The following is a 57,671-nucleotide window of genomic DNA, read 5'->3' on the forward strand; positions in this document are numbered from 1 at the left end:
TGAGGTGTACCAGCACGCGCCGCGCGTCGAATCGCAACTCAAACGCGCGAGGAGTAGAGCGGAGACAGTTCAGCGCAACCTCGACCGGTTCCGTCGAGACACCCACATCACTAAGGTTCTCCTTGCAATCACCGCGGCTGACGTAGCCGACGAGGCTGCGGCGGGTGCGATCAAGGCCCTTGGCGGCGTCGTCCTTAACGTCCTGCGCAGTCGATTTCCAGACCTACTAGATGCCTCATATGCCGAGGACTATACAACCCATCACCCCCCGATCGAGTACGAAGGACGCACCTATCAGCGAACCGACGGTGTATCGGTCGTCGAACTGGACGGGAGGTCTCGCCGCGTGGCCGTCGTTCTCGAGGACGTTTTCGGCTTGTCCCTCCGGTACGCGCTCGACACAGTGCGTGAAGAGGTTCGCGGCGACGTTGATGATCAGGTGGAGCGGTGGGTGCGCGGACGTGATCACGACTACCTCGACATATGCATGAATAGCGCACCGAGCCGTAACCCGATTGGTGTCTATTTCCACGAATTGCGATACGCGAACGGTCAAATTGAGATTGACGGCGAGATTGACGGCACATTCACCGCTGATGTCGACGAGGAGGACCCCGACCCCGAGCGTTGGACGCGCAGCCGCGGTGCCGAATTCGACTATAGCGGGGCGTTTACCGCGACATTTGCCGAAGTAGGGCTCACAGACATAGGCATCAGTATCAGCGACCCAAGTGAGAGTTGGTGGCGCACAACACTCCATTCCATGGAGCAAACGGATTGATCCCGACCCAGACAGGAGAGACCCATCGGCTTGGGAGTTGAAGATCCCCGACCCGTAGCGGCAACTGAACGCCGACCTGTTTGGCCTCTACACGGGTTGCGAAGTTTCGGTGAAGGCATGCCTAGATGCACCGGCACGGCAGTACCGGTAGTACCGGAGGTTCTGCCCAAGATAGGGGAAGGGAGCAGCTGCACTGATGGCACCACCGACGGAAGAGCTGGATCGAGGCCCACTAGGCCGCTTGACCGAAGCCGGGTTGGCCAAGGCAATGAGGCAGATGCGTGGCCTTCGCCGCGCTATCTTGTCCTACTGGTACGCGACCCTCGAAGACAAAACCGCGGCCCTCATTGAGGCAACGAGCGCATGTCTCGTTGTCAATATCCTCGATGAATCTGTCTTCGAGCCGGAGTTCGGCGAACCCTACAAGAAATTGCGTGAGCGTTCGCCCGGCGGTCGGGTAGTGACGGGGTTAGAACTTGTACGCAACTGTGAAACGCATTCGCCAGTCACTTTTGACGACCTGTTGGTCCGAAACCGCGCCTATAGCGTCCCGATGAACGCTGGCGCCCAAGTTATGAGAGCGGTGTGGCACTGGGCGGACTACGCCAATCTTCCGACGGACTACGTCGGACTATGTGGGCCTGATTCCTCTGAGTTTCAGAAGCGGGCTCGCAAGGAGGCGCAGCACGGTTATCGCGATGGCGTTGCGGGTAGGTCGGTGGTCGAGACCCTGTTTGATGCTGAGCGCTTCTTCTTATCGCTCGAACCACGGCTGGCGGTAGCTCTGCGGCCCGCGCTAAGGCACTCATTCGCTGAAGTCCCAGAGGACGCGCTGACGGTTCTGCACCGCCCCCTTGAAGGATTCGTTGGCGCCGTGCCGCTCCCAGATCTTTCGACTCACTGGGATGAACGGACGACGGCTTTGGCGCCGCCCGCCGATCGCTACGTCGAGAATCTTGTAAAGAGAAAAAACAAGGATGTCCCCGCAGGTGAGAAACGATTCGTTACCCACAAGATCGTGAGTGGCCAAGGTGTTGTCGGGTATTCTGGCGACGTTGAAACGGCTACAGGTGAGCGCATGGCCTGGGTCGAGCGTAGTGCTCAGATCGCCCGCGACATTCGAGCGGGCTACCAATACGTCGTCGCGCTTGGCGACGACGAGATTCTGGTAGCGGCCAGCGATAATCTTGTTCCATCGGCGTTTATCGGTGGTCGCGACATGCTCATGGAGTTGGACGGCGCGCCGGACTCGCGAGGCTTGGAGCGTCTATACGCGGTGGAGGCATATCCTGACCTGTACGTTTCGATGAGGCATGGGTTCTGACCGCATGGCGAGCGGCGGCCACGTTCTGACGAGAGCTGAGCGGGGATGGAGCAAGGGCAGAACGCCAAGGTGTGGCGCAGTGCAGATCAATGGTCGGCCTCGCTAATTGTTGACGGCAACATTGCCCGCCAACTCCTGGTACCGGCTTCGGGCTTCACAGGCGTTTCGGAAACCGCAGGCGCGCTGGAAGTGTCAAATGTGTTCGGTACCTGGCCCGCGTCGACAGTAGACAAGCCGCTTGCGGCTGACGATCTGTGGCTCAGGTTGCCGGTCGGGACGAAGGCAGGCGACCGCGTGCGAGGCGCGACCTGGAACAGGCATGGCCCGCTACCGCGCAACTCTTCAGCCGAGGTCCTCGATAGTTACCGTGGTGCACTACGGCTGGAAGACCCCAGTGAGGGCGAGGTCGGTCTTCGTTCGCCCCAGTTGGGAGCGATCCACGCGGTGCTGGGGTACTGGACCACGAAACGGCCCGAACCCGCGACCGTCGTGATGCCGACGGGCACCGGGAAGACCGAGACCATGCTCGGCCTCCTTGTGACAGCACGCCCCAGACGTCTGCTTGTGCTTGTTCCGTCAGACGCGTTGCGAGAACAGATCGCGGGTAAGTTCGACCGGCTTGGAGTGCTCCAGGAACTCGGCATCGTCGCGTCTCGCGCAATCCGCCCGGTCGTTGGTCGCGTCGGCCATCAGTTCTCCGCAGAAGGCGACGCTGTTGCATTTGCTCAGGCTTGCAACGTCGTCGTGAGCACCCCGTCTGCTCTTCACTCATCAACTTCAGAGGTGCAAGCGGCATTTCTCGCCGAGTTCAGCCATCTGTTCGTGGACGAAGCCCACCACGTTGCCGCATCGACCTGGACTGACATCCGGTCAGCCTTTGCGGGCAAACCGGTGATTCAATTCACGGCTACACCCTTCCGTGAGGACGGCAAACACCTGCAAGGCCGGATCATCTACTCCTTCCCACTCCGCGAAGCCCAAGCGCAGGGGTACTTCTCTGCGATCGACTTCAAGTCGGTCGTTGACTTCGAGAACCCAGATGGGGCATTGGCTGCCGAAGCTGTCGCAAGACTGCGGGCAGATCTCGAAGAGGGCAAAGACCACATCTTGATGGCGCGGGTCAAGAGCATTCCGCGTGCGGTGGCGATCCTGGCCCTCTATGCAGAAGCGGCATCTGACCTCAAACCAGTAGTCATCTACAGCACCCTCAAGGCGAGAAGCCGCAGCGCAGCTGTCGACGCATTGAAGACTCGAGAGTCCCGCATAGTAGTTTGCGTCGACATGCTCGGCGAGGGATTCGACCTCCCCGCGTTGAAAGCCGCCGCTGTCCATGACTCGCATAAGAGTCTGGGCGTCACTCTCCAGTTCATTGGACGATTCGCGCGAACGTCTTCTGGTGGCGAGTTCGGTGACGCCGCAATGTTCGTCGCTCGAACAGAACTTGAGCCCGATTTGCGCCTGCGAAGCCTCTACGCCGAGGACGCGGATTGGAACCTCCTACTCCGAGATATCTCCGAGGCTGCCGTCGATGAACAGCAGGAGGTCAGCGATTTTGAGGCCGGATTCGGAAGCCTGCCGGACGAGGTCGCGCTCCGAAGCCTGCTCCCGAAAATGAGTGCTGTCGTCTACAGGGCGCCGACATCACAGTGGAACACTGACGCAATCGTTGGCTACTTCGGCGAGGAGTCGCTGCTTACCAATCCAATTGGCCTGAACGCACAGGCGGGTGTCGCTTGGTGCGTCGTCGAGCGTCGAATCCCGGTCCGCTGGGGCGATCTCAAGACGCTCGACGAGATTGGTTACGAGCTGTATGTCTTGTACTTCGATAGCGAGCGCAGGCTGTTCTACATCAACAACTCGGCCAACGACGGGGTCTTCGAAGAGCTCGCGGAGGCCGTTCTTGGCCCAGGAGCTATGCGCTTCAACGGAAGTCAGGTCTACCGCGTAATGGGCGACGTCCAGCGCCTTGTGCCGACGAACGTCGGCGTTCTCGATGCTCGAAGTCAGTTCCGTCGATTCTCGATGCACGTCGGCTCCGACGTCACCGAGAGTTTCACCGCAGCCGAGGCCGGTACGAAGACCCAGACCAACATCTCTGGATCGGGTTTCCGCGAGGGAGAGCGCGTCAACATCAGTGCGTCCCAGAAGGGTCGAATCTGGTCGCACTCAACGGCGACGAGTCTGAAGCAATGGTGCGACTGGTGCGATGCCATCGGTACAAAGCTCCTCGACGACACACTCACCATCGACCATGTCATCGGAAACTTCATACTCCCCGAACCACTGGACGGTCGGCCAGAGGGAGTACTTCTCGGCGTCGAGTGGCCGTGGGAGCTTCACACCCAGAACGCGGAGAGTATGAAGCTCACCTACGAAGACAAGACCATCGAGGCGGTCTATTGCGACCTCATTCCAGACACGTTGAGCATAACGGGACCATTCAAGTTCGCGATCTCCAACCGCGCGTGGACTGTGTCCTACGAAGCGGCAGTGAGCATGGAAGGCGACGTGACGTACTCCTGCACCAGCGCAGACGACATTCAAGTGATTCGACCGCGTTCGGAATTGCCGCTCAGCACCTGGCTGAACCGGGCCGGCCTAGTCTTCTTGCTCAATAACGACCGGATCGTCGAAGGTGGGCTTCTCTACCGGCCGCGGGGGGACCGTGCACCATTCGATTCCAACAATCTCGTTGTGGTCGACTGGTCCGGCACGGACATCAAAGTCGAATCGCAGCAAGCCAATAAACTCGGCCACTCGATTCAATATCGAGCGATCAGAGACACGCTTGCCGACGCTGACGGATGGGACGTAGTGATCGACGACGATGGTCCAGGAGAGATCGCGGACATCGTCGCAATGAGGCTAGACGACGAGGGCCTACTCGTCCGTCTCCTCCACTGCAAGTACTCAAGTGATGTCACGCCAGGCGCGCGAGTGGCCGACCTATACGAAGTCTGCGGCCAGGCTCAGAAGTCGGTGGCATGGAGGCGCAGCGATCTCGGCCCGTTCTTCAAGCAGCTCGCGCGTCGCGCTCAAGCAAAGCACCAGCGCACGGGAGTCAGCCCGTTTGAAGCCGGTGATGCAGCTCGTCTGCTTCAGCTTCAGGCCCAAGCGCAGGTCCATCGAAGGCGAATGGAAATAGTGATTGTCCAACCCGGACTGAGCTCGTCGCAATTGAGCCAACAGCAGTCCGATCTCCTTGCCGCGGTCGAGACCTACGTCAGGACCACCATCAATGCGCCTCTCACAGTCTGGTGCTCGCAATGACAGACGATGTAGTCGAACCCAAAGCGACCTCAACGCAATGAAGCTCCGAGGTCGGCGGCCTTCTTCCGGAAACGACGAGCGGCTGGCTCTGATGCGTTCCACGGTCCTCCGTGAAGACGCGAGGCTGTCCGACCATGCGGAAACAGCGGGTCAATCAAAGCATGCTCGGCTGCCGACAAGGCGCGCGCTGGAGACAGCGGCATGCTGTGACGACCAACCGCTTGGCTCCGGCTACCATCCGGTACATGACCGACGCACTGCCGCTTCGAATTTTCCTTGCGTCTCCTGGCGACTTACAGGATGAGCGAAACGCGGTTCATGCCACTGTCGATGAGCACAATCGCCGACGCGAGGGAACAGATAGTGTCACCTATGAGGTAGTTGGGTGGGATCGTGTGCGCGGCACCGTACGTCGGCCGCAAGCGGCCATAAACGAGCTGATCGACGAGTGCCATTTCATGGTCGTCCTCTTCAAAGCGAGTTGGGGTAGCGAGCCGGGCAGTCCATGGGGGTACACCTCGGGTACCGAGGAGGAACTGTTCACCGGTCTGATGGAGCTGGCGAGAGCCGAGCAGCCGATGCGAGACGTCTGGGTTGCGTTCTTCGACACATCGAGCCCGGATCAGCGGATCGGTCAGCTCAAGGACCAGATCATCGACCAGCATTCATTGATGTTTGAAACTGTCCGTACAGCAAGGGATCTGAAGAAGAAGCTCGCTGAACGTCTCAACCTTTGGGCGGCCACGTCAGTAGGGCCGAAGGTGCCCCGGTACGTCGATTTGCTTCCCACATCCGGAAAAGACGTTCTGAAAGCCACGAGTTTGCGTCTACGTGGAGAGAAGCTCGTCGAACTTGGCCAGCCAGAGTCCGGCCGTGCAGCGCTCGAAGAGGCGGCCGCGATCGGTGGGCCGGACGAGCATTTGGCCCTCGCCGCGTTTCTGCGGCACGACGGTGAGCTCGACCGGGCTCTGGAACAGACACAACAGGCGATCGACTTCTATTCTGCGGCAGACGACACGCTTCACTCCGTGGCGGCTGCGGATGCTTTTTCAGCGCAGGCAAGGGTTCTCAGCGCACAAGGTCAAAAGCACGATGCCATCGGTCGTCTTGAACACGCGCTGACATTGTTGCTGCACGACGACGCCGCCAGCGAATCTGTTCGTTGCAGAATCCTGGACGATCTAGGTTTGGCGCATCAACGCCTCGGCGACCTCAGGTCTGCTCGCCAGAACTTTGAAGAGTCTCTGCAACGCAGACGCAAGCGGTTGACCGCCCGGGACGTCGCCCAATCACTAATCAACCTCGCAAGGCTTGACGTCGCAGAGGAAAGCCTTGATACGGCCGTTGAGCTCGCCAACCAAGTGATCGAGACACTTCGATCTTCCCCCACAACGGCACTGCACGGCAACGCGAATGCATTGGTAGCCCAGCTTCGACTGCGACAAGGTCGACCGGCCGAAGGAATTCCCAACGGAAAAGCGGCGTTGGCGGCAAACCGCCAAATAGGAAACAAGCCTGGCGAGGCCATTTCACTTCTCGTTCTCGGGCAGTGCTGCCGCGCAGCAGGATACCTCGATGAAGCGAGGAGCTATCTCCTGGATTGCGTGAAAGTGAATGAGAGCATGGGGAATACCATTGGATTAGAAAAAGCGACGTGGCAACTCGATCGTCTCAATGACGGCGATGCGTAAAATCATTCGTTGATGACCGTACCTGTATTGTCGACTTGTACATAGCAGAGGCCAGGCCAGAGTAGCGCGGTCAGTCGACCTCCCTCTTCCCCGCAACCGGTATCGAGCTGTGCTGCGTGCGAGCCGATTCGCGGGACGTCGCCAATCGGTGAGTGCGCGCTGACCGAGTATCGTGTCGTGTCCACTGTCTGCCGAGGAGCATGCCGGGCGATCAAGTCATCGGTCAGGTACTCCATTGGGAGCTGTCGCAAGGCGTCAACGTGCTCCTGTGGAATGCAAGCAGTGAAGTCTGCGAAGACATTCGGTCCGACGGGGCGTGCGACGTACGATCGAATTGTGGCGGCACCGCCTATCTTGAGAAAGCCGCGTAGGTCGCCCGCATCTAGTGCATTCAACAGCTTCAGCTCGTGGTTGCCGACCAGCAACGTGGCCTTCCCTGAGTCTGCCAAGTCGAAGAGAAACTCGAGAACCCCCGCCGACCGGGTTCCTTTGTTGATGTAGTCGCCAAGGAATACGGCGTGCTCGATATCTTTCAACGATAGGATGTCCCATAGGCCGTGTAGTGCGTCAAGGTTGCCGTGAATATCGCCAACGAATGCGGTAGTGGAGGTCATAGCAGGATCTTTTGGACCTCAGCGTAGTCTGTCTCTTGTCCTGTGATACCGAGCGCCAGGAATGCCATCGACAATAGATCTCCGGGGTTTTCCCACTCGTTGACTATTGTCGCTTCGAGTGATCCATGATCGTTAGTTGGGAATGATCCAAGAATTCTTCGGAGTCGAATCAGGCATGCGTCAAGTTCTGCCAGTGTCGGCTCGTCGGTGTGGCGTGACGCCAGCAACTGCGTGAGGTCTGGGTCGGAGTGCCGAATGGCCAGTTCTCGAACAGAAAAGCATGGTGAACCTTGTGCGATTGCGCGGGCGTAGAGGCAGCTGCGGAGGAGGTAGCGAGCTTCTCGAACGAGCCCTGTCAGGTATTTGGGGAGATCCATCTGTGGGCACGTGAACAACTGCGTCAGATGCAACGAGCGTGCGAACAGACGGTCGGTATCGACATCTCCCATCCCGTGTATTGAGACGTTTAGCTGCCCGGAAGGGTCGGCCAGGATGTGGCCGTCGCGTTTGAGGTGAGCCCCAAACAGAGTCCCAATTCCGGAGTCCAGCTGTTCGAGCGTGTAGTAGCTGATGCTTACGTCGCCCGCGTAAGTACTCGGGCGCGCTCTCGGTAGCACCGCTAAGAGGTCAAGGTCGGAACCGGGTACCGCATCTCCTGTGAATGGCCATGAGAAAGTCCCCACTGGTGGCCAGATCGAGGTCCCCGGTGGTGGCCAGATAAAAGTCCCCGCCCTGTGTTCGACGTGTCGAACCTGGATTGGAAGCCCAGACGGTGACGGTGAAGGTGCCAACCGATCACCATCACCGCCTGGGAGTTCCATTGAAGACTGCGAGGGACCAAATGGACATCATTTCGACCTACCGCGATGTCGGTAGCTATCGTGGGACCGCTGAGATCTGCGGTACCACTCACAAGACCGTTAAGCGTGTGGTGGAGCGGTTCGAGGCCGGTCAGGCCGGCCTGAGGCCGCCGCCACGTAAACAGCGGGTCAGCAATTATGAATCGGTGGCCGATCTGGTCGCTGAGCGGGTCAGGAAGTCGCACGGCAAGACCACTGCGAAACGGTTGCTGCCGATCGCGCGGGCGGCCGGGTATACCGGCTCGGACCGCAACTTCCGGCGTCTGGTGTCGCGATCGAAGGCCCAGTGGCGGCGTAGCCAGTATTGGGGTCGCCGGCCGGCGGTGTGGACCCCGGGCGAGTATCTGGTGATCGATTGGGCCGCCGTGGGTGGGCTGCACGTGTTCTGCGCGGTGCTGGCGTTCTCCCGCTGGCGGTTCGTTCGGTTCGCTACTGACGAAACAGTCACCACCACTTTGGGTTTCATCGCTCAAGCACTCGATGGGATCGGTGGGGTACCCCAGCGGGTGCTTGCGGATCGGATGGCGTGCCTCAAGGGTGGGGTGGTCGCCAACGTGGTCGTGCCGACCCCGACCTACATTCGGTTCGCCACCCATTACGGGTTCGCCCCCGATTTCTGCCACGGCGAGGACCCTGAGTCCAAGGGGATCGTGGAAAACCTGTGCGGCTATGTGCAATCGGATCTGGCCGAGCCGTTGTGGACCGAAGCGAAGATCGCCGCGGGCCGCGACGACATCGCACTCGACGTGGGTGAGGCCAACCGCGCAGCCGTGGACTGGTGCGTGGAGGTCAACACCCGCCGCCACACCGACACCTGCATCGTTCCTGTCGAACAACTGTTGGTGGAGCGGGAAGTGTTGGCGCCGTTGCCATCTCTGCGCGCCGAGGTGGGCCCGCCACCGGTCACCCGTAAGGTCGACAAGCTCTCGTGTATCCGGTACGCCTCGGTGCGATACTCGGTGCCGACCCGGCTGGTCGGCACCACCGTAGGGCTGGTGCAGGAGGCGGGCCGGTTGCTGATCGTCGATGCCGCCGGTGAGGTGGTGGCAGATCACCAGCTGGGGACTCCCGGTGAGGTGGTACTCGACGATGCCCACTACGGTGGGGCGCGCAAACCTCCCAGCCGGTCGCCACGACCGAAAACTGTTGCAGAGAAACAGTTTTGCGCGATAGGTGAGATCGCTGAGCAGTTCCTGGTGGGTGCGGCGGCAGCCGGTAACACCCGACTCGGCGGTGAGATCGACGAACTGTTGGCGATGCGGACCGCCCACGGTGGCGAGCAGTTCACCGCGGCACTGACCCGCGCGGTAGCGTTTCGGCGGTTCAAAGCCGCCGACGTGCGGTCGATCCTGGCCGCCGGGGCCGGTACACCCAATCCCCGCCCGGCCGGTGACGCGTTGGTCGCCGAACTGCCGCAGGCCCCCACGCGGGATCTGGGGCGCTACAAGATCACGGGCACCGACGAGGTGGTGTCATGAGTACCGAGGAATCGACGAAAGCTGTTGCCCCTGTCGAGATACCACCGCTTGCAGCAGATCTGGACATGGCGTTGCGCAGGTTGAAACTGGCCGCGATCCGCCGTATGGCACCCGAGGTGCTGCTGACTGCGAAAACTCAACGCTGGACCCCAGAGGAACTCATCCGCACCCTGGTCGAGGCCGAGATCGTCGCCCGCGATGCCTCCAACATCCGTAACCGGCTTAAAGCCGCCGGGTTCCCGGTCACCAAGACGTTAGAGAGTTTCGATGTGGCTGCCTCCTCGATTCCGGCCAACACCTTCGCCTACCTGGAATCGTTGGAATGGATACGCGCCCAACATAATCTGGCGATCGTCGGGCCCGCTGGGACCGGGAAATCCCACACCCTGATCGGGCTCGGAATCGCCGCGGTACACGCCGGGCACAAGGTCCGCTACTTCACCGCGGTCGATCTGGTCGAGACGCTTTACCGCGGGATGGCCGATAACACCGTCGGCAAGATGATCGAGACCCTGCTGCGCCAGGACCTCCTCATTGTGGACGAGATGGGGTTCGCTCCGCTCGACGACACCGGAACCCAGCTGTTGTTCCGGCTCGTCGCCGGCGCCTACGAACGCCGCTCGCTGGCCATCGCCAGCCACTGGCCGTTCGAGCAGTGGGGCCGGTTCCTGCCCGAACACACCACCGCCGCCAGCATCCTCGACCGGCTACTGCACCACGCCACCACCGTCATCACCGACGGCGATTCCTACCGCATGACCCACCGAACGGAGGCGCCCCACCACTAAACCAACCTCAACAGGGCGGGGACTTTTACCTGGCCACCAGCGGGGACATCAAACTGGCCGTTGACAATCTCCGCGTGCCTGGCTTCCATAGACCATGATGGCGATGACCTCACGCGGAAGCTCAGGGACCCGCGCCACGAGTTCCGATGACACTCCGAGGGCGGTAAGCCCGGGCACGATCGACTCTCGCCGGATTGAGGGGAGATCATCACTGGAACAAATCTGAGTTACTCCTCATGTGTCGCCCACGTGCTGTAGATCGCCGATATCACGACGGTGTCAGCCACCGTAACGCTTGAGATGCCAGAGGACATGTTGCCTCTTCCTGGCGAGCGCTCGCCCCTCGCGTGACCGGGGACCAGCCTCGTGTCCTGAGCCGTCGATAGCCTCAAGTTGGTGCAGTAGTCGGCGCCGCTGGGCGGCGTAGTCGAGAGCGCACATGTGGCAACAGAAGAGCGGTTTAGTGGCTCTTCGAGCCTGAGCGGGCAATGCCTGGTCAGCGGGCCGGCGTGTCGTTGAGGTAAGACGCCCCTGGTCTCCGGAAATCTGGTGGCTGTAGCGGTACGGCAGCACCCAGTGGCGCCCCCTCGCAGTTGGTTGCTGCGGCAAGGAAGCGAATTGTTGGCGATCATCCTCAATCAGGCCATCATGAAATAGTACTGTGGCGCAAGAGTATTCGGATCTTGATGTATGACTTTCGGTCAGTAGCTCTCTTCCCACGGATCGAAGCAGCGGACGCCGAGTGGCTCGAAATGCTTGGTGTTGCGGGTCGCGACGGTCATCTCGCAGGCCTGCGCGATGGCGGCGATGACAGCGTCGTCGAGTGGCGCATGCTCTGGCACTCGGTAGGTGGCGAGTACTCGCGCGGCCGATAGATCGAACGGCAGCACACGGTCGGCGAACGCGGTGAGAACCTTCTCGTCGAACCACCGCCGCAAGACCTCCCCCTGTTCGGCGTCGGATCGTTCCTTTGCTACCACGCCCATCTCGATCTCTGCGATTGTCATCGCGGTGACGAACATGTCCGTCACAGGCACTGATGATGCCCAGGTCTCGACCGGCGGGTTGCGTCCACGCACTCGAAGCGCGGAGACCACGTTGGTGTCCAACACGTACTTCACAGGTCAGGATTCCGGGCGGTCAGACCGAGGCGATCAGGGGAGAACTCGATATCGCTGTTGTCGTCGCTGCTCAGCAGGTCGACGAGCGTAACCGGCTCCCGCTCGAGAGCGTCGCCGAGGATTTCTCGGACCTCGGCCTCGACCGACCGGTGATGCTGCGCGGCGCGCGCCCGCAGGGCAGCCTTGGTTCCCGCCGGAAGGTTGCGGATGAGGATCTGCTCCATGGCGCCGATGATATCGCACCAGTGCTATCAACGGCATAGCTTGCCGGCGAACCTCGCCATCGAGTTTTCGAATCCAGATATGATGCCCGGCGCCGAGAGGCTGCCCGCGAGTGCTGTCAACGGGACAGCACAGGGTGCCCTGAGCGGCACCCACGCACTCCACCATCCCTTGACAACCTACGTAACCGTAACCTACGGTCGCGTAAGTTACGAAGCGGCTTGGCGACTACGAAGGGCGGCCTGGCATGGCGATCACCGACATCCCCGCATACGCACACCTCACCGAGGCAGACGTGGAGGCGTTGGGCGCCGAGCTCGACGCCATTCGGCGCGACATCGAGGAAGTGCGCGGCGAGGCAGACGTGCGCTATCTGCGGCGGACGATCATGGCCCAGCGCGGTCTCGAGGTGGCCGGCCGCGCGATGCTGCTCGGCGCGCACAAGCGCGGATTCTGGTGGGGTTCGACGGTCTGTCTCGGGCTGGCCAAGATCATCGAGAACATGGAGCTCGGGCACAACATCATGCACGGGCAGTGGGATTGGATGAACGATCCCGAGGTGCATTCGACCACCTGGGAGTGGGACAACGCCGGAACCTCGCGGCTGTGGAAGCACACGCACAACTTCGTGCACCACAAGTACACCAACGTCCTCGGGATGGACGACGACGTGGGTTTCAACCTGCTACGGGTGACCCGGGATCAGCCGTGGGTTCCGTTCAACGCGGGCAACCTGGTGTACAACACGCTGTTGACGATGCTCTTCGAATACGGTGTGGCCATCCAGCATCTGGAGATCGGTCGTGCGGTTCTCAAGTGGAACAGGCCCTGGTTCGACCGGGAGGCGTTCAAGGCCGACGCCTACGACGTGGGCCGCAAGATCGGTCGTCAGGTGGGCAAGGATTACCTGGCCGCGCCGCTCGTCGGTGTGCCCTTCGGCGGACGGCGGGGCTGGCGTAAGGCGCTCACCGCGACCATGACCGCCAACCTGATCCGCAACGTCTGGACGAACGCGATCATATTCTGCGGCCACTTCCCCGACGGCGCCGAGAAGTTCACCGAGCAGGATGTGGACAGCGAGACGCAGGCCGAGTGGTATCTGCGGCAGATGCTGGGCAGTGCGAACTTGTCCGGCGGTCCGGTGATCGACTTCCTGTCGGGCAACCTCAGTTATCAGATCGAACATCACATGTTCCCCGATCTGCCGTCGAACCGGTTGGCGGAGATCGGTATTCGGGTGCGCGCTCTGTGCGACAAGTACGATCTGCCGTACACGATCGGACCGCTGCACGTGCAGTACGCCAAGTCGTGGCGGACGATCGCGAAGCTGTCGTTGCCGAACAAGTACCTGCGGGACACATCTGACGACGCGCCGGAGACCGCCAGTGAGGCGATGTTCGCGGGCACCGAGTTCGCCGAACCACGCATCGACGAGCGCACCGGCCGCCGGTTCGGCCTCAAGGCCGCCCGACGCGCGGTGCATGCTCGGCGGGGTCGCCGCTGACTCCGTCGCCGAACACCCGGTGCCGACGTCGCTGAGCGCCGAGACCGGCTTCACGGCGTCACGCGGTCACGATGGCAACTGCAGACCCCGATTGACGAACCCGGTCACCAGCGCGACATCGTCGGTCCCGAGTGAGCCCTGCCCACCGTTTCGGACCTTGCGGATGAAATAACAGGGACTGGCGATGCGCACTGCTGCGAACCGATGGTCTTTGGACAGGGAGCGTTTTGTCTGCACCTTGACCGTGAAGACGCCTGCCTCGCCGTTGAGTTTTCGATCCCAGGTGATGCCCGGTATGGCCGAGAGGGTGCCCGCGAGTGCTGTGAACGGGACATCGTGGGGTGCCTCGAGCGGCACCCACGTGACGTACATGGCGCCGTTGTGGTCGCCGTTGCTGTAGAGCTGCACATGCTCGGCATGGCATGGGTTCCATCGCTCCGACGTGGCGGCGGCGTTGTGTGATCGATAGCCCATCGTGAGCAACGGTTCCACCACCAACGTGGTGAGCGATGAGCCTGCCGTCGCCACTCTGTCGGCTTGGATGCTCGTCAACGGATTCTCGTCATTGACGACGCCCTCCGAGCCCGGCAATGACGCATCGAGGCTCGAGAACATACAGCCGCTGAGCAGGCCTATCGTGGTCACCACTCCGACGGCGGCGGTCACGACCCGGAGCGCGCCCACGCGGCGATTGGATTGCGCTGGCACTGGCGCCCTCCTTCCGGCCTGTCCCGCCGAAACCGTGTCACCTGCGATGACGTGTTCATAGTGTGCACGCTGTCGCTCCGGCACGTGTGGTAGCGCTCATAACCGGCGGCCAAGGTGCCATCAGGACGACCGCCACCCCTCTTTGGGGGGTGTCCCCGATCCGGAGTGACCTGGATCATAGGACCATGACCACCAACACCGACCTCTACCGATCCGGCCGCGATCAGATGATCGCGCTGAGCGGCGACTACGACAAAGCGGTCGAAGAGTTCCGATGGCCCGAGCTGACCGGCCGGTTCAACTGGGCGATCGACTGGTTCGACGCCTTCGCCCGCAACAACGACGGCATCGCGTTGTGGATCACCGAAGAGGGCGGCGCCGAGGTCAAGGTCACCTTCGCCGAGATGGTGGAGCGCTCCGATCAGGTGGCGACGTGGCTGCGGCAACTCGGTATCGGCAAAGGGGACCGGGTCATCCTGATGCTCGGCAACCAGGTCGAGTTGTGGGAGGCGATGCTGGCGGTGATGAAGCTCGGCGCCGTCGTCATGCCGACGACTTCTGCTCTCGGTGCCGAGGATCTGCGTGATCGCGTCGACCGGGGCGCGGCGCGGGCGGTGATCGCCAACCTCGCGGACACCGGCAAGTTCGCCGAGATCGACAGCGATCTGCTCCGCATCGTCGTCGGCGGTGAGGTCGACGGATGGCAGGCCTACGCAGCATCGTCTGCCGTCGACGTGAAGACGCCGTTCACGACGGAGACCGCCGTCGACGATCCGATGCTGGTCTACTTCACGTCGGGCACCACGAGTCGGCCGAAACTGGTCGAGCATTCGCAAACCAGTTACGCGGTGGGCCATTTCACGACCATGGCGTGGATCGGGGTGCAGCCGGGGGACGTTCATCTCGCGATCAGCTCGCCGGGCTGGGCCAAACACGCGTGGAGCTGCTTCTTCGCGCCGTGGATCGCCGAGGCCACCATCTTTGTCTACAACTACGGCCGATTCGACGCGACGGCACTGATGAATCAGTTGCGGCGGGCGAAGGTCAACACCTTCTGCGCACCACCGACGGTGTGGCGGATGCTGATCCAAGCCGACCTCGGTGCCAAGCCCGACGGTCTGCGGGAACTGCTCGGCGCCGGCGAGCCGCTGAATCCCGATGTGATCAAGCAGGTCGAGCGTGCGTGGGGCCTGACCATCCGCGACGGCTTCGGCCAGACCGAGACCACCCTGCAGGTCGGTAACACCCCGGGCCAGCCGGTGAAGGCGGGTTCCATGGGCCGGCCGATGCCGGGAGTGCCGGTGGTGCTGGTCGACCCGGTGACCGGAAAGGAGTCCGACGACGGGGAGATCTGCCTGGACCTGAGCCGGCATCCGGCCAACCTGATGACCGGCTACGTCGGCGATCCGGAACGCAACGCGCAGGCGATGGCCGGCGGCTACTACCACACCGGCGACGTTGCCCACCGCGATGCGGACGGCTACATCACTTACATCGGCCGCACCGACGACGTGTTCAAATCGTCGGACTACAAGGTGTCACCCTTCGAACTCGAGAGTGTGCTCATCGAGCATCCCGCGGTGGTGGAGGCCGCGGTGGTCCCGCAGCCCGACGAGACCAGGCTGGCGATCCCGAAGGCCTACGTCACCCTCGCCGCCGGCTGGGAGCCCACCGAGGAGACGGCGCGGTCGATTCTGGAGTACTCGCGTGATCATCTCGCGCCCTATCTGAAGCTGCGCCGCGTCGAGTTCTTCGAGCTCCCGAAGACCATCTCGGGCAAGATCCGTCGCGTCGAACTCCAGCAGCGCGAGGCGACCGCACATCGTGACGGCACGCCGATCTCCACCGAGTACCGGTATGAGGATCTGATCGGCTGATCGGGCGCGGGGTCGGCGTTCAAGCGACTTCCGGGCACTGAACAGAACTGTCGAAGTCGGCGTTGTTCTCGCCGTTGTCTTTGTACCGAAAGACGCTGATACGCGTGTCCTTGTCGGCGCCGACGAGGACGGCGTACCCGTTCTGCGGAGTCCATCGCGCAGGGACGAGTACCCAGCGGTCGCCGTACACAAAGATCTGTCGAAAGCATTCGTAGCGGTAGATCGCGTCGCTCGTCGGCGATTCGTGGATCGGACCTGATTCGAGTACGAGATTGTTCGGAGGGAACAAGCGTGTGGTCGTGTCTATGACCACGACGACCTGTCGGTCCCATAACCGGCTGGCAGTCTCACGGGCCTGTTGTTGTCCGTAGGCTGTGGCGAAAATGTTGGTGATCCAGAAGACCGCCAACACGATGATCGCGCCGGCGAGCAGAGACATAGCCCTGCAGACCTCACGGGGCGGGAGAGGAAATGTGCCTGCCGTCGATGCGATCCAGCAGCCGGCGACAATCAGCAACGTCCCGGTGCAGAGAATTGTCGGGGTGAGATTTGCGCTACCGACGACCGCCATACGAGGAAGTAGGACGCCCAACAGGCCCAGCACAGCCAGAACTGTTCCCGTAACCAGCAGCATGCCGACGACGGCGCCGGCCAGGTGAGGATGCTTTCGATTTCCGAGAAGTCGCGCCGAGTACGTGCGTGCGCACACGATGATCGCGGCACCCAGCGCCAGAGCCATCAACGGCGCGTATAGCACGCTCACACTGCTCAGCACGTAGTCGGTGGACGTCAGGCCGAGTGCGTTGGGATCGACTCCGAAGTACAGAAAATTGGCACGCGTGTACACCGAGCCGAAGTAGAAGCACACCGCGGTCACGAGGGTCAGCGGGGCGGCGATGGCGCCGATCGCACCCGCCCAACGACGAATGACGTCGGAGGTCGTCACGGCGGCTTGATCATTTGTTGTCATGGGCTGACTACGGAATCGGAACGGTTGAGGCAGGGGTGGGGATTGCTGGAGGTGGTGGGGTGACCGGCTCGGAAGACATGTCGGTTGTCGTCGCAGGCGGCGTCGGACCGCGGCCGATCGGCGGATCCGTCGTCGGACGTGGTCCGATCGAATGAGTACGTCCGAAGGCCGTTGGTAGTGATGCGATTACGCTCGGTGTCGCAGCTCCGACCGATCCGTCGGCCGGGTTCGGGGATGACACGGAGTAGGTCGACGGTGCTGTCGTGAGCTGCGGGGCGTCCGGCGAATCCGACTGACCTTGTTCGCGACACCCTACGAGCAACACAGCGGCTGCCAACAGGGTTGCCATGATCGGAACCCGCGACGACGGCCGTATGGAGGGAAGGTGCGCGCACATGTGAGCCTCACCCAACTCGGGCGATGCCTCCGGTGCGCTCGGCCCGGTGCGACCGAGCGAACCCAAGGCACAGCGCGGTTCAGTTGACTTGTCGTTTTCTGGACACGCTGAAAGCGACTGTGTAGATGGCGGTGTCGACGTGCGAATCGTTGCCGATCGCCGGTCCGACGCCGACCAGAACCTTGCCAAGCGGCTCCAGCTTGACGTCGAACGAACCACTGCCCCACGAGAGCAGGGTGAGTTGCATGACCGGGTTGTCCGGTCCACCGCTGATACGGAATCCGAGTCTGTCTGCCGCTGCGGCATTGAATCGCTGGTCTCCGTGGACACGGTTGTCGAAGACGTACTCGAGTCCGTTCTTGCCGGAGTGCAGGTTCTCGGGCCGGAACTTGGGGATCTGGCCACCGCCTGGAAGCGGCGGTGAATAGGTGAGAGTTCCGGATGCGTAGCTGGCGATCGGTCCGTTCGCCCGGTCGTTTCGGGGTTCGACAGCGCCTGGCTGGTTGGTCACCAGCGTGACAGTGATGATCGGAGGAGTTTTTGCGCCCAATGCGGCGCGGGCCGCGTCCAGGGTCGCCGAGTAGTTGCTCATGAGGTGGGCCCTTCTGGCAGTGGTTCTTACACCCCCAACTGTGATCTGAGAACGTGCGATGGTCGTACGTATGTGACTACCTCATTTTCGCGTCGAGAACGCCGGCACTCGGCTGAAGCCGCTACTCGGGCGGTCGCCGGCCGATGGTGGACTGCCCGGTGTCGAAGAATTTCTCCGAGACCTCCGACGAACGGCCCTCGAGATCCCCTTTTCCGGGGCCGCGACGTCCCCCACACTGACGTGTAGGACGAGCGGTGTCGGCTGCCGAAAACTTCTTCTCGCTGGGCTGTCGTATTCGCCGCGGGCCGTTCGTGGAGTAGGTAGAGGCAGCCGACCGGGCCGCCGCCGATGAAAGGAATCCGAGATGGCTCAGTACATGCTTTCCGTGATGGGCGACGCGAGTGTCTACGACATCCCACTCGAGGACAACCAGGCGCAGTTCGAGGCGACCGGCCGCTTCAACGACGAACTCAAGGCCGAGGGTGCGTGGGTGTTCGCCGGGGGACTCGGCCGCCCCGACGCCGCGACCACCGTTGACAACACCGGTGCCGATGTGGTGGTCACCGACGGCCCGTTTGCCGAGACCAAGGAAGTCCTCGGCGGGTTCTGGGTGATCGAGGCCCCCGATCTCGATGCCGCTCTCAAGATCGCCGCCCGGGCATCGAATGCCTGCGAGGCCACGATCGAGATCCGGACGTTCGATCAGGCATGACAACTCATGTCCGCGCGGAGATCGATCGGATCTACCGCGAGGAGTACGGCCGGGTGATCGCCTCGCTCGCCCGCCGATTCGGTGATCTCGACATCGCCGAGGACGCGGCGGGCGAGGCCCTGCTCACCGCTGTGCAACGATGGCCCACCGACGGCATCCCACCCAATCCGGGCGGATGGTTGACCACCACCGCCGGAAACCGCGCCATCGACCGCATCCGCCGCGAATCTCTGCGTGACACAAAGCATCAGGCTGCCATGATCATCGACGACCCCACGCCACACGAACCGACCGGTCCCGTCGTCGACGACCGGCTCCGGCTCATGTTCACCTGCTGCCACCCGGCCCTCGCACAAGAGGCGCGTATCGCACTCACCCTGCGGCTGCTCGGCGGACTCACCGTCGCGGAGATCGCCCGCGCGTTTCTGGTCCCCGAGACGACGATGGCCCAACGCATCACCCGCGCCAAGGCCAAGATCAAGGCCGCGCACATCCCCTTCCGCGTGCCGGACCGGGACGACGTCACCGACCGGCTCGACGGTGTGCTCACCGTGATCTACCTGATCTTCAACGAGGGCTATCTCGCCGGCGCCGGCGACGACCCGATGCGCGCCGATCTCACCGCCGAGGCCATCCGGCTCGGCCGCCTCATGCGGGAGCTGCTTCCCGATGACGGCGAGGTCGCCGGCTTGCTGGCGTTGATGCTCCTGATCGAATCCCGTAGCGCCACCCGCGTCGACGACGGTGCGCTGGTGACGCTCGACGAACAGGACCGCGACAGTTGGGACCGCGCGCTGATCGCCGAGGGCCACACACTCGTGCGCGAATGCCTCGCCCGGGTGAGCGCCGGACAGTCCCGACCTGGGCGCTATCAGATCATGGCCGCCATCAACGCCGTTCACACCGATACCCCCGACGCTCGCGACACCGATTGGGGTCAGATCGTCGAACTCTACGACCAGCTGTATGCGGTGTCACCGACCCCGATCGTCGCGCTCAACCGTGCCGTCGCCATCGCCGAACTCGACGGTCCCGACGTGGCGCTGGCCATCATCGACGGTCTCGCTCTGGACGGCTATCACCCGTGGCATGCGACGCGCGCCGATCTGTTGCGACGGCTGCGACGTGATGCCGACGCGTGGGCTGAGTACGACGCCGCGATCGCCGCGACCCAGAATACGGCCGAGCGGCGGTATCTGGAGCGGCGGCGCGACGATCTGGGCAGGTGAACGGCCGGCATACGCTCATGTGTTGGCCGACAGTCGCTGCTGAACCCATGTCCAATCGATCCGTTCCTGCTCGAGACGAACCTTCTCGCCGAGCGCGTCGGCGACGAGGTCATCGTAGAGGTCACGCTCGGCGGACGTGAGCCGGGTCAGCTCCGACGTGGCCGGACGGTCCTCGGTGACCCAACGATCGCGATGCGCAACAAGGGTTTCCCGATCCATCAGGATCGACCGGGTTTGTGGAAGCCAGGCCCGCAGCCGGTCGAGGATGGCGAAGCCGTGGGTGTCCAGGTCACCCCAGTAGCGGATCGGCGCGTCGGCCAGCCAGGGCAGACGGCCGATCCGATCCACCTCGAACCCCTTGCCCCACAGCACCACTTCATGGTCGGGGACGTCGACGCTCAGGTAGGTGATCTCGTTCTCGATCACGAGTGCACTGTGTGGCCGCAGGTCCAGATGTGCGAGTTCATCGGCGCGGACGGTGAGCTCGGTCAGCGGCGTGGGGAGTCCCAGCGCCGACGACGGCCGCAGCCGAACGAACTCCGGTTTCGACTGCAGGCCGAGGCCAGAGAGGAAACCGGACGCCGTCGTCGACACCCCGAGCATCGCCGCCAACACCGGGCGGTGCCGCTCGGCGAACTTGGTGTCGACACCGGGTGCGCTGATCTCACGAAGGTAGCGGTGCGAGTCTCGGTGCTTGTCCAGCCAGGCGTAGGCGGCGATCAATCGGGGCATCTCCGGTGCCAATTCGAGTGCGCGCAAGGGATATCGGAGCAGCCAGGTGCGTATGGCAGGGTGGTCGACGGCGAGATCCAGCAGCGCGTCGAATTGTCGGACCGAACTCGCCACGCCCAGCAGCGCCCACGCCTGATCGAACGATGTCACCACGGCTCGCGCGGGGAGTTGGTTGCGTCCGACGTGTCGTCCACCCACCGATTGCCATCGCAACCCATAGCGTCGGTCGTCGCGGCGGCCGGTGTCGAGCGCGGCCACCCACTCTCGGGCGGCGCCGAGATCCTCACCGATCTCCGACGCCGACGGACCACGTAGCGCTACTTCGATGGGGTCGAACGGCTCACCGGTCGCATGGGCACGCAACAGCGACCCATCGTCCCAGCGCCGCTTCACCTTTGCCGCGATGTCGTCGGAGGAGGTCCACCGACGGGTCACTTCAGCCGCCCGTCGCGGCGTGAGCGATACTCCTCGATCGTCATGGTCTGCAGCCGCGAGAAGGTGCCGGTGGGGTTGTCGACGAAGCCGATGGCCTTCACATAGGGCTCGATGACATGCACCTTCTGCAGCGGTGTGACGATGAGCAGCTGCAGGCCGAGCTTGGCGAACAGGTCCAGCGCATACCGCGTCGAGACATCCGATCCGCGTCCGAACGCCTCGTCGATCACCGCGAACCGGAAGTCGCGGGACTTCTCCACACCCCACTCCAGCCCGAACTGATAGGCCAGGGACGCCGCCAGGATCGTGTAGGCCAGCTTCTCCTTCTGCCCACCGGACTTGCCGTCGGAATCGCTGTAGTGCTCCCACTCGACGTCGGTGTCGACGTCGCGTTCGGAGGCGGAGAACACGAACCAATTGCGCACGTCGGTGACCCGGCGGGTCCAGTTCTTGTCGGAGTCGGCGTGTCCATCGCGGCCGCGGAACCGTTCGATGATGCGCTTGACATCGAGGAACCGCTGCTCCGAATACTGGTCGCCGTCGACGGCGAGACTGTCGTTGGTCAGGTTCCGCAGATCGGAACGGAACTGCGCCACATCCTGATTCGTGGTGGACTCGCGTTCCAGACGGATGTAGCGGCCCGGGTTGTAGGGCACCGCACCCAACGCCTCGTTGATCCGCGCGACGCGCTCGTCGATCGACGCGGCCTGGCGGTTGAGCCAGTTGTTGAACCCGGCGAGTTCTTGGATGGCGTTCTTGTTCAACTGCTCCTTGAACTCGAACTCGAAGCGCGGCAGGTCGTCGGTGGCGACCCGATCGCGGAACGCGACGAAATCGGCGCGGGCGTCGACGTCGGCGTCCATATCGGCGCGCAGGTCCGGCCAGCGTCGCAACACCTCGGCCATGTACTGGGCGAGGCTCTGCCCGAAACCACCGAGCTCGCGGGTGAGTCGCTCGATGCGCTGATGCAGACTCGAAGAGAGTGAATTCTCCGCGGCCGCACAATCGGCGGCCCGGGCCGGCAGCGATCCGGTGACTCGCTGCGTCAGCGCCGCATAGGAAGCGCGAGCGGTCACGAGATCGGCTTCGGAGTGTTGCGCGACGAACTCGTCGTCGCGCTTCTTGTGCTGCTCGGCCTGATGGGTGGTCGCGGCGGTGGTGGCGAGTGTGCCGGTGAGTTCGTCGATGGACTGCGCCACGGCCGTCGCGAGTTCGGCGTTGCGTTCCAGCGCGGTGGTGATCTCCTGCAGGCGTGAGGAACCCGCCTCCAGCCGGGCCCGCTCGGCCTCGTACTCATCGGCCCGACGCTGGGCTTCCGCGACGTCGAGATCGGCCCAGGAGTGAAAGCCGTCGAGGCGGGCGAGCGCCTCGCGCCGTGTCTGCAACGCATCACGCTCGTCCGACAGGGCCGCCACATCGGCGGCGGCCACCGCACGTTGGCGCTCGAGATCCTCGAAATCCTCACGCAGCGCGGCGATCTTGCGCTCATTGGCCCAGCCGAGCACCCATCGACGCGGATCGTCGACGCGGTGCCGGTCGTCTTTCTCATGCCGCCCGCCGGAACGGACCTGACCTTCGCGGGTCACCGCGCGCCGTGCGGCCCGGAACTCCTCGAGGGTCGTGGCGCACTGGTGATCGGCACGCTTGATGAGTTCGTCCCGCAGGTAATCGGTGAACGGACCCTCTTTGATCTCCAGGCAGTCCGCGAGCATCATGACACCGGAATCCTGGCGCTGCAACGGAACCCGCCGGGCCGGGACGCGTTCGTAGACCAGCTTCGCGCCGACGGTCCGCCCACCCACGCCGTGGAACGTGAGCCGACGCCCGTTGACCCAGCCGGTCACCGCCTCATAATGCTCCTGCGGCACCAGTAACGACAGCGCGAATCCACGCAACACCCGTTCGGCCGCACCCCGCCACTGCGCATGATCCTCGTCGACGTCGAGAAGCTCACCGGCATAAGGCAGCTCCTCGTGCGTGAGACCCAGATCCGTGCACAGCTGATCGCGCAACTGCACCTGGTCGGGCGGCAGATTGCTCGTGCGGTTGGCCAAGTCGTCGAGCTCGTCGCGGATGGCGTCGCAACGCCGAACGGCCTCCTTTTCGCGCCCGATGGCGTCGGCCGTCGACGCGTCGAGGGTGCGTTTCGCCTCGGCCAGGCGTGGTCGCTCGTCAGCGATGAGGCCGCGCAGTGCGGTGAACTGCCCTGCAGTGGTGACCTGTTCGAATGCGGCGTCGGCGACGGTGGCGTCGAACAGGGTCCGCCCGTGGCGGCGTTTGTCCACATCGTCGCGGGCGGTGGCCGCGAGCCGTTCCAGCTCGCCGACGCGATCACCACCGGCGCGAGCACGTTCCTCGATCAGCGATTCACGTTCGCGGTTCAGATTCCGTTGCTGCGCCTTGGCCGCATCCTGTTCCCGTAACAGCCGTTCGCCCTCGGCGTTCAGCGTGGCGATCTCGTCGGCGAGCAGCCCGGAGCGGTGCTCGGCGATGAACAGTCGTACGGCCCCGCGCTGGAGGTCGAGTTGATCGCGTTCGGCAAGGGCAGCATCGTATTTCGCGGCGGTCGTCACGATGGGATCAAGTGCCTCGAGTTGTTCCCGGGCCCGTTTGACCGCATCATGGGCCTTGGTGAGGTCCTCGAAGTGGCCGATGATGTCGCGGACCCGATCGGTCGAGTCGCTGGGTTCGAGCATGTGGTCGCGAACGAAGTCGTTGAGGTTGCCGACCGACTTCATCGACACGGTCTGATGCAGCAACTCGAGTGCCTGCTCCGAGCGGATGCCGAGCAGACGCCGCAACGACGTCGAGTACTTGGGGAACTCGTCGACCACATCCGCGCCGGCCGACCGCAGGCGTTTGCGCAGATCCCGCAGGTCGGAGCCGAAGTCGGCGAAGTCGGTGGCGATGGCGAGCTGTTTGGTCGCGGTGACGTAGAAGCGATACGGCTGTCCGGCGCTGTCGCGCTGCTGGAAGACCTGCGCGAGGGTGACCGTCTCGTCGTAGCCGGGATTGTTGAAGACGCCGAGGATCACCGAATAGGTGCCACGGTCCTGACGCAGTCCCTTGGCGCGCGAACGTCCGGTGGCCTCTTGGCGCTCGGACTTGTAGTGGCCCTCCACGTAGGAGCGCAGCGTGCGTTCCTTGGCCTCGGCGCCGGCGGCCTTGTTGTAGGCGATCTTGTGCGCGGGCATCAGCAGGGTCGTCACCGCGTCGACCAGGGTCGACTTGCCGGAGCCGATGTCGCCGGTCAACAGTGCGGTATCGGTGTTGGGGCTCAGCCGCCACACCTGCCGGTCAAAGGTGCCCCAGTTCAGGACCTCGACGTGCTGGAGCCGGAATCCTGCGCCGCCACTCGGCGCGGCGAGTTCGACCGCCGAGAACAAGCCCTCAGTCATCCGAGGCCACCGTCCCGGCATACTCGCGTAGCTTGCTCGCGAAGTCCGACAGTGTCTGCGCGTCGACGTACGCCTTGATGATGCGCCGGACCTCCCACTGATCGGTCTGCCCACGCAACTGACGGACGAACCCCAGTTCGACCGCCTTCTTGATCGTCGACTCCGCCTGGTCGACCAGGCGTGCCTCGTTGGTCGACTCGGCCTGGAACAGTCGCAGCATCTCCACGATCTGATCGGTCGACAGCACGAGTCGTCCTTCGCCGCCGGTGATCTCGAATTCCAGTAGCCGCTTGCGCAACAGCACCAGCAGCAGACTCACGTTGTAGGTCAACGCGCGTCGGCGCACCAGACGCGGAAGTGGTTCGTCGCCTTCCTCATCCGGACGCGATCGGAGATAGGCGTAGCCCTCGGAGTCATCGACCACCACGTCGACGCCGATGGTGGCGAAGTGATCGCGCACGCCCGCACCGGAACGTTCGAGCGTGGCCCAGGTGTCCTCGTCGGATTCGCGGTACACCACACCCTGCATCAGCCGGATGATGGCGTGGGCGATCGCGCGTTCGTCGGTCATCGTCGCCTCACCGTGACTCTCGGCAACCGGGCACGTTTCGTGGTGTCCGGATCGTCAGGGTCGGGGTATTCCAGCAGGGTCTCGTCGGTGTCGTCGATGTCGACGCTCACGTCGTCGTCATCGAGCGCGAGGTAGCCGACGATCTCCGCGGCGCCCTGCTCGATCGGATACATGCTCACCACGTCGGTCAGCAACGCCGACGACCGCTCCGGCAGGATGTGGCGGATGTTGGCCGCCAGTCGGGCCTGGTCGACATACGTCTGGGTGAACAGGAGATCGGCATCGACCTGCTCGGTCGCATCGTCGATCTGGCTCTCGACGGTGACCGCGGCAGGCTGCTGATAGAGCGGCCGTTCGAACGGGAGGGTGATCTCGATCCCGGGCTGATCCACCTCGAGCCCGAATGAGGGTGCTCTGCCACGTACGTCGATGGCTGCACTCTCCACGGTGCGGACCAGGTCGAGGACGCGACGGTTCTCCAGCCAGACCTGATCGTCGAGGAAGCGGCGCAGCTGTTCGGAGATCTGCCGAACCGTGCGCTGGGTGCGGTCGGCAGCCTCTGACCAGTCATGGTGGATGCCGCGGATGCGTTGGTCGGCGTCGACGATGTCGAGCGAGGACACCTTGGCCAGCAGCTCCGACAATTCGGTCTGGCGGGCGTCGGACAGCAGGAATTCGTAGAACGACGCGAAGCTGCGACCCTGATCGGACCCCGAGATCTCCGACCGGCTCCCGACCAGGTCGGCGAGCAGCTCGCCCTTCGGCCCGTCCCAGGAGGCGATCTTCTCGCGGGCGGCGCGATCGAGGAGTCGGAAATTGTCCTCGACCTCGCGGAAGTCCGACAGCAGCTCACGGGCGGTCGAGGCCAACTGTTGATAGCGGTCACGGACCCCGGTCGAGTCGAGCACCGCGACGTCACCGGACTCGACCGCCGCGATCTCGGCGTCGATCTCGGCGCGGCGGCGTCGCAGCTCGGCCAAGCGGATCTCCGGGTCGGCCTCGGTGCCGTGCACGATCTGACGCAGCAGCTCGACGACGGTGTGCAGCCGGGATTCGGTGCCGACGAACGAGCGTCCCTGCAGCGAGACCACCCAGGCGTAGGCCTTCTCGAACGCCGGCGTGACCTCGTAGTGGACCTCGTCGTCGCCGGGCGGATAGAAACGCCGCAGGTAGCCGGCGTCGGTGGCCGACCAGTCCTCCAGGTAGGCGCGTGGTTCCTTCGGGAACCGGGGCTGCCCGTCCTCGGTCGGCGCGTCGGCATTGAGGTCGTAGATCAGGTCGTCCAACGCCGCGGCCAGGGCACTTGCCGAGCTGGCGCCACGATTGCCCTCGACGAAGAAGTTCCCCAGGAACGCCAGGATGAGCGGCGAGTTGTGGGCACGCAGCAGCCGCCACGCGGGATGGCGATCCCACAGGCTGCCGAAGGCCTCGAAGTCCACGGGGTCAAGGGTAGGCAACAGGGCGGACAAGGGCGCAACACGCCATGGGCAGGCCTACCGAAGAACTATCGCGTAGTCCTCAGCCCCGCACGCGCGCACTCACCGTGCCGCGCAGACCCCCGTCGGGCACCTCCGGCCGATGCCGGACAATGAACCGAGTGTTCGACAGTCTGCAGCCCGCACGCCCCGCCCCGGATCTTCGACGATGACCGCCCGACCCCGCTCCACCCAGGCGATGGCGATCTGGCTCGTGGGTCTGTCGGTGTACTTCGTCGCCGTCCTGCACCGCTCGTCCCTGGCCGTCGCCGGCCTGCTCGCGGCGCAACGCTTCGATATCAGCGCATCGCAGTTGTCGACGTTCGTCGTGCTGCAGTTGCTGGTCTACGCGCTGATGCAGGTGCCGGTCGGACTGCTGGTCGACCGGTTCGGCCCCCGACGCGTGCTCCTGTCGGGCACGTTCATCCTCACGTGCGCGCAGCTGAGCTTCGCGTTCGCCGACAACTACGGCTGGGCGCTGTCGTCACGGTTCTTCGTCGGCGTCGGTGACGCGATGACCTTCGTGTGTGTCCTGCGCCTGGTGAACTCATGGTTCCCGGTGCGTCGCATCCCGCTGATGACCCAGCTGACCGGTGTGCTCGGGCAGCTCGGCGCCGTGGCGGCAGCGGTGCCGATGACGCTGGCGTTGTCGGCGTGGGGTTGGACGCACGCCTATCTGGCCACCGCCGGGCTCGGTGCGGTCCTGCTGGTGGCGACACTCGTGGTGGTGCGCGATTCGGCGGAGATGCGGACCACCTCAGGCCCGATGCTCGGGTTGACCGGCATCAAGAACAGCCTGGCGGCGTCGTGGGAACATCCGGGTACCCGGCTCGGGTTCTGGATGCACTTCTCCTCCCAGTTCAGCGCGACGGTGCTCGGGCTCTTGTGGGGCTACCCGTTCTTCGTGGAGGGGGAGGGTTTGAGCGCGGCGTCGGCCGGTCTGTTGCTCACGATCATGGTGCTCTCGATCATGGGATTCGGCCCGACGTTCGCGTGGCTGATCACCCGATGGCCGTGGCATCGGTCGACGCTGGTGCTGCTGGTGATCGCCACCATCGCGACCGCATGGGCCGTGGTGCTGGCCTGGCCGGGTGAAGCGCCGTTCTGGTTGCTCGTCGTGCTGGTGGTGATCTGCGGCATGGGTGGTCCGGCTTCGATGGTCGGTTTCGACCTCGGCCGCACGTCGAATCCCGTGTTCCGGGTGAGCACCGCCACCGGAATCATCAATCAGGGTGGGTTCATCGCCAGCCTCACCACGGTGGCGTTGATCGGGTTGCTGCTCGACTGGCGCACTCCAAACGGCGTCTCCGGCTATCCCGCCGAGGCGTTCACCTGGGCGATGTCGGCCCAGTTCCTGCTGTGGGGACTCGGCGCGACGCAGATCTGGCGGTATCGCCGCAAGGGTCGTGCCCGGCTGCTCCGCGACGACCCGGCGCTGTGGTCACAGCAGGCCGGACGGCCCGTTCCGACGCGGGGGCCTGAGGACCGGTAGCACCCCGACGCGGGTCTTCTTGGATGGCGCGGTTCGGTTCGGGCGGCGCGGGCGGTCGACGACCCGCGTTCTCCCAGCCGGCCCGCGCCTTCCCGCTCGACCTCCACCGTCCGGCCCTCGCCCTCGTGCCTCGGGGTTCGTGACCCGGTCCGCGCCGCGAAGGGTCAGGTCTGCCCGCCGACCCCGATCTCGTTGCCGTCCGGGTCGCGAAATACCACCTTGGTGATCCCGTTTCCGTAGGTCTCGCGCGATTCGGGTTCGACGCCGCGCTCGGCCGCCGACGCGAGGAAGTTGGCCAGATGATCGACGAACAGGGTGAGGTGGCCATGCCCGGCATCATCGGGCGCCACCACGACGTACACGTGGCCGTGCTCGGTCAGCGTCCACACCCGTTCGACGTCGTTGGGTTCGAACGACTCGACATCGCCGAACAAGCGCCCGAACCACTCCACCGACCGCGCCAGGTCGCCGACCGGCACACCCGCGAACACATCCATCGTCATCACTTCCATCCGAGGGCATTGGGCGAACCGGTCGCCGCACAGAGCATTGAATCGCCGGCGCCGTCGCAGGACAAGGGGAAGGACGGCCACGAACGCCCCAGTTCTCGGCCACCGTCGCACGTCGCTCGGAGTCCCAAGTCGACTCCAAGTGCGGTGCGCGACTCTTTTCCCAGACGTCAGTCCGTCGAAGAGGAGAGCCATGACCACGCTTGATCCGTTCACAACCCGATCTGCGTCCCCTACGTCGGTGTCCACCCGCGCCACCGGAATCGCGCTGGCGATCGGCGCCACGGCGTGGGGCCCGACGATGTCCGCCGTCGGCGACCACGAAGGGTTCGACAGGCAGTCGGTCCTCCTCGGCATCACCGCTCTCGTCTTCCAGTGCGCGATCATCGCCCTGCTCAGGGTCCAGTACCGCACGCGCGCGATGGGACCGGGCCGAGTCGCCCGGATCGGCTATCGCATCCAGCTCACGCTGATGGCAGGCGCTGTCGTGTCCACGATCCTCGACACGTTCTGGCTCATCCACGGATCGGTGGTGTGGGCGATCTTCGACGTGTGCTGGCCGCTGTCCATGCTCGGCATGGTGATCATCGGTATCCGCATCGCAGTCGCCGGCAGGTGGACCGGCGCCTTGCGCTGGCACACGCTGTTCGCCCAGAGCTGGTTCTTCTGGGCGCTGCCTCTCAGTGCCATCCCCGGTATCGGGTTCTGGGGCGGTGCGGTCCAGACCATCCTCGGTTATGGATTGCTCGGAGTGCTCCTCGCCCGACGGGGAGTCGTTCCGGTTGCCACCGAGACGTAGCCAATCCGGGGCTCACGTGTTGGCGATGTATCATCATCACACACATCACCAACAAGGGAGGCCGTTGTGGCGGTGACTCAGATCGACCTCGATGACGACGCCTTGGCCGAAGTGATGAGACTCGCCGGGGTCCATACCAAGAAAGAAGCCGTGAACCTCGCGATGCGTGACTATGTCGAGCGGTTCCGGCGCGTCGAAGCTCTCGCCCGGACTCGGCAACAGGCAGCAAGTTGGGACCATGAAGGATGGCTCGAAGCCCGGGCCGACGAGAAGGCCACCGGACCTTGATCGCCTTCCTCGCGGACTCTTCGGCGATATGGCGAATCCAACGGCAACCGGAAGTCACCGAGGCCTGGTACCCCTCGCTGGTGAGCGGAGCAGTCGGGTCGTGCGAACCCCAACGCACCGAATTCCGCAGATCGGCCCGCAACGTGCGCGAGTTCGATGAGATGAACCAGATGTTCCGCGATGTCTACCCCGATGTTCTCGTCCCGAAATCTGTTTGGCGGTGGATCGATTCGGCGCAGTATCGGCTCTCGAGCGTGGGTGCGGCCCGCGCCCTGTCGGTCGTTGATCTGCTGATCTGTGCCACCGCAGCCGTGACTGGTCTGGTGGTCCTCCATGATGATTCCGACTACGACCTGGCTGCCCGCCACCTTCCCGATGTCGAGGTGCGCCGAGTCGTTGGCGGCCCTGGTCATCCGTGACCATCGTGGCGCCGCCGCGGTCACCGGCGCCCGAAACGTAAGTCGTTGACATGACATGTGTTCCGGGGCTTACTGCCATGCGTCGTCGGACTTTGGGCGCAACTCTTGGTATTTCAGCACCGTTAGTTCGCGCCACTAATCGAAGGCGGAAAATGTGCGATATGTGGTGATTCCCTGAATAGATTTTGGGACAACGGCTTTCCTGGTATCGAAACCCGTGATTGTGATGGTGCCAATCATCGTGACCGTTCCCCGGAGCGGCGGTTGCGAAACGATTGTGGCAAACCCCTTCCGATCGTCGGACAATGCGCGGAGGATAGGGGAAGGCAGCCAATCACCAATTGAGGAGGCGGCCACAATGTCATGGAACGTGGCGGGAACCTACATCGAAACGTGTTCGTGTGATTTCGTGTGTCCCTGCAATTTCAACCTCGCGCACGGTGCCGATTACGACTTCTGCCGAGTGGCGTTTGTCTTCAACGTCACGAGCGGTGAGGTCGACGGGACCGAGGTCGCCGGGTCAGTGGTGGCTCTCGTGGCCGATACCCCGAAGGTCATGACCGAGGGCAACTGGCGGGTAGGTGTGTTCATCGACGACAAGGCGTCCGCCGAACAGGCCGAGAAACTCGCGGGTGTCTTCAGCGGCCAACTCGGCGGTCCGATGGCGGCGTTGGGTCCGTTGGTCGGCGAACATCTGGGTGTCGAGCGAGCCCCGATCGACGTGGTCGAGGACGGCCTGAACCACTCGGTGCGCATCGGCGACGCGGTCGACTTCGAGATCGAGGACGTCGTGCCGTTCGGTATCGAGACAGGCGAGCCCGTCCGCATCACCGGTATGTTCCATCCGGCCGGCTCGGAGTTCGTGGTCGCGGAGACCAAGCGCAGCAACATCAACGCTTTCGGAATCGAAATCGAGGGGAAGTCGGGGTTGTCGGCCGCGGAGTTCGCCTGGGCTGCCTGAACCGGTGACGGTCCAACATCGCGACGCCGGTCCGGCGCTGCCACGGTCGATGTATCTGGCGGCGCGGACCCGCACCGGGCTGGTCGTGCTGCTGTTCGCGCTGGCCATCGGCGCGTGGTGGTTCACGGTCGACGCGATGCGGGGCATGGACAACGGCCCCGGCACAGCCCTGGGGGCACTCGGTTGGTTCGTCGGTGTCTGGCTGGTGATGATGGCGGCGATGATGCTGCCGTCGGTCTGGCCCACGGTGGCGCTGTACTCGCGGATGACCAAGACCCGCTCCCCGGTCGCCCCGCTGGTCTTCGTATCGGGCTACCTCCTGACGTGGACCGCTGCCGGAGTGCTGGCGTTCGCCATCTCGGAAGCCGGTCGGCGTCTCCTCGGTGACAGCGTGTCCTGGGATCACGCCGGCCGATGGCTGGCCGGTGGCGTACTGATCGTGGCGGCGGTCTACGAACTCACCCCGGCCAAGACGGTGTGCCTGCGCCACTGCCGCAGCCCGCTGGGGTTCCTCCTCGGACATTGGCGCGACGGCACCACGGGCGCCCTGCGGATGGGTGTCTCCCACGGCGCATGGTGTCTGGGCTGCTGCTGGGCGCTGATGGCGTCGCTGTTCGCGCTGGGCATCATGAGCATCGTCTGGATGGCGTTCGTGACCGTGCTGATCACCGTCGAGAAGCTGCTGCCGTGGCGACGCGTCGCCATCTACGGCACCACCGCGCTCCTGCTGGTCCTCGGAGTTCTGATCATCGTCTCCCCGGAATCCATACCAGGACTGACGATCCCGGGTGTTGCGCCGATGAGTGACATGGCGGGTATGTAGCCATGTACCGCGCCGGAGGTGAACGCCGAACGCGCCGGACAAACGAAACCCCTCGCATCGCCGTGGTCGGGCGAGACAAGGGGTATCGTGGCTGATCCGCTCGATATCAGCTGTGGCTCTTGGCCTTTCGTGCCGCGTGGTCGGCTTCCATCTCCTCGAGGGTGAGCCGCTTGATGGGGCCGACGATGACCACGTAGGAGAAGACCGCCAGCAGTGCGCACGCACCGACGAAGATCAGGGCCAGGTCGAACGATCCGCTGTCGCCGACGAGGTAACCGATCACGATCGGGGTGGTGATCGCGGCGACCGCTCCGAAGGTGTTGAAGACACCGCCGCCGAGGCCGGAGATCTCCTTCGGCGACATGTCCGACATCACCGCCCAACCGAGGGCGCCGAATCCCTTGCCGAAGAATGCCAGCGACATCAGGACGACGATCATCCAAGAGCTGCCGACGTAGTTGCAGATCATGATGGTGCTGGCCAGCAGCAGACCGGCGACGATCGGGGTCTTGCGGGCGGCTGTCAGTGACCATCCTCGGCGGATCAGCAGGTCCGAGAACAACCCGCCGCCGATGCCGCCGACGAAGGCGCAGATGGCGGGCAGGACGGCGATGATGCCGGCCTTGAGGATCGACATGCCGCGGTCCTGAACGAGATACACCGGGAACCAGGTCAAGAAGAACCAGGTGATGGTGGTGATGGCGAACTGGCCGAGGAAGACGCCGAATGTCATCCGGTTGCGCAGCAGCATCGCCATGTAGTGCAGTTGCACCTTGCCCGACTCACGGGGCTTGGTGTCTGCGTGGTCCATGTCGACGAGGGCTCCGCCGTCCTCGATGTAATCGAACTCGCCCTGCGACAGTCGAGGGTGTTGACGGGGGCTGTAGATGACCTTGATCCACAGCAGTGCGAGCACCACACCGATACCGCCGATGACGGTGAAGACGTGCTCCCAGCCCAGTGCGCTGACCAGCCAGCCCATCAGCGGTGCGAACACGACGGTCGAGAAGTACTGGGCCGAGTTGAACACCGCGGATGCGGTGCCGCGCTCAGAGGTGGGGAACCAGGCGGCGACGATGCGGGCGTTGCCCGGGAAGGCCGGTGCCTCGCTGAGACCGACCATGAAACGAAGGATGAACAGCAGGCCCACCGCGGTGCCCATGCTGAAGTTGCCGATGAACCCCTGGAACATCGTGAACAGCGACCACGTCAGAATCGCGATTCCGTAGACCTTCTTGGAGCCGAACCGGTCGAGCAGCCATCCGCCGGGGATCTGACCGATCAGGTAGGACCAGCCGAATGCCGAGAAGATGTAACCGAGTGTGACCGACGAGATCCCGAACTCGTTCTGGATGGCGTCGCCGGCGATCGAGATGGTGGCGCGGTCGGCGTAGTTGATGACCGTCACCGCGAACACCATCGCGAGAATGGTGAAGCGTACTTTTCCCGTCTTCATGATCGAGATGGCGGTCGGCTTGGCGACCGCGGGGATGGTACTCATCGGGCAATTCTCCTGTGCTCAGTGTCTCCGATGCCAGGTCTGCGGGTGTCCCGCATCACATCGGCCGGTGAAAGTGACAGTACGGTCGCCAACCCATGCGAGTCCAAGCCCGTTTTCGGATGAAGTAATACCTTCTGGGTATGTGTCAGAGGCGTCGTCGTTCCTCGCCGAGAGCGGGCTCAGTGCAGGTCCAGCGCGGGCAGCAACCGCTCGAGAATCGGGTTGTCGTCGTTCACGCGCCACACCAGGTCCAGCTCGGCCTGGGCCGGCTGGGCGAGGACGAGTGGTCGATAGACGACGTTGTCGAACTGCATGCGACTTGCCGATTCGGGGACCACGGCCATGCCCCATTCGAGATTGACCAACGCGACGATGCTGTGGATCTGGACCATGTACTGCACGACGACCGGGGCCACCGAGGCGGCATGCAGCACAGATGACAACAGTTCGTTGAAGTACCGGGACTCGATCGGGCTGTACATGATGAGGTCGACGCCGTGCAGATCGGTGGCCTGTACCGGGTCGCCCGTCTGGGCCAGGGGGTGACCGCTCGGCAGGGCGGCGATGAGGGGCTCGCGGATCAGTGTCCTCGCCACCAGATCCGGCCTGGTGACCGGCGGCCGCACCAATGCGATGTCGAGTGCGCCGGTCGACAGTGCCTCGAGTTGAGCCATGGTCACCAGCTCGCGCAGTTCCAGTTCGACATCCTCGATCGCCCCTCGGGCGGCATGCAATACCGCCGCCAGGCCTGAGTGCACACTTCCGCCGGTGAACCCGACCCGCAGCAGCCCGGACGTGCCCGCATATGCCTTGCGAACCGACAGTGCGGTGCGTTCGGCCTGCTGCAAGAGGCGCTGAGCGTCGGCGTGGAACGCCTTACCCGCCGGGGTGAGCCGAATCGAGCGGCTCGACCGGTCGAACAGATCCACCTGCAACTCCTTCTCCAGCAGTTGCATCTGACGGCTCAGGGGTGGCTGGGTCATGTGAAGCCGCTCGGCGGCACGCCCGAAGTGCATCTCTTCGGCTACGGCGACGAACTGCTTCAACTGCACCAACGTATACAACGGATACCTTTCGAGTATCAGATCATCCAGAAAGAGTGTTGGACTTGAATCGTAGGGGTTCGTAGCCTTGTGACACAACGCACAAGCCGTTGGACACGCAGACATGCACACGCGCAAGGAGACCGAACATCATGCCAAGCCAGTCGCCCGACGACGTCGCCCGCCAATTGGGTTCAGGCCTGTTGTCGTTCCCGGTCACCCACCTGGCGTCCGATCATTCCTTCGACGAAACCGGCTACCGCGAGCACATCGGGTGGTTGAGCCAGTTCCCGGCCGCGGGCCTGTTCGCCGCCGGCGGCACCGGCGAGTTCTTCTCGCTGAGCCCGGCCGAGGTCGAGCAGGTTGTCACCGCCGCGGTGCGGGAGGCCTCCGCCGGCACCCCGGTGATCGCCCCGGCGGGGTACGGCACATCCACCGCGGTGGAGATGGCCCGGTCCGCGGAACAGGTGGGCGCCGACGGCGTTCTGCTGCTCCCCCCGTACCTGACGGAGGCCAGCCAGGAAGGTCTGGTCTCGCACGTCAAGGCCGTGTGCGCCGCCACCGACCTGGGCGTGATCATCTACAGCCGTGCGAACGCGGTCTACACCGAGGCGGCGGTCGCCGAACTGGCCGACAGCTGTCCGAATCTGATCGGCTTCAAAGACGGCGTCGGCAACATCGAGCAGATGACCCGGATCTACGCCGGCATCGGCGAACGGCTCATCTACGTCGGCGGTTTGCCCACCGCGGAGATGTTCGCACTGCCGTACCTCGCGCTGGGTGTCACGACGTATTCGTCGGCGATCTACAACTTCGTCCCGAAGTTCGCGCTGTCCTTCTACGATGCGCTCCGCCGCGGGGACACCACCTTCGTCATCACTGCGCTCAACGACTTCGTCATCCCGTACTGCAATCTTCGCAATCGCAAGCAGGGATATGCGGTGAGCATCATCAAGGGCGGCATGAAGGTCATCGGCCGCGATGCCGGGCCGGTGCGGTCCCCGCTCACCGACCTCGACGACATCGAGCTGGCCGAACTGGCCGACCTCGTGAAGAAGGTCAGCTGACCATGTCGGCTGACACGACGTGGCCATCGATCCACACTGAACACACCGGCATTGACGCCATCAAGGAGAACACCATGAGCACCCCCACCGTGACCCGTACGCAGAACCAGGCGGCCAAGGTCGATCCGCTCTCCGCCGGGGCAGCGACTGCCGACGCGATCGCCTCGGTGAAGCTCTCCTCGATCGTGCTTCCGCTGGCGACCCCGATCAGTGACGCGAAGGTGCTGACCGGCCGGCAGAAGCCGATGACCGAGGTGGTGTTCCTCTTCGCCGAGATCCGCACCGAGGACGGCCACGAGGGCATCGGATTCAGCTACTCCAAGCGTGCCGGCGGCCCCGCGCAGTTCGCCCACGCCAAGGAGATCGCTCCCGTCCTGATCGGTGAGGATCCCAACGACATCGCCAAGATCTGGACCAAGCTCGTCTGGGCCGGTGCTTCTGTCGGACGCAGCGGAGTCGCGACGCAGGCGATCGCCGCGATCGACATCGCCCTGTGGGATCTGAAGGCCAAGCGCGCGGGACTGCCGATGGCCAAACTGTTCGGCGCACACCGTGATTCGGTGCAGACCTACAACACCTCGGGCGGCTTCCTGCACACTCCGATCGAGCAGGTCATCGACAACGCCACCCGCTCCCTGGAACAGGGGATCGGCGGGATCAAGATCAAGGTCGGTCAGCCGGACTGGAAGGTCGACATCGCGCGAGTCACCGCCGTGCGCGAGCATCTCGGTGACGACGTGCCGCTGATGGTCGACGCGAACCAGCAGTGGGATCGCCCCACCGCACAACGGATGGGCCGCATCTTCGAGCAGTTCAATCTCGTCTGGATCGAGGAGCCGCTCGATGCCTACGACGCCGAGGGTCACGCGATGCTTGCGCGCAGCCTCGACACCTCGATCGCGACCGGTGAGATGTTGGCCAGTGTCGGAGAACACGTCCGGCTCATCGAGGCCGGTTCGGTCGACATCATCCAGCCGGACGCCCCCCGGATCGGCGGCTTCACCCAGTTCATGAAGCTCGCCGCGCTGGCCGAGCACAACCATCTCCAGCTCGCCCCGCACTTCGCCATGGAGATCCACCTGCACCTCGCCGCCGCCTACCCCCTCGAAGCGTGGGTGGAACACTTCGACTGGCTCGACCCGCTGTTCAACGAACATCTCGAGATCAGCGGCGGGCGTATGCATCTCTCCCATCGTCCGGGACTTGGATTCACCCTCAGCGAGCAGGCGCGCGCCTGGACCGTGGCGACCGCGGACTTCGGCCGCTAGGCCGCCCGGTAATCGCTGCCGCCGAGTGGCGTGGGCCAAACCCCCACGCCACTCGGCGAATCATGTACCCACCAGCAGATCGCGAAACCATCATGGCGACTTCCTCGTCCGCGCAGACCGACACGAGCAAGCAGACCGGCACGAGCAACTCGACCGATCTCGACCCGGGCCGCCATGAGATGGTCCACCGTTTCCTCGTGCAGCCGTCCGACGCCGGCATCATCGGCGCGGTGGACGGCGGCAAGCTCCTGGAATGGATCGACAAGGCCGCCTACGCGGCCGCCGCCCAGTGGAGCGGCCGCTATTGCGTGACCGCCTACGTGGGCAACATCCATCTCGAGCGGCCCATCGCGGTCGGCGAACTCGTCGAACTGCACGCGACCCTCGTCTACACCGGGCGCACCTCGATGCACATCCTGGTCAGTGTGTATTCGACCGATCCGACCTGCGTCAGGCCCGTGCAGTCGGCGCAGTGCCTGACCATCTTCGTCGCCGTCGACGACGGCGGGCAGCCGACCACGATTCCCCCGTGGACACCCGGAACCATGCGTGAGCTACAACGCCACCGTCAAGCACGGTCTCGAATCTCGTTGCGCCACAAGATCGAAACGGCTATGGCTGAGCAAACCTACTCCGACGAGGGCACCGCGCCGGATGCCACCCTCCGCTTCCTGGCGTCACCGACCGACGTCAACTGGGGTGGCAAGGTCCACGGCGGGCGCATCATGCACTGGATCGACGACGCGGGCTACGCGTGCGGCGCCCGATGGGCAGGCGCCCAGGTGATCGGTTCCTACATCGGCGGCATCCGTTTCTACCGGCCGATCATCATCGGGCACACGATCGAGGTGACCGCTCGTCTGATCCACACCGGGCCGCGCAGTATCCACTGCAGCGTGCACGTCATGACATCCGCCACCGGTTCGGCGACGAAGGCTCTGGCCGCACACGCGCTCACCGTGTTCGTCACTCTCGACGACTCGGGTAAGGCGCAACCCGTGCCGCAATGGCACCCGGTATCCGCGGAGGATGCCCGGCTCGACCGCCATGCCCAGGACCTGATCGCGTTGCGGGAAGTGGTCGAGCCCTTCACCCCGTCACCATCGGCATCATGGGTGTCGTGAGCTCCCGGGGCGAACGCATTCGAAGGGCGGACACAGGGTCTGACCTGCCCGCATGGGATCTGCAGTCGACTTACAGCGAATCTTCAGGATGCGTGTGGACCATGGGGATCAACAGCAGCCCGAGGCCCTGAGGTCGTGACCTCCGGGCCTTCCCCCGAGGAGTCCGAATGGCCGGCAACCCCAACCTCGTCAGAGTCAGGTGGATGACGGCCGGCGCATGTGCCGCCGGCGTCATCACCACCGCCGGTATCGCGGGCGGCCTGGCGCTCGCCGCCGACACCAGCCCAACGCCCGCCGCGACCACGACCAGCACGACCTACGGATCGGGCGTGGAGTCCGGATCGTCGTCGAGCAGCTCAGACGACTCTGCCCCCGGATGGGCCGGCACCCCGCCGATCCAGAGCGGTGGCACGAGTTCGCACGCGAACACCGGGGCATCCTGATGCCCGACCTCATCGAGCGTGACGCCACCTACGCGGTGGAGCTGTCGGCGATCGGCACCCACATCCGCCTGGTCACGACTGATGCCGCGGCATTGCCCGAAGCCCGCGCGATGCTCGTCGAGCGACTCGACGACCTCGATCGCGCCGCATCCCGATTCCGTTCGGATGCCCAGGTGAGTCGGATCAACGCGGCCAGCACGGCTGCGCGGGATCGCGGGGACGAGACACTGACCGTCCGGGTGTCGCCGCTGCTCGCTGCCTGTGTCCGCGCGGCCATCCGCACGGACCTGCTGACCGACGGACTCGTGACACCGACCGTCGGCCGGGCGTTGTTCGACGCAGGGTACGACGACGATCTGGACCTCGTACGGTCGCGGGCCCCACGCTGGGGACGTCAGACACCCCACGCGGCTCATCGCGATGGTCTCCGGTTGGCGGACCTCTCCTTGACCATCCACGCCGGCACGATCCTCGACCTCGGTGCCAGTGCCAAGGCGTTCGCCGCGGACGAGTGGGCGCGCGCGATCACGGCGCGCGTCGGCGGCGGCGTCCTCGTCGACCTGGGTGGTGACCTCGCCTCAGCCGGCACGCCACCACCCGGTGGCTGGCGGGTCGGAGTGACCGACCGCGACGGAGTCACCCGGCACACGGTGACCGCCACCCGCAATCAGGCCTTCGCCACCTCCTCCACCCAGCTCCGCACGTGGATTCACGATGGACGACGCCGCCACCACATCATCGATCCCCGCACGGGAACGCCTGCCGAGACCTCCTGGGCGCAGGTGACGTGTGCCGGTCCGAACGCGCTGCAGGCCAACGCCGCATCGACGGCGGCCATCATCCTGGCCGACGGAGCGATCGATTGGCTGACCGCGCGGCACATCCCCGCACTGTTGATCGCGACGACCGGAGACGAGTTTCGAACCTGCGGATGGCCGGCCGACGATGAACCCCTGACGACGACCGAGACGTGCCGATGAGCAGCATCTGGTTGTGGTACATCTCGCGGGGCGCAGGCGTCGCCACCCTCGTGCTGTTCACGTCGGTCGTCGTGCTGGGCGTCGCCACCGCCAGCCCCCGTCGAATGCAGGCATCGACGTCCCTGACGATCACCGCGCTGCATCGCACGCTGGCGCTCGGCGCGGTCGTGTTCCTCGCCCTGCACGTGGTCACCGCCATCGTCGACACCTACGTCGACATCAGCTGGGTCGCCGCCGTCGTTCCGTTCGCGTCCAACTACCAGCCCATGGCGGTGGCGCTCGGAACGTTGGCGCTCGACGTGATCGCGGCCATCGTGATCACGTCCCTGCTCCGGCACCGGATCCCCGAGCACCGCTGGCGCGTGATCCATTGGGCCGGTTACGTCATGGCGGTGCTGGCCGTGCTGCACGGTTTGCTCATGGCGGGCGGCGACCAGCCCATCCTCCGAGGCATCACCATCGTGTGCGGGGCCGTCATGGCAACAGCCGCGGTGTGGCGCGTCGCCCATGTCTCCCCTGACCGACGTCGTCGACGGATGGCACTTTCGCAGGAGTGGTCGTGAACAATCTCGTAGATCTGATCGCCGACGCCGGGCTCAACGGGCGTGGCGGCGCCGAGTTTCCCACCGCTGTCAAACTCGATGCGGCGCAACGCAACAATGCCGAACTGATCATCAATGCGTGCGATGGCGAACTCGGCGCCGCCAAGGACGAATGGGTCATCGTCCGACGCCTGGACGAGGTCGTGGCGGCGGCACAACGGATCGCCGGCGACCGATTCCGGATTGCTGCGCACCAGGATTCCGCCGCAATGCGGATGCTCCACGACACCGGCGTGCCGTACATCTGCGTGCCGCACCGCTATGTGTCCAGTGAGGAATCGGCGCTGGTCAACCTGGCCAACGGCGGGCTGGCCCGGCCGCTGTCCCGCACGGCGCCGATCACCTCCGGCATCAACTCGCCGGACGGTCGAACGCTCCCCCCGACGCTTGTCCTCAACGCCGAGACGGTCTGGCGGATCGAACAGATCGTCCGCCTGGGTCCGCGGTGGTTCCGATCGATCGGCACCGCCGACGAACCCGGTCCGCGTCTGGTCACCGTCGACGGAGCGGTCGCCCACCCCGGTGTGTTCGAGACGCACGCGGGGGTTCCGGTGGGATTCCTCATCGACCTGGCCGGTGGACTTTCGGTGAGGTCGGAATCGCTGTGGCTGAACGGGATCGGTGGCGGATTTCTCCCGATACCGCGCGCCACCGCGGTGATGTGGTCACGAGAAGGTCTGCGCCGCTATGGACTACGGCTCGGCCCGGCCATCGTCCGAGCCGTCGATGCCCGGGTCGATCCGTGGTCGCTCATCGTGCAGACGATCGAGTACGCCGCAGCGGAATCGGCGGGGCAATGCGGACCGTGCATGTTCGGCCTTCCAGCGGTCGCCGACGACCTGGTGCGTCTGACCTCCGGGGGAGCGTCGGACGAGGACTGGCGCCGCTTCCAACGACGGCTGCAGCTCCTTCCGGGGCGGGGTAGCTGCCGTCACCCCGACGGCGTCGCGAACTTCCTCTCGTCCGCACTGCGGATGTACGGTCACCGGCTACCCGGCCGGTACCGCGCGTATCAGGAGGGTGCCCATGTCTCTGCGTGACCGAATCGTCGGTGTGGCGCCCGGGGCGGACCAGACCCGACTGGCCGTCGACCGAATCGCATGCACCGGCCAGGGTGTCTGTGCCGAACTCCTCGACCCGGCGGTCACTCTCGACGAGTGGGGGTATCCGATTCTCGACGACGTCCCGATCGCATCGCGAGACGGTGCGCAGGCGATCCGGCTGTGTCCGGCTCGCGCCCTGCGCTGGCGGTGAACGGGCGCTGCGCCGGACTTGTCCCTGACGCGGTCTTCGGGTATCCAGAGTAGAACACGTTCTACTTATGGTCTCGTCCGTGCTGAAGGAGTCCGCATGCACACACCGATCTGCGATGAAATCGGCATCGAGTTTCCCATCTTCGCCTTCACTCACTGCCGCGACGTGGTTGTGGCGGTCAGCAAGGCGGGCGGTTTCGGTGTTCTCGGTGCTGTCGGGTTCACCCCCGAGCAGCTCGAGATCGAGCTGAACTGGATCGACGAGCACATCGGCGACCATCCCTACGGTGTCGACATCGTCATCCCCAACAAATACGAGGGGATGGATGCCAACGGCATGTCCACCGAGGAGCTGACGAAAATGCTCCAGGACATGGTGCCGGCCGAGACGCTCGACTTCGGACGCAAGCTGCTCGTCGACCACGGTGTCCCGCTCAACGAGGATGACGACAACTCGCTGCAGCTTCTCGGCTGGACCGAGGCGACGGCGACCCCGCAGGTGGAGATCGCGCTGCAGCATCCCAAGGTCAGCCTCATCGCCAACGCGCTCGGCACCCCGCCCGTCGACATGATCGAGAAGATCCACGACGCGGGGCGCAAGGTCGCCGCGCTGTGCGGCTCGCCCAAACAGGCGCGCAAGCACGCCGACGCGGGTGTGGACATCATCATCGCCCAGGGGGGTGAAGGTGGAGGCCACTGCGGTGAGGTGGGGTCGATCGTCTTGTGGCCGCAGGTGGTCAAGGAGGTCGCGCCGGTTCCGGTGCTGGCTGCCGGCGGCATCGGCAGCGGCCAACAGATCGCCGCGGCCCTGGCCCTCGGTGCGCAGGGCGCGTGGACCGGGTCGCAGTGGCTGATGGTCGAGGAGTCCGAGAACACGCCGGTCCAGCAGGCCGCCTACATCAACGCCGGCAGTCGCGACACCGTGCGCAGCCGGTCGTTCACCGGCAAGCCGTGCCGGATGTTGCGCAATGACTGGACCGAGGCGTGGGAGAACCCGAACAACCCCGATCCCCTCGGAATGCCGCTGCAGTACATGGTTTCCGGGATGGCGGTGGCGGCCACCCACAAGTTCCCCGACGAGAGCATCGACGTCGCCTTCAACCCGGTCGGTCAGGTCGTGGGCCAGTTCCAGAAGGTGGAACGGTCGGCAGCCGTGATCGAACGGTGGGTACAGGAATACATCGACGCCACCAGCACGCTCGAGAGCCTGGCCAACGCGGTGCAGTAGCCGCCTCGTACCCAGAGGCAATCCTCGGGCACGGGGACAGACGTCAGCCGAAGCTCCCGTGACGACCCGCGCCGCCCGCGAATCGCGCTGCACCGGCCGCGCCCTCACGGGCGACGACGGGTACCCCCGCCGTGCCCTCGGCTCGCAGTGCCGCATCGAGGGGTAGGTCGAAGGATCGGAACGCGGAGGCGCGGTCGACCAGCATGCATTCCTGCGGGAACTGCAGCAGTTGGACGGCCATCTCGCGTGCCGCGTCGAGCGCGGTGCCGGACGCCACGACCCGGTTGACCAGGCCGAAGGTCAATGCCTCGGCCGCCCGTACCGGACGTCCGGTGAGGATCATGTCCAACGCGCGGCCCTGGCCGATGATGCGGGGCAAGCGGACCGTGCCGCCGTCGATGAGTGGCACACCCCAGCGTCGGCAGAACACCCCGAACGTGGCGTCGTCGTCGCAGACCCGCAGGTCGGCGAGGAGGGCGAGTTCCAGCCCTCCGGCCACCGCGTACCCGCTGACGGCGGCGATCAAGGGTTTGGTCAATGCCATCCGCGTCGGGCCCATCGGTCCGGTACCGCCGCCGAGTGGGTCGAGTTCGTGCCGCCGCGGCGGGTCGTTCACGGATGTGAGATCGGCCCCGGCGCAGAATGTTCCGCCGGCTCCCCACAGGATCGCGACGCGCTGGGTCTCGTCGGCCTCGAACTGCTCGAACGCCGTCCGCAGCTGAGCGGCCATCGGCCCGTCGACGGCGTTGCGACGGTCCGGGCGGTTGAGCACGATGGTGGTGATACCGCCGTCGTGTTCGACGAGGACGTCGGGCGAACCTTCCGCGTGCGGCGTGGGCGACATGGGTGCTCCTGAGAGTGGTTGCTTGCGAACGTCACCACATGATCCCTGAGAAGAGTACGTGCGAGGGTGAGCACTCGGTCTTTGGGGAGCGAGCCATTCGATCCGTGAGGAGCGAGTGTGCGTGACCACCCGATCCTTGGGGAGCGAGCTTGCGTGACCACCCGATCCTTGGGGAGCGAGCGTGCGTGACCACCCGATCCTTGGGGAGCGTGCGTGCGTGACCACCCGATCCTTGGGGAGCGAGCTTGCGTGACCATTCGATCCTTGGGGAGCGTGCGTGCGAGCGTCACGAAGGGTGGCCCTTCGTGACGCATCCTCGCAGGCTCGGAGGCTCCTCAGGGACCGGGGGACGTCGCGGGCTCGGAGGCTCCTCAGGGACCGGGGAACGTCGCGGGCTCGGAGGCTCCTCAGGGACCGGGGGACGTCGCGGGCTCGGAGGCTCCTCAGGGACCGGGGGACGTCGCGGGCTCGGAGGCTCCTCAGGGACCGGGGGTGACGTCGCAGGCTTGGCGATGCTCATGCCGATGGTGACGTCGCATGCTTGGCGATGCTCGTGCCGATGGGGGACGTCGCAGGCTCGGAGGCTCCTCAGGAACCGGGGGGGGGGGCGTCGCAGATTTCGGGGATGCTTGGACCCCGGGGCGACGTCGCAGACTTCGGCGATGCTCAGGCGAAATGGTAGCGCTCGCAGGCGCGCCGGGCCTCTACCAGTGCCGCGGGACGCGGCCGTCGCCGCCGCCGGTGAGCAACGCCAGATCCATGTCCCACCCGCGCCCACGGAACCGTCCGAGCATTCCCCGCACGACCAGGGCGATCAGGACCAGCATCGCGACCGCGGCGAGGTAGAACGCGGTGGCCGTGACGGCGGCGTTCAGTGCGGCGCCGGCTGCGGTCAGAGGCGCGTGAGTGGGGTTGCCCTCGGGATCGACCCACACGTTGACCGGGTCGCCGGCGTTGATGGTGCCGTCATCGACGTTCACGGTGTCGGTGTGTGACACGGATTGGTACGTCCATCGCGCGGTGACGACCGACCCGCTCACTCCTTCGGAGACGACGGCGGTGGCGTCGTCCACGGCGGTTGCCTTGACGGGATGGATGGTCGCCGCCTGGTGTGCGATCGCCGCATTCTGCGAGGTATGAACCTGGCCTTCGATCAGTACCGCGAGCGGGATCGCGAGCAGCGCCAGAATGGTGGCGATACAGATGGTAAGAGCCTCAACGCGATCGCTCCGGCGAATCAGCGGGTTGCGACTGAACAGCCGGACAACCGGCCAACGGCGTGGCGAACCCACGAATGACGACCGGAGCCGACCATCTCGATTAGTTGCACGACGCACCTTTCCATGGTGGCACCAGATACGGCCGGTTGCCAGTTTTCTCCCGCCAGCCGGGACCAACATCACATTTCGCCGGAAGTCAGATCAGGAACACCCATACGAATCGCAGGGCGATGATCGTGAAGCCGAGGACCGCGGTGGCCAACAGCCAGCGGCGGGCGAGGCGGTCACGCGCTTCGCGATCGCGGACCGGATTCGGGCGCAGGTAGACGTATGCGGCCGTGACCGCACAGCCGGTTGCGGCGACGCCCAGGGCCAGGGTGACGGTCAACATCACCACGTTTGTCGGGTTGTCCAGGGTGCCCATCACAGGCACACGCTCATGGTTCCGTGAACCGGAGATCGGGCAACGGCTTTCGGCACAGATCGGCGGCATTGTCGGGAGTCATCCCCAACGAGAGCAGGACTCGGTGGGTGACGGCATCGGTGGCTGGTCCGTCCTCGCGGTCGAGCTGCGCGTGCAGCAAGGCGCCGAGCGCGATCGCCGCGCCGGCAACAGGGACCATCGCTGTCTCCACATCGTCCACACTGAACCTTCCGGCTTCGGCAGCGGCGAGAATGTCGCGGCGGGCGCGGGGGGCAAGTCCGTCATCGGCCAGCAGTAGTGCATTGCCGCGTTGGAGCAGGACGCGGCTCAATGCCGGACGTAGGCGGTGTAGCCGTCCGGTGAGTCGAAAGCTCTGTGTGAAGGCTTCCGCCGGATCGGCCATGTCCGCGGTGAAGCGGTCCATCAACGCACCGTGCGCCTCGAGCGCCGCGTCGACGGCCGCTTGATACAGCGCTTCCTTGCTGTCGAAGTGGTTGTAGAACGATCCCATCCCGACGTCGGCCGCATTCGTCAGGTCGAGCACCGACGCATTCTCGCGGCCGTCGGCGAGGAACTGCTGCGCCGCGCCGATCAGCGCGGAGCGGGTCCGCAACTTACGGCGCTCCGAACGGCTGAGCGTCTCGTTCGTGTCTGTTGTCATCGCACCGCGCCCCTTCCTCGTCAGCGCTGATCTTACCGCTCCATCTCAACTATGACGATTTCGTCAGAAAAGGATTGACTGAGTCAATCAGCATATGTGACGATATCGTCATCAAGTGCTCGTGAAGGGACTTTCGCAATGAATCTCGAGACACCGCACGACGTGCATCACGATCTACACGTGGACCAGGGTGCGCTGCCGGGAGAGCACCCTGGCCGCCACCCGAATCCGGTCATCAAGGTCGAGGACCTGGCGTGGCTCGAGTTCGAGAAACCCGACCTCATACGGACGGCTGCGTTCGCCGCCGACTTCGGGTTCGCGACCTCGCTGCACTCCACCGACGAACTGCAGTTGCGTGGTGCGCTGGCGGGCCCCCCGTGTGTCCTGGTCCGTCGGGGCGAGCAGTCGAGGTTCATCGGCCCGACCTTCCTGGCGGCCTGTGACGAGGATGTGCACGCGTTCGCCTCTCACGTGGACGCACGCGTCGAACGCCTTCCGGAGACCCTGGGCGGCATCGTCGCAACCACCAGAGATCCGAGCGGGGCCCGGGTGCAGGTTGTCTCCGACGTCACCGTGCTGTCGGCGCTGCCGACCCAGCACGGGCGGCCCTACAACATGGCCGGCCTCATGGCCCGCCCGAATGTGGCACAGCGACCGCCCCGGGAACCGGCCGTCGTCGAACGCCTCGGTCACGTGGTCCTGCAGTCGAACCGGTACCTCGAGACGCTCAACTGGTATCTGGAGACGCTCGGACTCATCGTGAGCGACTTCCTGTTCTATCCCGGGCAACGTCAGCGGGGGCCGGTGATGAGCTTCATCCGCTGTGACCGTGGCTCGACCCCGGCCGATCACCACACCCTGGCGATGATGCTGGGTCCCGCTAACCGCTATGTGCATTCGGCTTATCAGGTCTGCGATCTCGACTCCCTCGCACAAGGTGGGGAATACCTGCTCGAGCGCGGCCATTTCAGGTCCTGGGGAATCGGCCGCCACATCCAGGGCAGCCAGGTCTTCGACTACTGGCGCGACCCCGACGGCTTTCTCGTGGAGCACTTCGCCGACGGCGACATGTTCGACTGCACCCTCGAGTCCGGGTGGGCGCCCATGACGGCGTCCGGCCTCAACCAGTGGGGACCGCCGGCGACGGCAGACTTTCTCGGCGTCAAGCCGGGACGTGAGTCCATTCGCGAGGTCGCCGCCATGCTCGGCGCACTTCGCAAATCCGACAACGAGTTCGACGTCCAGCGGCTGCTGGGCCTACTGAAAGTTGCCTCCTCATGAGTATTTCCGTTCTGCGCACCGCCGACGCCTGGTGGGTCGCATCGGGCACCGAGGCCCGCCGCATCGACACCACTGCCATCACCACCGCCGAGCTTCTCGCGGATCGAGCGGCCATCGCGGCTGCCGCCGCCGGCGAGGCCATGGACACCGCGACGTTGGCGTTGGTGTCACCGGTCACCACGCCGTGCCGAGTGGTCGCCCAGATGACCAATTACGCCTCCCACGTGCGTGACTCGGGCATGAATCCCGACTCCGTGCCGATGACGTTCTTCCGCAAGACCTCCGGGTCGATCAGCGGACCGACCGCCGATGTGCGCAAACCCGCGCACGTGCAACTGCTCGACTACGAGGTGGAGTTGGGGCTGGTCATCGGTGAGACGATCCCGGTGGGGACGACCGTGACCGGCGCCGACCTGGACCGCCACATCGCGGCTCTGGTGGTGACCAACGATGTGTCGGCACGCGACGTTCAGTTGCCCAAAACCCAGTTTTACGAAGCGAAGTCGTATCCGACCTTCACCCCGGTGGGTCCCGTCCTGGTCATCCTGGAGCCCGGCGATCTAGAGCAGGTCAACAATCTGCGACTGACGACACGCGTGAACGGCGAGGTGCGCCAGAACTCCACCCTGGACGACATGATCTATCCGCCGTTGGCGGCGTTGCAGGCACTGTCGCGGTTCCAACGACTCGATACCGGCGATCTGGTGTTGACCGGAACACCCGGAGGTACGGCGCTCAAGGCGCCGCCGAAGCCCATCGAGATCATCGGTTCGTTGCTGCCACCCGCGGTCAAGTGGAAGTCATTCTTCGCACGCCAGGCCAAGAATCCCAAGTACTTGCGCGACGGTGACGTGATGGAACTGGCCATCGCCACCGACGACGGAAAGCTGGATCTCGGTGTGCAGCGAACGGTTGTGAGGTACCAATGACCACAGGTGAATTGGGTTTGGCGCCGATGCCCACCGATTCGCTGATGTGGGCGACATATGAGACCCCGGACGATCTCACCCGGATCGAATCGACTCCGCTCGCAGCTCGCGGTCTGCCGACCTCCACCTTCGCCGCGCTCGAACGGGCCGCCTCGCTATGGCCGCAGCGCACAGCCGTTGCGGTGATGCCCGACGCCGCACACTGGCACGACACGACCGACATCACCTACAGAGACCTTTATGACACGGTGTCGCAGACCGCCGGCGCGCTACACCGGCACGGTGTCGGTCGCCACGATGCCGTCGCTCTGCTGTCCCCGAACTGTGCAGAGCTGATCACCGCCCTGCTGGCCTGCGAGGCGACCGGTGTGGCGGCACCGTTGAATCCCGGGTTGGCGCATGATCACCTCGCCGAGCTGATGCGACGGTCCGGCGCGCGCACGCTGATCGCTGCCGGACCCGACCTGGACCCCGCCACGTTCGAGAAGGCGCGAGAGCTCGCGGTCTCGGGCGTCCTCGACACCGTGTTCCTGCTCCGGCCGACCCGCCCCACCGCTGATACCGCGGTCCCGGTGATCGACGGTGTGCACGTCGAGTACCTCGTCGATCACGTTGCCCGGGTGGGCTCGGCCTATAACGGTCCCGCGCCGGTGTCGGACGACATCGCGGCGTTGTTCCATACCGGTGGCACCACCGGGACGCCGAAGCTGGCGGCACACCGCCACTCCAACGAGGTCGCCAACGCATGGATGTTGGCATCGAACAGCACCCTCGATGACGAGTCCCGAATCTTTGCCGCCCTTCCGTTGTTCCACGTCAACGCCTTGGTCGTCACTCTGTTGTCGCCGCTGCTGCGTGGGCAGACGGTCATCTGGGCGGGTCCGCTCGGCTATCGCGATCCGGAACTCTACGGGCAGTTCTGGAAGATGGTGGAGCACCATCGGATTGCGGCGATGAGTGGCGTGCCCACGGTCTATGCGGTTCTCGCCCAATGTCCCGTGAACGCCGACATCTCCAGTCTGCGTGCCTGTATGGTCGGCGCATCCATCTTGCCGCGCGCCGTGCGGGATGGGTTCGAATCGCACACCGGAGTGGCCTTGCTCGAGGGGTACGGACTCACCGAGGCGACCTGCGCGAGCGTGCGGAGTTTCCGCAGCGGCCAGCCCGAGGGAACTGTCGGACAGCGTCTTCCGTATCAACAGATCAAGACCGTACGCGTCGCCGACGACGGCTCATGGACCGACCTGCCGTCGGGGGAGGTCGGGACCGTGACCATCTCAGGGCCCACGGTGTTCGCCGGCTATGTGCGCGAACACGGGCCCAACGGATTCGTGCTCGACGGAATGGGCAAGCTGGTCGACGGATGGCTCGACACCGGTGACCTCGGTTCGGTCGACGGACGCGGATTCCTCCGATTGACCGGGCGTGCCAAGGATCTCATCATCCGCGGAGGACACAACATCGACCCTGTCGTCATCGAGGATTCCCTCCTCGCGCATCCCGACGTCACCGGCGCCGCAGCGGTCGGTAGACCCGACGCGCATGCCGGCGAGGTGCCCGTTGCGTACGTGACGCTGGCGGCTGGTGCCTCGGTGACCGCCGCCGAGCTCCAGACGTGGGCGGCACAGCACGTCGCCGAACCGGCGGCCACGCCGAAGTCCGTCACGGTGCTCGATGCCCTTCCCGTCACCGACGTCGGCAAGCCGTACAAACTCGCGTTGCGTGCCGACGCGGTTCGCAGGGCTGTCGAGGACGCCGTCGCCGATCTCGCAGGGGTGACGGACGTCGGCAGCCGGATCGACGACGGCGCGGTGATCGCGGTACTCCGGCGGGCTGCTGGTGTCGACGTGGCGGCGGTCGACGCTGTTGTGGCATCCCTCGACCGGCTGCCACTGCGCTGGGAGTGGTCGACCGAGGAGTGGAGCGCTGCGCGATGACCGATGAGAACCTTGCAGTCGCAGACCATCCGGAGACACCGGTCGTCATCGTCGGCGCAGGACCGACCGGACTCACGGCTGCAGCCCTGCTGGCCGACCTCGGCGTGCGTTCCACGATCCTGGAGCGTTGGGCCGATCCCTATCAGCAGCCGCGGGCGGTCCACCTCGACGACGAGGTCTACCGCATCCTCTCGGTCATCGGGGTGGGCGACGAGTTCGCCAAACATTCGCGTCCGGCGTGTGGCCTGCGGCTTCTCGACGGGTCATTGCGCGTGCTGTCCGAGTTCGGGCGCGATACCGCCGTGGGCAGGCATGGCTTTCCCGGTGCGTCCATGTTCGATCAGCCCGATCTCGAACAGATTCTGCGGCGCGCCGTCCAGAGCCGTGCTCTGGTTGCGCTGCGCACCGACACCCAGGTGGATCTCGTCGTCAACGAAGGCGATGAGGTCCGTGTCGAGACGTCCGACCGGACGACCGGCGAGAGACATCTACTGCGAACGCGTCACGTGTTGGGGTGCGATGGCGCGAACAGCGTGGTCCGCGCATCGATGGGCGTGCGCTGGCGCGATCTCGGATTCACCCAACGGTGGCTCGTCGTCGACATCGACACCGCCGCAGACCTCGGGCAATGGGACGGCGTCCTGCAGGTGTGCGACGCCCGTCGGGCCGCTACCTTCATGCGGGTCGGTGACATGCGATATCGCTGGGAGTTTCAGCTCCTCGACGGTGAGAGCGCCGACGACTACCCCGATTCGCGAGCACTCGAACCGTTGCTGGCTCCGTGGCTGACCCGTGTCGAGCTCGATGAGCTCACTCTGGTTCGGTCACGGGAGTACACCTTCCGGGCCCACGTCGCGCAGCGATGGCGGGATCGCGGCATCCTCCTCCTCGGCGATGCCGCGCACCTGACCCCGCCGTTCATCGGTCAAGGAATGGGAGCCGGCCAGCGTGATGCGATGAACCTGGCATGGAAACTCGCCGGCGTGCTTAACGGCACGCTGCCCGAATCCGCCCTCGACAGTTACGAACAGGAACGCAGGCCGCATGCGACCGCGCTCATCAAGCTCGCGATGACCATCGGTATCACGATGACCGGCGGTGGGCGGGCCGGCGACGTCACCCGCCGGATCGTCGCACCACTGCTGCCACGTGTCCCGGGCCTGGCGAAGCAGACCGTGGACGGTGCCACCCCGGCACTGTCGGCGTCGGCGTTCGTGCAGCGCGGGTGGTCGCGAGGCCGCGTCGCGGGCACGCCGGTGGCGTCGCTCGATCCGCGCTCCCTCGCGGGCACACTGATCCCCAACGCCGTTGTCGAGGAGGGGGATCGGCGACTCGACGAAGTGACGCCGCCGGGCTTTCTGTTGGTCACCACAACGGCACCCACCCCGTCGCAGCGCGCCGAGGTCGCCCGCCGCGGCGCTACCGTCCTCGAGGTGACACCGAACTCGGCGCTGGGGGAGTGGCTGCGCGCCGGCGGTGCGCGAGTCGCGGTGGTGCGGCCCGACCGGGTAGTGATGGTCGCCGGAACGTCGGTGTCCGCGGTCTACACGTATCTGCCGGCGTTTCGGACAGCCGAGTCACTTCACAACCGATGAGACAGGACAGTCAATGAGATTCAGTCGCCGTACGGCGCTGCGGTCGGCAATGGTGGCCGCCGGCGGTGCCGCAGTCGCCGGGGCGACCGCCGTGCGTGGGAGTTCCGGAGTGGCGCAAGCACTTCCGATACCGCCGATCGGAGCGCACATCGTGCTGCTCGGTACGGCCGCCGGGCCGGTGCCGATGCCGGGTCGTACCGGCATCTCCACCGCACTCGTGGTGGATGGCCGCGTCTATCTGATCGACTTCGGCCACGGTGCCTTCGATCAGTTCCAGCGATATGGTCTGTCCATCGCGAACCTGGATAGGGTGTTCGTGACGCACATGCACTCCGATCACCTCGCGGATCTCTTCACCCTGTTGTGGCTGCGGTTTGGTGGGGTGGATCCGATGACGGATCCGGTACACCTGCACGGACCCCAATCCGCCGGCGCACTACCGGATTTCATCGGACGCGCCGGCGCGACCATCAATCCGGGCAACCCCACACCGGGCCTCGCCGACTTTCTCGACAACAGCATCGCCGCCACCGCCTACGACATCAACATCCGCATGCGTGACGAGGGATGGCCCGACATCCGGTCGATGTTCACCGCCCACGAGATCCCGACACCGGACGTCGGCGCATCGGCCCGCGGAACGATGGCGCCGCCGATGAAACCCTTCCCGGTGATGTCCGACAACCGGGTGCGCGTCAGCGCCATCCTGGTGGAACACCCACCGGTGTTCCCCTCCTACGCTTTCCGATTCGACACCCGGTACGGATCGGTGGTGATCAGCGGCGACACCACAATCACGCCGAACATGGTGACCCTTGCCAAGGGAGCCGACATCCTCGTTCACGAGGCCATCGATCTCAACGTGGTCCGTGGCCTGGGCAACCTCTCGGCCGAGCAGGTGCAGCATCACGAGCGCAGTCACTCGGACGTCACCCGGATCGGATCGGAGGTCGCCGCCGGGGCAGGCGTGCACACCCTCGTGCTCAGCCACCTGGCACCGGGAACGAAGCAGCTACCCGATGCGACATGGCAGCTACAGGCGCAGAAGGGATTCCGTGGCAAAGTGATCGTCGGGAACGATCTGATGCGGATTCCGGTGACCCACTAGAGCACGAGGTCGTCGATCTGGTTGATGGCCCCGGTCGCACCTTCGACGATGCCCATGTCCAGTACCTGCTGCAGCGCCTCGGCGGTCGCATAGGTACTCAGATAGGTGGCGATCGTGCGCCCGCCCTGTTCCTCGAAGGTGTAGTCGTTTCTCGACGCCGGCATCTCATCGATCGGGGTGAAGTCCTCGCGCGCGAATCCGTCGGTGAAGGTGAGCCGGGACGGTTCCTCGACGGAGATGATCTGCCAGTATCCGGCGTGCTTCTCGCCTTCCGGACTGGTCATGTAATAGTTGACCCGCCCGCCCGGGGTGAGGTCGTGATCGACCACGGTCGCCGGGTAGGTCGGTGGGCCCCAGACCTTTTCGAGTTGTCGCGGATCGGCGTAGATCTGCCAGATCCGCGTCCGGGGAGCAGCGAACTCGGCCTTGATGGTCAGTGTCAGTGCATCGAAATCATGGGTGACGTCGGTGACAGGCATCGGTCATTCCTCCTGGTGCGGTTCGAATTCGATCAGTTCGTCGATACGGGCGATGCGTCCACGCCACACCTGTTCGAGCTCCATGAGCATCGTGGACACCGCCCGCACGCCCGCAACGTCGCCGGTCGCCAGTTGCTCTCGCCCGCTGCGTCGTTTGACGAGCAATCCAGCCTTTTCGAGCACGGCGACGTGCTTCTGTACGGCCGCGAAGGACATGTCGTACTTCGCGGCCAGCGTCGAGACCGAATGTTCGCCGGCCAGCACCCGACGCATGATGTCGCGTCGGGTGCGGTCGGAGAGCGCATGGAACAAGGCGTCTGCCCGGTCCTCCTGCTCACTGTCCTCTCCGGTCGTGGACACACCATCAACATACAACCGATCGGTTGTATGTCACAAGGGGTCGGCAGGATTTCCTGAAATCCGGGTTTCTGCGGAGGCTGGTGCCCCGACGCGCGGCACCAGGCGTCACAACCGCGCGAGCAGTTCGGCTTTCTTCGTGGCGAACTCGTCGTCGGTGAGGATGCCGCGTTGATGCAGTCCGGCCAACGACTCGATCGCGGCGACGATGGCGCCTGGATCGTTGTCGGATGCGCCGCCCACGGGTTCGGTCCCGCCCGCCGACGTCGCCGCGAAGTCGGGCGCGTTCGTCTGCGGCGGCGAGTACGTCGGTGCCGGGTCGGACTGGTACTCCGGGGCCGGTGCGGCCACCGGGGTGTCGGCGACCTGTTGCGTGCCCAGCTCGGTCAGGCTCGACACGTCGAACGTGCCGAACTGGCTGGTGAAGGTCACCGAACCGTACGCACCGCCCTGCTGCTGCTGGACACCGCCGATGTTGTGCTCACCGGTGTCGAAAATCCTTGTGTGCCCGTCGACCTGGATGGCGAGTCGCCGCGTGCTCGGGAAGATGGCGTAGCGCGCATTGTTCTGGCCGCCCGACGAGCTCGGGACGCCGAGGTCACCCGGCCACCAATTGTTCGAGGTGAAACCACCCTGGACATTCGACGAGACCGGGGGAAACACCGTCATCGTGGCCAGCAACTGGGACAGTTCGGCGCACAACGAATCGACGCGCGCCTTCAGCGCGTTGTCGAACATGTTGCCGACCATCGTCATCCCGCCCCGCATCCATTGCCCGGAGCCGCCGAGCTCGGGGATGGAGAACTGGGCCATCGTGCCGCCACCGTTGTTGACGGCGAACAGCATGGCGAGGACCGCGTCGTGGGAGAGTCCGTGACGTTGGGCGATGTCGGCGATGGCGGATTCGGCTTCTGGGGTGACCGTGGCCTGCATAGTTTGGGAGTCTTTCGTCGGTCAGTGTTGCCCCTGAGCCTACACAAGCGAACCGGTCCATCCGCGGTCAGAAGGGTGCGCGGGAAATCGGCCGTTCGGCCGTCGGTGTGCTGTCCGCGGCCCGGGATGGCCACCGCTTCGGCACGCTCACAGTGCCGACGTCGTCGACCATCCCGGACTCGGTGTCATGGCAGGCCACGGCGAGCGTCCGTGGGCGGACGCGCGTCGCGGCACCTCGCCGGGTATCGACGACGCGCAGGCGCGTTCGTCGGCGGTAGGGGTGGGGTAGACGGCGGAGAAGTCGTAACGGCTGACATACCAGTCGCCGAACACGTTGCCGCTCGGCGTGCGCGACGTGCCGCGGGTGTTGGTGGGCGGAACGCTGCCGCCGCGACGGAAGTCGATCTCGACCGGACGTGGAGTGTCGATCCTCGACGACCATTCGTGGTCGCCGACCTTCACTGAGCGATACCCGTAGCGGCACAAGATGATACGCGTCCAGTCGCCGTCGTCCATGCGACGCAGACCGGTGAAGAACGCCGTTCCCACGCCAGGATGGGCGGTGGACTCCTCGGGCGGGTAGATCCCGATCATCTGACGGATGTTCGACGGCGCGGCACCGACGAAGCCTCGATAGCCCCAATCCACTGATTGTCCTGCATTCGCCAGTTCGAACGATTCGACGAATGCGCGGACGAACGTTCCCTCCTGGCCCGAGACGTCGAAGACGGTTCCGGGTATCCAGCGAAACGTCTCGTCGAAGGCCTTCGGGACGCGGTCGGTGAGCGCCGGGGTCGACGGTTCGGCCGGTGGGGGTGCAGTTGCATCACACCCGCCGATTGTGAGTACGGTGAGGAACGCCGCGATCACCGCGGCGGCTCGAGCAGAACGCCCTCGGTCCAACAGCGGTCATCCCCTTCGGCGGCCCCCCGCAGACAGGTTGACTGCAGGATAGGACCCGCCGGTCGATCCACGGGTCGTCGCCATGCACCGGATCGGCGAAGAAACGGCAACAGATCAGACACGGCGACGGGTACGCGAGATCCCCCGAAGGTGTCGCAAGCGTCGCCGTTTCGTAACAAATCGACACCAAAGCCCGTTTCGACTTGACAATCTTTGTGAAACGGCTCACTTATGCGGATTCACGCATAGATCCAGGGCACAGGGTATTTCTCTGCGATTCGTGCCGGCTGATCACCGCGAAAACGGGGTTCGCGGCCGCATTCGACTTGGACATCTCTCAGGGATGTATATCAATCTGTTACCTACATGAGCCAGACGCTGAGTCTGCGCAGTAACGAGAAAGTCGAGTTAGCCATGCGGATCCGTCCCGCATGCGCAACCCGCGGTCTCGCCCCGGCCATCGAGGCCGGCATTGCCACCGCGGCCGCCTGAGGAACTCTCGGGCAGACCCTGAACCGGTTGGGTCGGTTGCGCCATGCGCAGAGAGCGCCAACGCCGCTCTTCGTCAACAAGTCCATCCCACAGCGATAGCCCCACACGCCGGGAGCGCGTCTGCGCGCCTCGGAGGTTGTCTGCTGCCGGTCGAACGTCCGGCCGAAACCATTCAGGAACCCACACACATGAACGTCGTCTCCACCAAGCTCAAACGCGCCCCGCGCCGCACGTCCCGATCCCGTCACCTCACCTATGCCGTCGGCGCCACCACTCTGGCTGTGGCCACGATGGTGACCGCGGGGTCGATCAGCACCACCGAGGCCGCCCACGCCGAGCACCAGGTCATCTCACCGGTCCAGGGGCCCATCAAGCGGGTCGCGGTGACGGCTGCCGCCTCGACCGCTCCCAAGCCGGCTCCGAAGCCTGCCGCCAAGCCTGTGGCCAAGCCGGCCCCGGCGCCTGCGCCCATCATCGCGCCGCCACCCCCGCCGGCCCCGGTGTATGCGAACAACCTGGACGGCTGGATTCGGCAGTCGCTCGACATCATGCGGGCGAACGGCATCCCGGGCAGCTACGACGGCATCTACCGCAATGTCATGCGGGAGTCGACCGGCAACCCGCGGGCCATCAATCTCTACGACTCCAACGCTGCCGCCGGCATCCCCTCGAAGGGTCTGCTGCAGGTCATCGACCCGACTTTCGCCGCCTATCACGTCGCCGGCACCAAGTTCGACGTCTGGGACCCGGTCGCCAACATCGTCGCCGCCTGCAACTACGCGGCACACAACTACGGCTCGATGGACAACGTCAACTCGGCGTACTGACATCCTTCTCGCTCCCTGAGGAGCGTCACGAGATACGAGCGAGGCGTCACCACCGCTCCCTGAGGAGCGTCGCGAGGTACGAGCGAGGCGTCACCACCGCTCCCTGAGGAGCGTCGCGAGGTACGAGCGAGGCGTCACCACCGCTCCCTGAGGAGCGTCGCGAGGTACGAGCGAGGCGTCACCACCGCTCCCTGAGGAGCGTCGCGAGGTACGAGCGAGGCGTCACGAAGGGGCGCCCTTCGTGACGCTCGCAGGCTCGCTCCTCAGAGCGTGTTTGAAAACTCGGATGTGCGGCGTGTGACGGATGGGATTTGAGTGAACTCCTGGTAGGTCAGTGAGTGCTAACAACACGTACTCACCAGGAGTTCACCATGCCATCATCACCCATCGGTGCGTGCCCGTCCTGCCCGACCCCCACCCACGGGTCTGGTCATCGGTGCGAGGTATATCCGTCCTCCAGTGTCACCGATGCCCAGTGGGCGGTCCTCGAACCGCTCCTGCCACCGGCCGGGAACACCGCAGGACGCGGTGGCCGACCCGAGAAATGGTGTCGCCGAACCGTTCTCGACGCCGTTTTCTATGTTGTCCGCGGCGGTATCGCCTGGCGACAACTCCCCTCGGAGTTCCCACCCGCGATGACCGTCTACGCGATCTTCCACCGCTGGGTCACCAGTGGAGCGTGGCGCCGCATCCACAACTGCCTCCGCGACATGCTGCGCGTGGCCGACGGCCGCAACCCGCTGCCGACCGCGGCGATCATCGACGCTCAATCGATCCCCGGCGCCGATACCGTGCCCGGTGCCAGTCGCAGCTACGACGCCGGCAAGAAGGTCAACGGACGCAAACGCCACATCGCCGTCGACACCACCGGTCTGCTGCTGGCGATCGTGGTCCACGTCGCCAACATGCAGGACGCCGACGGTGGTGCCCGAGTGTTGGCCGCGCTGCGCGCCCAGTTCTCCACCATCACTATGGTCTGGGCTGACGGCGGCTACCGCGGCAGACTGCTTATCTGGGCGAAAAACGTTCTGGCACTAACCGTTACGATCGTCAAACGCACCGACGACATGACTGGATTCCACGTCCTACCGCGCAGGTGGGTCGTCGAACGCACCTTCGGTTGGATCGTCAA

At 64.8% G+C, this 57,671-nt stretch carries 52 protein-coding genes and 1 pseudogene (2 of these 53 running past the window's edge); 32 read left to right on the forward strand and 21 right to left on the reverse strand.

Annotated features, from left to right (window positions below; translation table 11 throughout):
• From ACVT6V_RS05645 to ACVT6V_RS05660, 4 genes are all read left to right on the forward strand, one after another.
• Positions 1-781: the 3' portion of an HNH endonuclease gene (locus ACVT6V_RS05645; protein WP_489898827.1), read on the forward strand. Its footprint begins 245 nt before the window's first position; 781 of the gene's 1,026 nt are visible here — the last part of the coding sequence; its start codon lies off the left edge, out of view; the stop codon is at positions 779-781.
• 196 nt (positions 782-977) lie between these two features.
• Positions 978-2,105, forward strand: a complete 1,128-nt coding sequence (locus ACVT6V_RS05650) for a hypothetical protein (protein ID WP_489898828.1) — start codon at positions 978-980, stop codon at positions 2,103-2,105.
• A gap of 45 nt (positions 2,106-2,150) precedes the next feature.
• Complete coding sequence (locus ACVT6V_RS05655; protein WP_489898829.1) at positions 2,151-5,375, forward strand: DEAD/DEAH box helicase; 3,225 nt, start codon at positions 2,151-2,153, stop codon at positions 5,373-5,375.
• A gap of 245 nt (positions 5,376-5,620) precedes the next feature.
• Positions 5,621-7,066, forward strand: a complete 1,446-nt coding sequence (locus ACVT6V_RS05660) for a tetratricopeptide repeat protein (protein WP_489898830.1) — start codon at positions 5,621-5,623, stop codon at positions 7,064-7,066.
• Between the two features lie 2 nt (positions 7,067-7,068).
• On the opposite strand, the gene ACVT6V_RS05665 is transcribed toward ACVT6V_RS05660, so the two are convergent.
• Positions 7,069-7,680, reverse strand: a complete 612-nt coding sequence (locus ACVT6V_RS05665; protein ID WP_489898831.1) for a metallophosphoesterase — start codon at positions 7,678-7,680, stop codon at positions 7,069-7,071.
• Between the two features lie 820 nt (positions 7,681-8,500).
• Between ACVT6V_RS05665 and istA the strand changes: the two genes are divergently transcribed.
• Positions 8,501-10,018, forward strand: coding sequence for an IS21 family transposase (gene istA, locus ACVT6V_RS05670; protein ID WP_489898832.1), 1,518 nt, complete (start codon positions 8,501-8,503; stop codon positions 10,016-10,018).
• Positions 10,015-10,806, forward strand: coding sequence for an IS21-like element helper ATPase IstB (istB, locus tag ACVT6V_RS05675; RefSeq protein ID WP_489898833.1), 792 nt, complete (start codon positions 10,015-10,017; stop codon positions 10,804-10,806). The genes istA and istB overlap by 4 nt, the downstream gene beginning before the upstream one ends.
• Positions 10,807-11,507: 701 nt before the next feature.
• On the opposite strand, the gene ACVT6V_RS05680 is transcribed toward istB, so the two are convergent.
• On the reverse strand, positions 11,508-11,927 hold the full coding sequence (locus ACVT6V_RS05680; RefSeq protein WP_489898834.1) for a type II toxin-antitoxin system VapC family toxin: 420 nt from the start codon (positions 11,925-11,927) through the stop codon (positions 11,508-11,510).
• On the reverse strand, positions 11,924-12,151 hold the full coding sequence (locus ACVT6V_RS05685) for a FitA-like ribbon-helix-helix domain-containing protein (RefSeq protein ID WP_489898835.1): 228 nt from the start codon (positions 12,149-12,151) through the stop codon (positions 11,924-11,926). The genes ACVT6V_RS05680 and ACVT6V_RS05685 overlap by 4 nt, the downstream gene beginning before the upstream one ends.
• Positions 12,152-12,396: 245 nt before the next feature.
• Here ACVT6V_RS05685 and ACVT6V_RS05690 point away from each other — a divergent pair, with 245 nt between their 5' ends.
• Positions 12,397-13,653: a fatty acid desaturase family protein gene (locus ACVT6V_RS05690; protein ID WP_489898836.1), complete on the forward strand. Its 1,257-nt coding sequence runs from the start codon at positions 12,397-12,399 to the stop codon at positions 13,651-13,653.
• Positions 13,654-13,719: 66 nt separating this feature from the next.
• Here ACVT6V_RS05690 and ACVT6V_RS05695 read toward each other — a convergent pair whose 3' ends face one another.
• Positions 13,720-14,361 (reverse strand): hypothetical protein, encoded by a 642-nt coding sequence (locus tag ACVT6V_RS05695; RefSeq protein WP_489898837.1) that lies wholly within the window; start codon positions 14,359-14,361, stop codon positions 13,720-13,722.
• A 185-nt stretch (positions 14,362-14,546) separates the two neighbouring features.
• Between ACVT6V_RS05695 and ACVT6V_RS05700 the strand changes: the two genes are divergently transcribed.
• The gene (locus ACVT6V_RS05700; protein WP_489898838.1) at positions 14,547-16,238 is read left to right on the forward strand and encodes an AMP-binding protein; all 1,692 of its coding nucleotides are present in this window, start codon (positions 14,547-14,549) and stop codon (positions 16,236-16,238) included.
• A gap of 19 nt (positions 16,239-16,257) precedes the next feature.
• Here ACVT6V_RS05700 and ACVT6V_RS05705 read toward each other — a convergent pair whose 3' ends face one another.
• Together ACVT6V_RS05705 and ACVT6V_RS05710 are read right to left on the reverse strand one after the other, a co-directional pair.
• Complete coding sequence (locus ACVT6V_RS05705) at positions 16,258-17,184, reverse strand: hypothetical protein (RefSeq protein WP_489898839.1); 927 nt, start codon at positions 17,182-17,184, stop codon at positions 16,258-16,260.
• A gap of 500 nt (positions 17,185-17,684) precedes the next feature.
• Entirely contained in the window at positions 17,685-18,197 is a 513-nt protein-coding gene (locus ACVT6V_RS05710) for a hypothetical protein (RefSeq protein WP_489898840.1), read from the reverse strand.
• A gap of 364 nt (positions 18,198-18,561) precedes the next feature.
• Here ACVT6V_RS05710 and ACVT6V_RS05715 point away from each other — a divergent pair, with 364 nt between their 5' ends.
• Complete coding sequence (locus ACVT6V_RS05715) at positions 18,562-18,909, forward strand: YciI family protein (RefSeq protein ID WP_489898841.1); 348 nt, start codon at positions 18,562-18,564, stop codon at positions 18,907-18,909.
• The gene (locus ACVT6V_RS05720; RefSeq protein ID WP_489898842.1) at positions 18,906-20,138 is read left to right on the forward strand and encodes an RNA polymerase sigma factor; all 1,233 of its coding nucleotides are present in this window, start codon (positions 18,906-18,908) and stop codon (positions 20,136-20,138) included. The genes ACVT6V_RS05715 and ACVT6V_RS05720 overlap by 4 nt, the downstream gene beginning before the upstream one ends.
• A gap of 15 nt (positions 20,139-20,153) precedes the next feature.
• On the opposite strand, the gene ACVT6V_RS05725 is transcribed toward ACVT6V_RS05720, so the two are convergent.
• The 4 genes from ACVT6V_RS05725 to ACVT6V_RS05740 are packed head-to-tail and all read right to left on the reverse strand — an operon-like array spanning position 20,154 to position 26,713.
• Positions 20,154-21,305, reverse strand: coding sequence for a Wadjet anti-phage system protein JetD domain-containing protein (locus ACVT6V_RS05725; RefSeq protein ID WP_489898843.1), 1,152 nt, complete (start codon positions 21,303-21,305; stop codon positions 20,154-20,156).
• Positions 21,302-24,703: an ATP-binding protein gene (locus ACVT6V_RS05730; RefSeq protein WP_489898844.1), complete on the reverse strand. Its 3,402-nt coding sequence runs from the start codon at positions 24,701-24,703 to the stop codon at positions 21,302-21,304. The genes ACVT6V_RS05725 and ACVT6V_RS05730 overlap by 4 nt, the downstream gene beginning before the upstream one ends.
• Entirely contained in the window at positions 24,696-25,274 is a 579-nt protein-coding gene (locus ACVT6V_RS05735; protein ID WP_489898845.1) for a DUF4194 domain-containing protein, read from the reverse strand. Before ACVT6V_RS05735 ends, ACVT6V_RS05730 begins: the two co-directional genes overlap by 8 nt.
• The gene (locus ACVT6V_RS05740) at positions 25,271-26,713 is read right to left on the reverse strand and encodes a DUF3375 domain-containing protein (RefSeq protein WP_489898846.1); all 1,443 of its coding nucleotides are present in this window, start codon (positions 26,711-26,713) and stop codon (positions 25,271-25,273) included. The genes ACVT6V_RS05735 and ACVT6V_RS05740 overlap by 4 nt, the downstream gene beginning before the upstream one ends.
• A gap of 205 nt (positions 26,714-26,918) precedes the next feature.
• Between ACVT6V_RS05740 and ACVT6V_RS05745 the strand changes: the two genes are divergently transcribed.
• Positions 26,919-28,241 (forward strand): MFS transporter, encoded by a 1,323-nt coding sequence (locus tag ACVT6V_RS05745; protein ID WP_489898847.1) that lies wholly within the window; start codon positions 26,919-26,921, stop codon positions 28,239-28,241.
• Between the two features lie 164 nt (positions 28,242-28,405).
• On the opposite strand, the gene ACVT6V_RS05750 is transcribed toward ACVT6V_RS05745, so the two are convergent.
• Entirely contained in the window at positions 28,406-28,744 is a 339-nt protein-coding gene (locus tag ACVT6V_RS05750; RefSeq protein ID WP_489898848.1) for a VOC family protein, read from the reverse strand.
• A 199-nt stretch (positions 28,745-28,943) separates the two neighbouring features.
• Here ACVT6V_RS05750 and ACVT6V_RS05755 point away from each other — a divergent pair, with 199 nt between their 5' ends.
• The 5 genes and pseudogenes from ACVT6V_RS05755 (at position 28,944) to ACVT6V_RS05775 (ending at position 32,040) form a co-directional block, all read left to right on the forward strand.
• Complete coding sequence (locus ACVT6V_RS05755) at positions 28,944-29,549, forward strand: hypothetical protein (protein WP_489898849.1); 606 nt, start codon at positions 28,944-28,946, stop codon at positions 29,547-29,549.
• Between the two features lie 66 nt (positions 29,550-29,615).
• A pseudogene (locus ACVT6V_RS05760) lies at positions 29,616-29,768 on the forward strand (type II toxin-antitoxin system VapB family antitoxin); the annotation flags it as partial.
• A gap of 149 nt (positions 29,769-29,917) precedes the next feature.
• Positions 29,918-30,256 carry a PIN domain-containing protein gene (locus tag ACVT6V_RS05765; protein WP_489898850.1) on the forward strand — a complete coding sequence of 113 codons (339 nt, stop codon included), beginning with the start codon at positions 29,918-29,920 and terminating at the stop codon, positions 30,254-30,256.
• 358 nt (positions 30,257-30,614) lie between these two features.
• Entirely contained in the window at positions 30,615-31,217 is a 603-nt protein-coding gene (locus ACVT6V_RS05770) for a DUF1326 domain-containing protein (protein WP_489898851.1), read from the forward strand.
• Between the two features lie 4 nt (positions 31,218-31,221).
• Positions 31,222-32,040, forward strand: a complete 819-nt coding sequence (locus tag ACVT6V_RS05775; RefSeq protein WP_489898852.1) for a DUF2182 domain-containing protein — start codon at positions 31,222-31,224, stop codon at positions 32,038-32,040.
• Between the two features lie 106 nt (positions 32,041-32,146).
• Here the strand turns inward: ACVT6V_RS05775 and ACVT6V_RS05780 are convergent, their stop codons facing one another.
• Together ACVT6V_RS05780 and ACVT6V_RS05785 are read right to left on the reverse strand one after the other, a co-directional pair.
• The gene (locus tag ACVT6V_RS05780; RefSeq protein WP_489898853.1) at positions 32,147-33,541 is read right to left on the reverse strand and encodes an MFS transporter; all 1,395 of its coding nucleotides are present in this window, start codon (positions 33,539-33,541) and stop codon (positions 32,147-32,149) included.
• 179 nt (positions 33,542-33,720) lie between these two features.
• Entirely contained in the window at positions 33,721-34,593 is an 873-nt protein-coding gene (locus tag ACVT6V_RS05785; protein ID WP_489898854.1) for a LysR family transcriptional regulator, read from the reverse strand.
• A 143-nt stretch (positions 34,594-34,736) separates the two neighbouring features.
• On the opposite strand from ACVT6V_RS05785, the gene kdgD reads away from it, so the two are divergent.
• From kdgD to ACVT6V_RS05830, 9 genes are all read left to right on the forward strand, one after another.
• Positions 34,737-35,651 (forward strand): 5-dehydro-4-deoxyglucarate dehydratase, encoded by a 915-nt coding sequence (kdgD, locus tag ACVT6V_RS05790; RefSeq protein ID WP_489898855.1) that lies wholly within the window; start codon positions 34,737-34,739, stop codon positions 35,649-35,651.
• A 74-nt stretch (positions 35,652-35,725) separates the two neighbouring features.
• Complete coding sequence (locus ACVT6V_RS05795; RefSeq protein ID WP_489898856.1) at positions 35,726-36,919, forward strand: L-talarate/galactarate dehydratase; 1,194 nt, start codon at positions 35,726-35,728, stop codon at positions 36,917-36,919.
• 92 nt (positions 36,920-37,011) lie between these two features.
• Positions 37,012-38,043 (forward strand): acyl-CoA thioesterase, encoded by a 1,032-nt coding sequence (locus tag ACVT6V_RS05800; RefSeq protein ID WP_489898857.1) that lies wholly within the window; start codon positions 37,012-37,014, stop codon positions 38,041-38,043.
• A gap of 167 nt (positions 38,044-38,210) precedes the next feature.
• Positions 38,211-38,486 (forward strand): hypothetical protein, encoded by a 276-nt coding sequence (locus tag ACVT6V_RS05805; RefSeq protein ID WP_489898858.1) that lies wholly within the window; start codon positions 38,211-38,213, stop codon positions 38,484-38,486.
• The gene (locus ACVT6V_RS05810) at positions 38,486-39,466 is read left to right on the forward strand and encodes an FAD:protein FMN transferase (protein WP_489898859.1); all 981 of its coding nucleotides are present in this window, start codon (positions 38,486-38,488) and stop codon (positions 39,464-39,466) included. Before ACVT6V_RS05805 ends, ACVT6V_RS05810 begins: the two co-directional genes overlap by 1 nt.
• The gene (locus ACVT6V_RS05815) at positions 39,463-40,029 is read left to right on the forward strand and encodes a ferric reductase-like transmembrane domain-containing protein (protein ID WP_489898860.1); all 567 of its coding nucleotides are present in this window, start codon (positions 39,463-39,465) and stop codon (positions 40,027-40,029) included. The genes ACVT6V_RS05810 and ACVT6V_RS05815 overlap by 4 nt, the downstream gene beginning before the upstream one ends.
• Positions 40,026-41,108, forward strand: a complete 1,083-nt coding sequence (locus ACVT6V_RS05820; RefSeq protein WP_489898861.1) for an NADH-ubiquinone oxidoreductase-F iron-sulfur binding region domain-containing protein — start codon at positions 40,026-40,028, stop codon at positions 41,106-41,108. Before ACVT6V_RS05815 ends, ACVT6V_RS05820 begins: the two co-directional genes overlap by 4 nt.
• Entirely contained in the window at positions 41,095-41,322 is a 228-nt protein-coding gene (locus ACVT6V_RS05825) for a ferredoxin (protein WP_489898862.1), read from the forward strand. The genes ACVT6V_RS05820 and ACVT6V_RS05825 overlap by 14 nt, the downstream gene beginning before the upstream one ends.
• A 96-nt stretch (positions 41,323-41,418) precedes the next feature.
• Positions 41,419-42,549: a nitronate monooxygenase gene (locus ACVT6V_RS05830; RefSeq protein ID WP_489898863.1), complete on the forward strand. Its 1,131-nt coding sequence runs from the start codon at positions 41,419-41,421 to the stop codon at positions 42,547-42,549.
• A gap of 43 nt (positions 42,550-42,592) precedes the next feature.
• On the opposite strand, the gene ACVT6V_RS05835 is transcribed toward ACVT6V_RS05830, so the two are convergent.
• The 4 genes from ACVT6V_RS05835 to ACVT6V_RS05850 form a co-directional block, all read right to left on the reverse strand.
• On the reverse strand, positions 42,593-43,393 hold the full coding sequence (locus tag ACVT6V_RS05835) for a crotonase/enoyl-CoA hydratase family protein (protein ID WP_489898864.1): 801 nt from the start codon (positions 43,391-43,393) through the stop codon (positions 42,593-42,595).
• A 704-nt stretch (positions 43,394-44,097) separates the two neighbouring features.
• Positions 44,098-44,685: an Rv1733c family protein gene (locus tag ACVT6V_RS05840; protein ID WP_489898865.1), complete on the reverse strand. Its 588-nt coding sequence runs from the start codon at positions 44,683-44,685 to the stop codon at positions 44,098-44,100.
• Positions 44,686-44,809: 124 nt separating this feature from the next.
• On the reverse strand, positions 44,810-45,037 hold the full coding sequence (locus tag ACVT6V_RS05845) for a hypothetical protein (protein ID WP_489900714.1): 228 nt from the start codon (positions 45,035-45,037) through the stop codon (positions 44,810-44,812).
• 13 nt (positions 45,038-45,050) lie between these two features.
• Positions 45,051-45,698, reverse strand: a complete 648-nt coding sequence (locus ACVT6V_RS05850) for a TetR/AcrR family transcriptional regulator (RefSeq protein ID WP_489898866.1) — start codon at positions 45,696-45,698, stop codon at positions 45,051-45,053.
• A 138-nt stretch (positions 45,699-45,836) separates the two neighbouring features.
• On the opposite strand from ACVT6V_RS05850, the gene ACVT6V_RS05855 reads away from it, so the two are divergent.
• The 5 genes from ACVT6V_RS05855 to ACVT6V_RS05875 are packed head-to-tail and all read left to right on the forward strand — an operon-like array spanning position 45,837 to position 52,548.
• A complete protein-coding gene (locus ACVT6V_RS05855) occupies positions 45,837-46,979 on the forward strand; it encodes a VOC family protein (RefSeq protein WP_489898867.1) in 1,143 nt (380 codons plus the stop codon).
• Positions 46,976-47,908 (forward strand): fumarylacetoacetate hydrolase family protein, encoded by a 933-nt coding sequence (locus ACVT6V_RS05860; RefSeq protein WP_489898868.1) that lies wholly within the window; start codon positions 46,976-46,978, stop codon positions 47,906-47,908. Before ACVT6V_RS05855 ends, ACVT6V_RS05860 begins: the two co-directional genes overlap by 4 nt.
• 26 nt (positions 47,909-47,934) lie before the next feature.
• Complete coding sequence (locus tag ACVT6V_RS05865; protein ID WP_489900715.1) at positions 47,935-49,845, forward strand: acyl-CoA synthetase; 1,911 nt, start codon at positions 47,935-47,937, stop codon at positions 49,843-49,845.
• Positions 49,842-51,440 (forward strand): bifunctional 3-(3-hydroxy-phenyl)propionate/3-hydroxycinnamic acid hydroxylase MhpA, encoded by a 1,599-nt coding sequence (mhpA, locus tag ACVT6V_RS05870; RefSeq protein ID WP_489898869.1) that lies wholly within the window; start codon positions 49,842-49,844, stop codon positions 51,438-51,440. Before ACVT6V_RS05865 ends, mhpA begins: the two co-directional genes overlap by 4 nt.
• Before the next feature lie 13 nt (positions 51,441-51,453).
• The gene (locus tag ACVT6V_RS05875; RefSeq protein ID WP_489898870.1) at positions 51,454-52,548 is read left to right on the forward strand and encodes an MBL fold metallo-hydrolase; all 1,095 of its coding nucleotides are present in this window, start codon (positions 51,454-51,456) and stop codon (positions 52,546-52,548) included.
• Here ACVT6V_RS05875 and ACVT6V_RS05880 read toward each other — a convergent pair.
• From ACVT6V_RS05880 to ACVT6V_RS05895, 4 genes are all read right to left on the reverse strand, one after another.
• Positions 52,545-53,027, reverse strand: coding sequence for an SRPBCC family protein (locus ACVT6V_RS05880; RefSeq protein WP_489898871.1), 483 nt, complete (start codon positions 53,025-53,027; stop codon positions 52,545-52,547). The two genes, ACVT6V_RS05875 and ACVT6V_RS05880, sit on opposite strands and share 4 nt — an antisense overlap.
• Positions 53,028-53,030: 3 nt before the next feature.
• On the reverse strand, positions 53,031-53,387 hold the full coding sequence (locus ACVT6V_RS05885) for an ArsR/SmtB family transcription factor (RefSeq protein WP_489898872.1): 357 nt from the start codon (positions 53,385-53,387) through the stop codon (positions 53,031-53,033).
• 105 nt (positions 53,388-53,492) lie between these two features.
• Entirely contained in the window at positions 53,493-54,317 is an 825-nt protein-coding gene (locus ACVT6V_RS05890; RefSeq protein WP_489898873.1) for an SHOCT domain-containing protein, read from the reverse strand.
• Positions 54,318-54,464: 147 nt separating this feature from the next.
• A complete protein-coding gene (locus tag ACVT6V_RS05895) occupies positions 54,465-55,220 on the reverse strand; it encodes a hypothetical protein (RefSeq protein ID WP_489898874.1) in 756 nt (251 codons plus the stop codon).
• Positions 55,221-55,900: 680 nt separating this feature from the next.
• On the opposite strand from ACVT6V_RS05895, the gene ACVT6V_RS05900 reads away from it, so the two are divergent.
• Complete coding sequence (locus ACVT6V_RS05900) at positions 55,901-56,539, forward strand: transglycosylase SLT domain-containing protein (protein WP_489898875.1); 639 nt, start codon at positions 55,901-55,903, stop codon at positions 56,537-56,539.
• 371 nt (positions 56,540-56,910) lie between these two features.
• Positions 56,911-57,671: the 5' portion of an IS5 family transposase gene (locus tag ACVT6V_RS05905; protein WP_489898876.1), read on the forward strand. 109 nt of this gene lie beyond the right edge of the window; the window shows 761 of its 870 coding nt (coding positions 1-761); its start codon is at positions 56,911-56,913; the stop codon falls past the right edge of the window.

This window comes from Gordonia sp. LMA167 (assembly GCF_058130025.1).

Coding starts and splice junctions, on each gene's coding strand:
- ACVT6V_RS05865 (WP_489900715.1), top strand. CDS start 47,935: ATGCCCACCGATTCGCTGATGTGGGCGACATATGAGACCCCGGACGAT.
- kdgD (WP_489898855.1), top strand. CDS start 34,737: ATGCCAAGCCAGTCGCCCGACGACGTCGCCCGCCAATTGGGTTCAGGC.
- ACVT6V_RS05805 (WP_489898858.1), top strand. CDS start 38,211: ATGGCCGGCAACCCCAACCTCGTCAGAGTCAGGTGGATGACGGCCGGC.
- ACVT6V_RS05780 (WP_489898853.1), bottom strand. CDS start 33,541: ATGAGTACCATCCCCGCGGTCGCCAAGCCGACCGCCATCTCGATCATG.
- ACVT6V_RS05815 (WP_489898860.1), top strand. CDS start 39,463: ATGAGCAGCATCTGGTTGTGGTACATCTCGCGGGGCGCAGGCGTCGCC.
- ACVT6V_RS05900 (WP_489898875.1), top strand. CDS start 55,901: ATGAACGTCGTCTCCACCAAGCTCAAACGCGCCCCGCGCCGCACGTCC.
- istB (WP_489898833.1), top strand. CDS start 10,015: ATGAGTACCGAGGAATCGACGAAAGCTGTTGCCCCTGTCGAGATACCA.
- ACVT6V_RS05800 (WP_489898857.1), top strand. CDS start 37,012: ATGGCGACTTCCTCGTCCGCGCAGACCGACACGAGCAAGCAGACCGGC.
- ACVT6V_RS05735 (WP_489898845.1), bottom strand. CDS start 25,274: ATGACCGACGAACGCGCGATCGCCCACGCCATCATCCGGCTGATGCAG.
- ACVT6V_RS05890 (WP_489898873.1), bottom strand. CDS start 54,317: ATGCAGGCCACGGTCACCCCAGAAGCCGAATCCGCCATCGCCGACATC.
- ACVT6V_RS05720 (WP_489898842.1), top strand. CDS start 18,906: ATGACAACTCATGTCCGCGCGGAGATCGATCGGATCTACCGCGAGGAG.
- ACVT6V_RS05855 (WP_489898867.1), top strand. CDS start 45,837: ATGAATCTCGAGACACCGCACGACGTGCATCACGATCTACACGTGGAC.
- ACVT6V_RS05850 (WP_489898866.1), bottom strand. CDS start 45,698: ATGACAACAGACACGAACGAGACGCTCAGCCGTTCGGAGCGCCGTAAG.
- ACVT6V_RS05835 (WP_489898864.1), bottom strand. CDS start 43,393: ATGTCGCCCACGCCGCACGCGGAAGGTTCGCCCGACGTCCTCGTCGAA.
- ACVT6V_RS05810 (WP_489898859.1), top strand. CDS start 38,486: ATGCCCGACCTCATCGAGCGTGACGCCACCTACGCGGTGGAGCTGTCG.
- ACVT6V_RS05875 (WP_489898870.1), top strand. CDS start 51,454: ATGAGATTCAGTCGCCGTACGGCGCTGCGGTCGGCAATGGTGGCCGCC.
- ACVT6V_RS05795 (WP_489898856.1), top strand. CDS start 35,726: ATGAGCACCCCCACCGTGACCCGTACGCAGAACCAGGCGGCCAAGGTC.
- ACVT6V_RS05770 (WP_489898851.1), top strand. CDS start 30,615: ATGTCATGGAACGTGGCGGGAACCTACATCGAAACGTGTTCGTGTGAT.
- ACVT6V_RS05655 (WP_489898829.1), top strand. CDS start 2,151: ATGGAGCAAGGGCAGAACGCCAAGGTGTGGCGCAGTGCAGATCAATGG.
- ACVT6V_RS05665 (WP_489898831.1), bottom strand. CDS start 7,680: ATGACCTCCACTACCGCATTCGTTGGCGATATTCACGGCAACCTTGAC.
- ACVT6V_RS05715 (WP_489898841.1), top strand. CDS start 18,562: ATGGCTCAGTACATGCTTTCCGTGATGGGCGACGCGAGTGTCTACGAC.
- mhpA (WP_489898869.1), top strand. CDS start 49,842: ATGACCGATGAGAACCTTGCAGTCGCAGACCATCCGGAGACACCGGTC.
- ACVT6V_RS05750 (WP_489898848.1), bottom strand. CDS start 28,744: ATGACGATGGATGTGTTCGCGGGTGTGCCGGTCGGCGACCTGGCGCGG.
- ACVT6V_RS05730 (WP_489898844.1), bottom strand. CDS start 24,703: ATGACTGAGGGCTTGTTCTCGGCGGTCGAACTCGCCGCGCCGAGTGGC.
- ACVT6V_RS05860 (WP_489898868.1), top strand. CDS start 46,976: ATGAGTATTTCCGTTCTGCGCACCGCCGACGCCTGGTGGGTCGCATCG.
- ACVT6V_RS05685 (WP_489898835.1), bottom strand. CDS start 12,151: ATGGAGCAGATCCTCATCCGCAACCTTCCGGCGGGAACCAAGGCTGCC.
- ACVT6V_RS05690 (WP_489898836.1), top strand. CDS start 12,397: ATGGCGATCACCGACATCCCCGCATACGCACACCTCACCGAGGCAGAC.
- ACVT6V_RS05710 (WP_489898840.1), bottom strand. CDS start 18,197: ATGAGCAACTACTCGGCGACCCTGGACGCGGCCCGCGCCGCATTGGGC.
- ACVT6V_RS05825 (WP_489898862.1), top strand. CDS start 41,095: ATGTCTCTGCGTGACCGAATCGTCGGTGTGGCGCCCGGGGCGGACCAG.
- ACVT6V_RS05880 (WP_489898871.1), bottom strand. CDS start 53,027: ATGCCTGTCACCGACGTCACCCATGATTTCGATGCACTGACACTGACC.
- ACVT6V_RS05745 (WP_489898847.1), top strand. CDS start 26,919: ATGACCGCCCGACCCCGCTCCACCCAGGCGATGGCGATCTGGCTCGTG.
- ACVT6V_RS05650 (WP_489898828.1), top strand. CDS start 978: ATGGCACCACCGACGGAAGAGCTGGATCGAGGCCCACTAGGCCGCTTG.
- ACVT6V_RS05830 (WP_489898863.1), top strand. CDS start 41,419: ATGCACACACCGATCTGCGATGAAATCGGCATCGAGTTTCCCATCTTC.
- ACVT6V_RS05700 (WP_489898838.1), top strand. CDS start 14,547: ATGACCACCAACACCGACCTCTACCGATCCGGCCGCGATCAGATGATC.
- ACVT6V_RS05660 (WP_489898830.1), top strand. CDS start 5,621: ATGACCGACGCACTGCCGCTTCGAATTTTCCTTGCGTCTCCTGGCGAC.
- ACVT6V_RS05845 (WP_489900714.1), bottom strand. CDS start 45,037: ATGGGCACCCTGGACAACCCGACAAACGTGGTGATGTTGACCGTCACC.
- ACVT6V_RS05755 (WP_489898849.1), top strand. CDS start 28,944: ATGACCACGCTTGATCCGTTCACAACCCGATCTGCGTCCCCTACGTCG.